This is a genomic window from Rhizobium sp. G21, from assembly GCF_014158035.1.
In the GTDB taxonomy this organism is placed as follows: domain Bacteria; phylum Pseudomonadota; class Alphaproteobacteria; order Rhizobiales; family Rhizobiaceae; genus Rhizobium_E.
On record NZ_JACFXW010000001.1, the window covers coordinates 2,830,001 to 2,887,671 of the forward strand.

44 protein-coding genes, 1 tRNA gene, 2 rRNA genes and 9 pseudogenes (1 of these 56 cut by a window edge) are annotated in these 57,671 nt (G+C 61.3%); 38 read left to right on the forward strand and 18 right to left on the reverse strand.

Annotated features, from left to right (window positions below; genetic code table 11):
* Positions 1 to 56 precede the first annotated feature (56 nt).
* The 3 genes from H2O14_RS14380 (at position 57) to H2O14_RS14390 (ending at position 3,439) form a co-directional block, all read left to right on the forward strand.
* Positions 57 to 2,854, forward strand: a 23S ribosomal RNA gene (locus tag H2O14_RS14380).
* A 233-nt stretch (positions 2,855 to 3,087) separates the two neighbouring features.
* Positions 3,088 to 3,202 (forward strand): 5S ribosomal RNA (rrf, locus tag H2O14_RS14385).
* Between the two features lie 160 nt (positions 3,203 to 3,362).
* Positions 3,363 to 3,439, forward strand: a tRNA-Met gene (locus tag H2O14_RS14390).
* Between the two features lie 283 nt (positions 3,440 to 3,722).
* Here H2O14_RS14390 and H2O14_RS14395 read toward each other — a convergent pair.
* A complete protein-coding gene (locus H2O14_RS14395; protein WP_182828194.1) occupies positions 3,723 to 4,658 on the reverse strand; it encodes a pirin family protein in 936 nt (311 codons plus the stop codon).
* Positions 4,659 to 5,015: 357 nt separating this feature from the next.
* Between H2O14_RS14395 and H2O14_RS14400 the strand changes: the two genes are divergently transcribed.
* The 3 genes from H2O14_RS14400 to H2O14_RS27505 all read left to right on the forward strand — a co-directional run bounded on the left by H2O14_RS14400 (position 5,016) and on the right by H2O14_RS27505 (position 6,936).
* A complete protein-coding gene (locus H2O14_RS14400) occupies positions 5,016 to 5,669 on the forward strand; it encodes a hydrolase (protein ID WP_182828195.1) in 654 nt (217 codons plus the stop codon).
* A gap of 100 nt (positions 5,670 to 5,769) precedes the next feature.
* Positions 5,770 to 6,132, forward strand: a complete 363-nt coding sequence (locus H2O14_RS14405) for a nuclear transport factor 2 family protein (protein WP_246697393.1) — start codon at positions 5,770 to 5,772, stop codon at positions 6,130 to 6,132.
* Between the two features lie 60 nt (positions 6,133 to 6,192).
* Positions 6,193 to 6,936 (forward strand): MoaF-related domain-containing protein, encoded by a 744-nt coding sequence (locus tag H2O14_RS27505; protein ID WP_246697394.1) that lies wholly within the window; start codon positions 6,193 to 6,195, stop codon positions 6,934 to 6,936.
* A gap of 212 nt (positions 6,937 to 7,148) precedes the next feature.
* Here H2O14_RS27505 and H2O14_RS14415 read toward each other — a convergent pair whose 3' ends face one another.
* Positions 7,149 to 7,760 carry a TetR-like C-terminal domain-containing protein gene (locus H2O14_RS14415; RefSeq protein WP_182828196.1) on the reverse strand — a complete coding sequence of 204 codons (612 nt, stop codon included), beginning with the start codon at positions 7,758 to 7,760 and terminating at the stop codon, positions 7,149 to 7,151.
* Between the two features lie 670 nt (positions 7,761 to 8,430).
* Between H2O14_RS14415 and H2O14_RS14420 the strand changes: the two genes are divergently transcribed.
* A complete protein-coding gene (locus H2O14_RS14420) occupies positions 8,431 to 9,342 on the forward strand; it encodes a helix-turn-helix domain-containing protein (RefSeq protein ID WP_182828197.1) in 912 nt (303 codons plus the stop codon).
* Between the two features lie 281 nt (positions 9,343 to 9,623).
* Here H2O14_RS14420 and H2O14_RS14425 read toward each other — a convergent pair whose 3' ends face one another.
* Together H2O14_RS14425 and H2O14_RS14430 are read right to left on the reverse strand one after the other, a co-directional pair.
* Entirely contained in the window at positions 9,624 to 9,914 is a 291-nt protein-coding gene (locus H2O14_RS14425; RefSeq protein ID WP_182828198.1) for an Atu4866 domain-containing protein, read from the reverse strand.
* A gap of 124 nt (positions 9,915 to 10,038) precedes the next feature.
* Positions 10,039 to 10,761 carry an SDR family oxidoreductase gene (locus H2O14_RS14430; RefSeq protein WP_182828199.1) on the reverse strand — a complete coding sequence of 241 codons (723 nt, stop codon included), beginning with the start codon at positions 10,759 to 10,761 and terminating at the stop codon, positions 10,039 to 10,041.
* A gap of 107 nt (positions 10,762 to 10,868) precedes the next feature.
* On the opposite strand from H2O14_RS14430, the pseudogene H2O14_RS14435 reads away from it, so the two are divergent.
* From H2O14_RS14435 to H2O14_RS14485, 12 genes and pseudogenes are all read left to right on the forward strand, one after another.
* Positions 10,869 to 11,758, forward strand: a pseudogene (locus H2O14_RS14435) (LysR family transcriptional regulator).
* A 249-nt stretch (positions 11,759 to 12,007) separates the two neighbouring features.
* Positions 12,008 to 13,255: an ABC transporter substrate-binding protein gene (locus H2O14_RS14440; protein ID WP_182828200.1), complete on the forward strand. Its 1,248-nt coding sequence runs from the start codon at positions 12,008 to 12,010 to the stop codon at positions 13,253 to 13,255.
* A gap of 167 nt (positions 13,256 to 13,422) precedes the next feature.
* Positions 13,423 to 14,451, forward strand: a complete 1,029-nt coding sequence (locus H2O14_RS14445) for a carbohydrate ABC transporter permease (RefSeq protein WP_182828201.1) — start codon at positions 13,423 to 13,425, stop codon at positions 14,449 to 14,451.
* A gap of 13 nt (positions 14,452 to 14,464) precedes the next feature.
* Positions 14,465 to 15,343 carry a carbohydrate ABC transporter permease gene (locus H2O14_RS14450; protein WP_182828202.1) on the forward strand — a complete coding sequence of 293 codons (879 nt, stop codon included), beginning with the start codon at positions 14,465 to 14,467 and terminating at the stop codon, positions 15,341 to 15,343.
* Positions 15,344 to 15,348: 5 nt separating this feature from the next.
* A complete protein-coding gene (locus tag H2O14_RS14455) occupies positions 15,349 to 16,413 on the forward strand; it encodes an ABC transporter ATP-binding protein (RefSeq protein WP_182828203.1) in 1,065 nt (354 codons plus the stop codon).
* Between the two features lie 52 nt (positions 16,414 to 16,465).
* The gene (hisD, locus tag H2O14_RS14460; RefSeq protein ID WP_182828204.1) at positions 16,466 to 17,776 is read left to right on the forward strand and encodes a histidinol dehydrogenase; all 1,311 of its coding nucleotides are present in this window, start codon (positions 16,466 to 16,468) and stop codon (positions 17,774 to 17,776) included.
* A 41-nt stretch (positions 17,777 to 17,817) separates the two neighbouring features.
* The gene (locus tag H2O14_RS14465; protein ID WP_182828205.1) at positions 17,818 to 18,582 is read left to right on the forward strand and encodes an SDR family NAD(P)-dependent oxidoreductase; all 765 of its coding nucleotides are present in this window, start codon (positions 17,818 to 17,820) and stop codon (positions 18,580 to 18,582) included.
* On the forward strand, positions 18,582 to 19,604 hold the full coding sequence (locus tag H2O14_RS14470; protein ID WP_182828206.1) for a LacI family DNA-binding transcriptional regulator: 1,023 nt from the start codon (positions 18,582 to 18,584) through the stop codon (positions 19,602 to 19,604). The genes H2O14_RS14465 and H2O14_RS14470 overlap by 1 nt, the downstream gene beginning before the upstream one ends.
* 81 nt (positions 19,605 to 19,685) lie before the next feature.
* Positions 19,686 to 20,657, forward strand: coding sequence for a cupin domain-containing protein (locus H2O14_RS14475; protein ID WP_182828207.1), 972 nt, complete (start codon positions 19,686 to 19,688; stop codon positions 20,655 to 20,657).
* Positions 20,658 to 20,725: 68 nt separating this feature from the next.
* Positions 20,726 to 21,103 carry a hypothetical protein gene (locus H2O14_RS27510; protein WP_246697698.1) on the forward strand — a complete coding sequence of 126 codons (378 nt, stop codon included), beginning with the start codon at positions 20,726 to 20,728 and terminating at the stop codon, positions 21,101 to 21,103.
* Positions 21,085 to 21,420: a hypothetical protein gene (locus tag H2O14_RS27515; protein ID WP_312858606.1), complete on the forward strand. Its 336-nt coding sequence runs from the start codon at positions 21,085 to 21,087 to the stop codon at positions 21,418 to 21,420. Before H2O14_RS27510 ends, H2O14_RS27515 begins: the two co-directional genes overlap by 19 nt.
* Before the next feature lie 186 nt (positions 21,421 to 21,606).
* Positions 21,607 to 22,986: an amidase gene (locus H2O14_RS14485; RefSeq protein ID WP_210275453.1), complete on the forward strand. Its 1,380-nt coding sequence runs from the start codon at positions 21,607 to 21,609 to the stop codon at positions 22,984 to 22,986.
* Between the two features lie 81 nt (positions 22,987 to 23,067).
* Here H2O14_RS14485 and hisD (H2O14_RS14490) read toward each other — a convergent pair whose 3' ends face one another.
* Complete coding sequence (gene hisD / locus H2O14_RS14490; RefSeq protein ID WP_182828209.1) at positions 23,068 to 24,366, reverse strand: histidinol dehydrogenase; 1,299 nt, start codon at positions 24,364 to 24,366, stop codon at positions 23,068 to 23,070.
* Positions 24,367 to 24,622: 256 nt separating this feature from the next.
* Here hisD (H2O14_RS14490) and H2O14_RS14495 point away from each other — a divergent pair, with 256 nt between their 5' ends.
* Together H2O14_RS14495 and H2O14_RS14500 are read left to right on the forward strand one after the other, a co-directional pair.
* On the forward strand, positions 24,623 to 25,357 hold the full coding sequence (locus H2O14_RS14495) for an alpha/beta fold hydrolase (protein ID WP_182828210.1): 735 nt from the start codon (positions 24,623 to 24,625) through the stop codon (positions 25,355 to 25,357).
* Between the two features lie 35 nt (positions 25,358 to 25,392).
* Positions 25,393 to 26,553 (forward strand): ester cyclase, encoded by a 1,161-nt coding sequence (locus H2O14_RS14500; RefSeq protein WP_182828211.1) that lies wholly within the window; start codon positions 25,393 to 25,395, stop codon positions 26,551 to 26,553.
* A 78-nt stretch (positions 26,554 to 26,631) separates the two neighbouring features.
* Here the strand turns inward: H2O14_RS14500 and H2O14_RS14505 are convergent.
* A pseudogene (locus H2O14_RS14505) lies at positions 26,632 to 27,545 on the reverse strand (LysR family transcriptional regulator).
* 99 nt (positions 27,546 to 27,644) lie between these two features.
* On the opposite strand from H2O14_RS14505, the gene H2O14_RS14510 reads away from it, so the two are divergent.
* Positions 27,645 to 28,433: an SDR family oxidoreductase gene (locus tag H2O14_RS14510; protein ID WP_182828212.1), complete on the forward strand. Its 789-nt coding sequence runs from the start codon at positions 27,645 to 27,647 to the stop codon at positions 28,431 to 28,433.
* Between the two features lie 113 nt (positions 28,434 to 28,546).
* Positions 28,547 to 28,876 carry a nuclear transport factor 2 family protein gene (locus tag H2O14_RS14515; RefSeq protein ID WP_182828213.1) on the forward strand — a complete coding sequence of 110 codons (330 nt, stop codon included), beginning with the start codon at positions 28,547 to 28,549 and terminating at the stop codon, positions 28,874 to 28,876.
* A gap of 63 nt (positions 28,877 to 28,939) precedes the next feature.
* Here H2O14_RS14515 and H2O14_RS14520 read toward each other — a convergent pair.
* The 9 genes and pseudogenes from H2O14_RS14520 to H2O14_RS14560 all read right to left on the reverse strand — a co-directional run bounded on the left by H2O14_RS14520 (position 28,940) and on the right by H2O14_RS14560 (position 39,154).
* Positions 28,940 to 29,868 (reverse strand): annotated as a pseudogene (locus H2O14_RS14520) (quinone oxidoreductase family protein).
* A 60-nt stretch (positions 29,869 to 29,928) separates the two neighbouring features.
* A complete protein-coding gene (locus H2O14_RS14525) occupies positions 29,929 to 30,336 on the reverse strand; it encodes a carboxymuconolactone decarboxylase family protein (protein ID WP_182828214.1) in 408 nt (135 codons plus the stop codon).
* A gap of 12 nt (positions 30,337 to 30,348) precedes the next feature.
* A pseudogene (locus H2O14_RS14530) lies at positions 30,349 to 31,199 on the reverse strand (branched-chain amino acid aminotransferase).
* Between the two features lie 37 nt (positions 31,200 to 31,236).
* A pseudogene (locus tag H2O14_RS14535) lies at positions 31,237 to 32,732 on the reverse strand (sugar ABC transporter ATP-binding protein).
* A gap of 14 nt (positions 32,733 to 32,746) precedes the next feature.
* Entirely contained in the window at positions 32,747 to 33,823 is a 1,077-nt protein-coding gene (locus H2O14_RS14540) for a hypothetical protein (protein ID WP_182828215.1), read from the reverse strand.
* Positions 33,777 to 35,901, reverse strand: a pseudogene (locus H2O14_RS14545) (ABC transporter permease). Before H2O14_RS14545 ends, H2O14_RS14540 begins: the two are co-directional and overlap by 47 nt.
* Before the next feature lie 131 nt (positions 35,902 to 36,032).
* The gene (locus tag H2O14_RS14550; protein WP_246697396.1) at positions 36,033 to 37,013 is read right to left on the reverse strand and encodes a sugar ABC transporter substrate-binding protein; all 981 of its coding nucleotides are present in this window, start codon (positions 37,011 to 37,013) and stop codon (positions 36,033 to 36,035) included.
* A 91-nt stretch (positions 37,014 to 37,104) separates the two neighbouring features.
* The gene (locus tag H2O14_RS14555; RefSeq protein ID WP_182828217.1) at positions 37,105 to 38,091 is read right to left on the reverse strand and encodes an ABC transporter permease; all 987 of its coding nucleotides are present in this window, start codon (positions 38,089 to 38,091) and stop codon (positions 37,105 to 37,107) included.
* 121 nt (positions 38,092 to 38,212) lie between these two features.
* Positions 38,213 to 39,154: a LysR family transcriptional regulator gene (locus tag H2O14_RS14560; RefSeq protein ID WP_182828218.1), complete on the reverse strand. Its 942-nt coding sequence runs from the start codon at positions 39,152 to 39,154 to the stop codon at positions 38,213 to 38,215.
* Between the two features lie 134 nt (positions 39,155 to 39,288).
* Here H2O14_RS14560 and H2O14_RS14565 point away from each other — a divergent pair, with 134 nt between their 5' ends.
* From H2O14_RS14565 to H2O14_RS14600, 9 genes and pseudogenes are all read left to right on the forward strand, one after another.
* Positions 39,289 to 40,197 carry a MurR/RpiR family transcriptional regulator gene (locus H2O14_RS14565; protein WP_182828219.1) on the forward strand — a complete coding sequence of 303 codons (909 nt, stop codon included), beginning with the start codon at positions 39,289 to 39,291 and terminating at the stop codon, positions 40,195 to 40,197.
* A gap of 1 nt (position 40,198) precedes the next feature.
* Entirely contained in the window at positions 40,199 to 40,837 is a 639-nt protein-coding gene (locus tag H2O14_RS14570; protein WP_182828220.1) for a cysteine hydrolase family protein, read from the forward strand.
* Positions 40,838 to 40,839: 2 nt separating this feature from the next.
* Positions 40,840 to 42,161, forward strand: a pseudogene (locus H2O14_RS14575) (glutamine synthetase).
* Positions 42,161 to 42,622 (forward strand): annotated as a pseudogene (locus tag H2O14_RS28875) (N-formylglutamate amidohydrolase); the annotation flags it as partial. The pseudogenes H2O14_RS14575 and H2O14_RS28875, both read left to right, overlap by 1 nt.
* A 76-nt stretch (positions 42,623 to 42,698) precedes the next feature.
* Positions 42,699 to 42,899, forward strand: coding sequence for a hypothetical protein (locus H2O14_RS28880; protein WP_312858684.1), 201 nt, complete (start codon positions 42,699 to 42,701; stop codon positions 42,897 to 42,899).
* 311 nt (positions 42,900 to 43,210) lie between these two features.
* A complete protein-coding gene (locus tag H2O14_RS14585; protein WP_210275454.1) occupies positions 43,211 to 43,738 on the forward strand; it encodes a glycosyltransferase in 528 nt (175 codons plus the stop codon).
* Between the two features lie 4 nt (positions 43,739 to 43,742).
* Complete coding sequence (locus H2O14_RS14590) at positions 43,743 to 44,987, forward strand: glycosyltransferase (protein WP_182828222.1); 1,245 nt, start codon at positions 43,743 to 43,745, stop codon at positions 44,985 to 44,987.
* Between the two features lie 41 nt (positions 44,988 to 45,028).
* Positions 45,029 to 45,754: a hypothetical protein gene (locus H2O14_RS14595; protein WP_182828223.1), complete on the forward strand. Its 726-nt coding sequence runs from the start codon at positions 45,029 to 45,031 to the stop codon at positions 45,752 to 45,754.
* A gap of 14 nt (positions 45,755 to 45,768) precedes the next feature.
* The gene (locus H2O14_RS14600) at positions 45,769 to 46,593 is read left to right on the forward strand and encodes a glycosyltransferase (protein WP_182828224.1); all 825 of its coding nucleotides are present in this window, start codon (positions 45,769 to 45,771) and stop codon (positions 46,591 to 46,593) included.
* A gap of 701 nt (positions 46,594 to 47,294) precedes the next feature.
* Here H2O14_RS14600 and H2O14_RS14605 read toward each other — a convergent pair.
* Positions 47,295 to 48,245 carry a hypothetical protein gene (locus H2O14_RS14605; RefSeq protein ID WP_182828225.1) on the reverse strand — a complete coding sequence of 317 codons (951 nt, stop codon included), beginning with the start codon at positions 48,243 to 48,245 and terminating at the stop codon, positions 47,295 to 47,297.
* 25 nt (positions 48,246 to 48,270) lie between these two features.
* Positions 48,271 to 49,356, reverse strand: coding sequence for a glycosyltransferase 61 family protein (locus H2O14_RS14610; RefSeq protein ID WP_182828226.1), 1,086 nt, complete (start codon positions 49,354 to 49,356; stop codon positions 48,271 to 48,273).
* Positions 49,357 to 49,966: 610 nt separating this feature from the next.
* Here H2O14_RS14610 and H2O14_RS14615 point away from each other — a divergent pair.
* The 5 genes and pseudogenes from H2O14_RS14615 (at position 49,967) to H2O14_RS14635 (ending at position 55,881) form a co-directional block, all read left to right on the forward strand.
* Entirely contained in the window at positions 49,967 to 50,512 is a 546-nt protein-coding gene (locus tag H2O14_RS14615) for a class I SAM-dependent methyltransferase (protein ID WP_182828227.1), read from the forward strand.
* 238 nt (positions 50,513 to 50,750) lie between these two features.
* Positions 50,751 to 51,332, forward strand: a complete 582-nt coding sequence (locus tag H2O14_RS14620; RefSeq protein ID WP_246697397.1) for a DUF922 domain-containing Zn-dependent protease — start codon at positions 50,751 to 50,753, stop codon at positions 51,330 to 51,332.
* A gap of 117 nt (positions 51,333 to 51,449) precedes the next feature.
* Complete coding sequence (locus H2O14_RS14625) at positions 51,450 to 51,650, forward strand: DUF2892 domain-containing protein (protein WP_182828228.1); 201 nt, start codon at positions 51,450 to 51,452, stop codon at positions 51,648 to 51,650.
* Positions 51,651 to 51,658: 8 nt separating this feature from the next.
* Positions 51,659 to 52,639, forward strand: coding sequence for an efflux RND transporter periplasmic adaptor subunit (locus tag H2O14_RS14630; RefSeq protein WP_182828229.1), 981 nt, complete (start codon positions 51,659 to 51,661; stop codon positions 52,637 to 52,639).
* Between the two features lie 17 nt (positions 52,640 to 52,656).
* Positions 52,657 to 55,881, forward strand: a pseudogene (locus tag H2O14_RS14635) (efflux RND transporter permease subunit).
* Positions 55,882 to 55,935: 54 nt separating this feature from the next.
* Here H2O14_RS14635 and H2O14_RS14640 read toward each other — a convergent pair.
* Positions 55,936 to 56,556 (reverse strand): TetR/AcrR family transcriptional regulator, encoded by a 621-nt coding sequence (locus H2O14_RS14640; protein WP_182828230.1) that lies wholly within the window; start codon positions 56,554 to 56,556, stop codon positions 55,936 to 55,938.
* 136 nt (positions 56,557 to 56,692) lie between these two features.
* On the opposite strand from H2O14_RS14640, the gene H2O14_RS14645 reads away from it, so the two are divergent.
* Positions 56,693 to 57,671, forward strand: partial view of a glycoside hydrolase family 3 C-terminal domain-containing protein gene (locus tag H2O14_RS14645; RefSeq protein ID WP_182828231.1) — the 5' end (the start) only. The gene runs 1,490 nt beyond the window's last position; 979 of the gene's 2,469 nt are visible here — the first part of the coding sequence; it begins with the start codon at positions 56,693 to 56,695; the stop codon falls past the right edge of the window.

The window sequence follows — 57,671 nt, forward strand, 5'->3', positions numbered from 1 at the left end:
CAAGACCATCGATCTGAACCGCTTTCGCGGTTCAGATGATCATCGACAATGAGAACGATCAAGTGAAATAAGGGCAATTGGTGGATGCCTAGGCATGCACAGGCGAAGAAGGACGTGATACGCTGCGATAAGCCGTGGGGAGCTGCGAATAGGCTTTGATCCATGGATCTCCGAATGGGGGAACCCACCTCTGATGCTTGGTAATCTGGCCCGTCTTCGGACGGTCTTGGTTCCAAGCATTGAGAAGAGGTATCTGCACCTGAAAAGATAGGGTGTAAGAAGCGAACGCAGGGAACTGAAACATCTAAGTACCTGCAGGAAAGGACATCAACCGAGACTCCGTCAGTAGCGGCGAGCGAACGCGGACCAGGCCAGTGGCATCGAGGAATAAAGTCGAACAGGATGGAAAGCCTGGCAAGAATGGGTGATAGCCCCGTAGACGTAGAACACTCGATGTCCTTGAGTAGGGCGGGGCACGTGAAACCCTGTCTGAACATGGGGAGACCACTCTCCAAGCCTAAGTACTCGTGCATGACCGATAGCGAACCAGTACCGTGAGGGAAAGGTGAAAAGCACCCCGACGAGGGGAGTGAAATAGAACCTGAAACCGGTTGCCTACAAACAGTGGAAGGCCGCAAGGCTGACTGCGTACCTTTTGTATAATGGGTCAACGACTTAGTGTAACTAGCAAGCTTAAGCCGGTAGGTGTAGGCGCAGCGAAAGCGAGTCTGAACAGGGCGTTCAGTTAGTTGCATTAGACCCGAAACCAGGTGATCTAGCCATGAGCAGGTTGAAGGTTGGGTAACACCAACTGGAGGACCGAACCCGCATCTGTTGCAATAGATTGGGATGACTTGTGGCTAGGGGTGAAAGGCCAATCAAACCTGGAGATAGCTGGTTCTCCGCGAAATCTATTTAGGTAGAGCGTCGATCGAATACCCCGGGGGTAGAGCACTGGATGGGCTATGGGGACTCACCGTCTTACTGATCCTAACCAAACTCCGAATACCCGGAGTACTAATCGGCAGACACACGGCGGGTGCTAACGTCCGTCGTGAAAAGGGCAACAACCCTAACCTCCAGCTAAGGTCCCCAAGTCATGGCTAAGTGGGAAAGGATGTGAGGATCCCAAAACAACCAGGATGTTGGCTTAGAAGCAGCCATCATTTAAAGAAAGCGTAACAGCTCACTGGTCTAGTCAAGGGTCTTTGCGCCGAAAATGTAACGGGGCTCAAGCCATGCACCGAAGCTGAGGCTTAGACATTCTTACGAATATCTAGGGGTAGCGGAGCGTTCCGTAAGCCTGTGAAGGGAGACCCGTGAGGGCTCCTGGAGGTATCGGAAGTGCGAATGTTGACATGAGTAACGATAAAGGGAGTGAGAGACTCCCTCGCCGAAAGACCAAGGGTTCCTGCTTAAAGTTAATCTGAGCAGGGTTAGCCGGCCCCTAAGACGAGGCGGAAACGCGTAGTCGATGGGAACCACGTTAATAATCGTGGGCCTGGCGGTAGTGACGGATCGCGTAACTTGTACAGTCTTACTGGATTGATTGTGCAGGGAAGCGGTTCCAGGAAATAGCTCCGCCATTATAGACCGTACCCGAAACCGACACAGGTGGTCAGGTAGAGCATACCAAGGCGCTTGAGAGAACTGCGTTGAAGGAACTCGGCAAATTGCACGCGTAACTTCGGAAGAAGCGTGACCCCTTTATACGCAAGTATTGAGGGGTGGCACAGACCAGGGGTAGCGACTGTTTATCAAAAACACAGGGCTCTGCGAAGTCGCAAGACGACGTATAGGGTCTGACGCCTGCCCGGTGCTGGAAGGTTAAGAGGAGAGGTGCAAGCTTTGAATCGAAGCCCCAGTAAACGGCGGCCGTAACTATAACGGTCCTAAGGTAGCGAAATTCCTTGTCGGGTAAGTTCCGACCTGCACGAATGGCGTAACGACTTCCCCGCTGTCTCCAACGCAGACTCAGTGAAATTGAATTCCCCGTGAAGATGCGGGGTTCCTGCGGTCAGACGGAAAGACCCCGTGCACCTTTACTATAGCTTTACACTGGCATTCGCCAAGGCATGTGTAGGATAGGTGGTAGGCTTTGAAGCAGGGACGCCAGTCTTTGTGGAGCCATCCTTGAAATACCACCCTTATCTTCGTGGATGTCTAACCGCGATCCGTCATCCGGGTCCGGGACAGTGTATGGTGGGTAGTTTGACTGGGGCGGTCGCCTCCGAAAGAGTAACGGAGGCGCGCGATGGTGGGCTCAGACCGGTCGGAAATCGGTCGTCGAGTGCAATGGCATAAGCCCGCCTGACTGCGAGACTGACAAGTCGAGCAGAGACGAAAGTCGGTCATAGTGATCCGGTGGTCCCGCGTGGAAGGGCCATCGCTCAACGGATAAAAGGTACGCCGGGGATAACAGGCTGATGACCCCCAAGAGTCCATATCGACGGGGTTGTTTGGCACCTCGATGTCGACTCATCGCATCCTGGGGCTGGAGCAGGTCCCAAGGGTATGGCTGTTCGCCATTTAAAGCGGTACGTGAGTTGGGTTCAGAACGTCGTGAGACAGTTCGGTCCCTATCTGCCGTGGGTGTAGGAATATTGACAGGATCTGTCCCTAGTACGAGAGGACCGGGATGGACGTATCTCTGGTGGATCTGTTGTCGCGCCAGCGGCATAGCAGAGTAGCTATATACGGAAGGGATAACCGCTGAAGGCATCTAAGCGGGAAACCCACCTGAAAACGAGTGTTCCCTGAGAGCCGTGGAAGACGACCACGTCGATAGGACGGGTGTGGAAGCAAGGCAACTTGTGAAGCTTACCGTTACTAATAGCTCGATAGACTTGATCGTTCCCATTGCCTATGATCATCTTCATGAGCTCAGCTCATGAACATCTTTGTCCTCACGCTGACGCAGTCTGACGACTGCTACGCTGCGGACGGCGCGCCTGAAAAGTCAGGCGGCAGGCCCAAAGCCTGCAAAACGCCCAAACATTCGATCGAACCAGCAAATACGGACATGCTACTCGCTGATCCCTATTCGCTATTCGCAAAGAACCAGCTTCTCTGTTTGCCTTTCGCCGACCTGGTGGTCATGGCGGGGCGGCCGCACCCGTTCCCATTCCGAACACGGCCGTGAAACGCCCCTGCGCCAATGGTACTTTGTCTCAAGACACGGGAGAGTAGGTCGCCGCCAGGTCTGCAAAATGCAAACATCTCATAACTCTTCACAACACGCAGGCGCTTCCGGTATTTTTGCATAGCCAAAAACCTGTCGCGGTTCAGCCTTCCGGATTAAGCGATATTTTGCCTACGGCGAAAGTCGGTCGGTATTTTGCCTCCCGGCAAAAACCTGGTAACGCGGGGTGGAGCAGCCCGGTAGCTCGTCAGGCTCATAACCTGAAGGCCGCAGGTTCAAATCCTGCCCCCGCAACCAAAATCACAGAACCACCAACCAAGCCCCAAGGCAATCGCCGAGGGGCTTTCTGCGTTTCTGGGTGCCCTCGATGGACCGAGCGGGCGCCCTGTCGACGATGCGGCTCGCCCAACATGGTCCGCAACGGGCCGACATCTCAGCTCGCGCCTTTGATCGCCACGCCAAAGACGGAGACGCCGTCGGTGGACAAAAGCGGCTCGACGCCGGGCTGGACGGCCGCTGCGCCCGCCGGCCCGACCCGGTAAACAGATCGTTTCTTTCCGACCGCCAGCGTTGCGGTCGTTCAATCGGGGAGGGGGATATAGTCGCTGCGATCATCGGCAGGCAGGTCGAAGCGGCCCTTGCCCCAGTTCGCGGCGCGCCATTCCGCCTTGGCGACCTCGATGCGTTCCTGCGACGAGGCGACGAAATTCCACCAGATGTAGCGCGGCCCGTTGAACGTCGCGCCGCCGAGGATCATCAGGCGCGCGCCGCGCTCCCCGGCGGCCACCGTGATGCGGTCGCCCGGTCGAAACACCATCATCTGCGACGCCTCGAAGTCCTGTCCGGCCACCGTGATCGAGCCCTCGACGATGTAGACGCCGCGGTCCTCGTGATTGTCGGGCATCGGCAGCCGGCTTCCCGGCCGCAGCGTCACGTCGGCGTAGAAGGTCTCCGAAAACATCGCCGCGGGCGCCGCTTCGCCATAGAGCTCGCCGAGAATGACGCGGACAGAAGCGCCCCGGTCCTCGATCACCGGCAGCGTCTCCTTGCCGCGATGCTCGAAACTGGGCGCCACGTCCTCATGGCTTTCGGGCAAGGCCAGCCAGGTCTGAATGCCGAACAGGCTGTTGGGCCCGGTGCGCGCCGTGGCCGACGTGCGCTCCGAATGCGTCACGCCCCTGCCTGCCACCATCCAGTTCAGTGCGCCGGGCCGGATGATCTGATCGGCGCCGGTGCTGTCGCGGTGATGGAAGTCGCCCCGGAAGAGATAGGTCACCGTGCCGAGTCCGATATGCGGATGCGGCCGGACGTCGACGCCCTGGCCGGTCAGCAGCTCGGCCGGCCCGGCCTGATCGAAGAAGATGAAGGGCCCGACCATCTGCCGCTTGGGCGCGGGCAAGGCGCGCCGCACCTGGAAATCGCCGAGGTCTCGCGATCGCGGAACGATCAGGGTTTCGATCGCGTCGATCCCGACCCCATCGGGACAACCCGGTTCGATTGATGGATTCCAACTCATATGCATCATCCTTCGTGTTTTGGTCGTCTCTGGGGGCCGAGCGAGCATGTTCGCCCGAGAGGCGCGCCCGGCCGGCCTTCGCCATTTCGAGCGGGCTGCGGCGCGTGGACGTCTCGCTGTCGCCGGGTCAGGCCGACCCTCCCAATCTCCATCGGCGCGCCGGCGCACGTGATTTCGGGTGAAACGTGATCTCACCCTCCCCAAAGAGCCTTTCGAACTCAAGGCTCAAAGCGGCGGAGACGACAATCGGGAGCAAGAACGGCGCCGGCGCCGCAATCCCGGCGCCGCAGGCGACGTGCGCATTGGCTAGTTTACGGCAGCCAACTCGCATTTCTCTCGACATTCAGGAGTAGTCAGATGAATTTTCGCAACGGCCTGGGCTCCCTTCTTCGCCCTGAGGATTCGGTGCTCGTCATGATCGACCACCAGCCCTATCAGCTCGCCAATCTGAACAGCCACGATCCGCATATGGTGGTCAACAATTCGGCCGGCCTGGTAAAGGCTGCGAGGGTCTTCGACGTGCCCACCATCCTGACCAGCGTGGTCGTGGATCGCGGCGGCCGCATCTTTCCGCAGGTCACCGAGGTGTTTCCCGACCAGCAGGTCATCGACCGCACGTTCATCAACACATGGGAAGACCCGAAGGTGGTGGACGTGGTCAAGGCGACGGGTCGCAAGCAACTGGTCCTGGCCGGCCTTTGGACCGAAGTATGCGTCGCGATGCCGGCGATCCAGGCTGCAGGCGAAGGCTGGGACGTGACGGTGGTCACCGATGCCTGCGGAGGCGTATCGACGGAAGCGCACGACGTCGCCATCAAGCGGATGATCGCGGCCGGCGTGAACATGATCACCTGGATGGCGCTGGCGGCGGAATGGCAGCGCGACTGGGCGCGGGCGGAGACCGCCGGCGCGATCAATGAGGTCATGATCCAGCATGCCGCCGGCAGCGGCATCGCCTTCCTGTGGGAGCAGCAGTTGCTCAACACGCCGGCGCCGAGCTCTGCGGGCTGATTGGAGTAGTCACGGCGCGGCGAACTTCGGGGCATTCTCGCCGTGGGGATCGCCGCGCCATCCATCGCGCGGCTCGGAGCGGCCGCAAGGGAGGCGCGGTTTGCATATCGACGAACTCATGCAGGACAATCTCGATCTGGTGTTCGGCGAGCGTGACGCCACCCGGCGCCTCGCGGCGATCCGGCGGATCTATGACGCGGACGCCGAGCTCCATGAGCCTCACCGCTCGGCGCGGGGACATCAAGCCATTTGCGACGCTGTGGGCGATCTTCTGGCGCATCTGCCAGCCGACTTCGGGTTCACGGCGATAAGGCCGGCATCCGGCCACAACGGCTTGGGACGGCTGCAATGGCGGGCCGGTCCGCCCGGCGGTCCGCCTGCCGCGACAGGCGTCGACGTCGCGCATGTCGAAGGCGGCCTCATCAGAGCGCTGCATGTTTTCCTGGACCAGGACGACATCTGAACCTGCGACTTGCGGCGGCCGCGCCGCCGGCCGGACCCGGTCGCCAAGAAGGACCTGAAAATGACGGATCATGGTTTTCCCACTGGATTGGAGATGGATGTCTCCTATCCTAATTTTCGAGTGAGCCTGACGCTGCTGTCGATCTCGCAACTCCGGTTCGAGATCAAGGAGGGACCGTTCGCCCGAACCGAGACCGTCGACATCGAGGTCGCGCCGATCGGCAACGGTGTCTTCGCGGTCAGCTGGCGGGAAGAGAGCGGCGCCACGGTCGCCAATATACAGGACTACGATCGCGGCCTGGTCTTTTCGTTCGCGACGCTGCCGGACGGTCGATTTCTGCGCATGACCGGCGCAATGACGATCACCCGCCCCGCCGCACGTCCCGCCGACAACCTCCCGCAGCGCAACAAGGCGCTGGTTCTCGACGCGATGACCTCGCTGTTCCAGCGCCGCGACGCCGCGGCCGTGGAGCGGCTCTACGCCGTGGATTACATCCAGCATAATCCCGCCATTGCGCAGGGTCGGGACGCTTTGCGGGCGATCGTGGCTCAACTGCCCGAACATGTCCATTACGAGCCCGGCCTGATCCTGGCGGAAGACGACCTCGTGGCGATCCACGGCCGCATCCGCGGTTGGGCCGAGGAACCGCTGATCGCAATCGACGTCTTCCGGGTCGAGGACGGCAAACTGGCCGAACATTGGGACGTGCTCCAAACCGAAACGGCGGCCGCGGCGGCCGAGGGACGCGTTCCTATGTTCGATCCCGGAGAGGCGATGCGGGACGCGCGGCGCGGGCGGACCTGACGCCTTGCATCGATGAGACGTGGAGATCACGCGAGAGACAGCGGATCGGGAAGAGGACGCTGCGCTTCAACGCGCTCTTCGCGTCGACAAAATTCCGGTCCGGACCGAACCGGGGCCGTCCTTCCCGGGCGCTGAGCCGAAGCCGGGCGGGCCGGCGTTCGCTCGCAGAAAACAGGCGCCGTTCGGTCACGTCGCCCGGGGTCGCTGGCCAATCAACAGGTCTTGATGGCGGCGACCAAGGCGAACTCCAGATGTTCGAGTTCCTTCATGGTGAAGTTTTTCCCGAGGACGATCAGACGTGAGTAAAGCGGAGCGAAGAGGAGATCGAGCGCCAGCTCTTTGTCGAGGTCGGCGGGCAATTCTCTCCGCGTGATCGCGCGATCCAGCAGTCTATGCCCGAACTGTCGCCGCGCCTGAGCGATGCCGTCGAGCATCGCCGACAGTTCGTTCGAGCGAAGCCGTTCGGCGACCAGATCGGGAATGATGCGGCGAACCAAAGGATGTCGCAGGACCGTGCGCGTCGCACGAAGATATTCCCTGATATCGGCCTGCAGCGAACCGCGGTCGGCGGCGCCCAACCGCATGACCTCGACGCTCCGGATCGCCTCGCAAGCGAATTCCAGCTTCGAACGCCAACGCCGGTAGATCGCAGCCTTTCCCGCGCCGGCTCTCGCCGCCACCCGCTCCAGGCTGACGGCGGCAAAGCCCGTCATCGCCCATTCCTCGAACAAGGCGCGAAACAAAGCTGTCGTCAGCTCCGGCCGGATGAGCGCCGCCCCGCTCGGCTTCCGCCTCAGCGTAAGGTCGATACTCTTGCGTTCCATCCAAAAATCCTCCACTCTGGACGGAACGGTAGCGTCTTGCGCCGCCTGGGAGAAGAGATCGAGGCAAACCAATCGCGATTTCTGGTCGTTTGTGGAGCGCAGCGACGGCGCGCGCAACAAAGCCGTCTGAAGCCTCGGAACCCGAACACGTCTCGTTTGGCAGAGTGCGCCGGCCGTCATCGCGGCGCGACAGGGACCGCAGGATCGGTCCGAAGATCTGCGCAAAGGATAGGAGACCCGACATGCCCGGAACCGCTGATCGTTCCTTTGCTCGAGGGCGCAACAATGGTCACCTGCGGCGCTATGTTCAAAGCGTGAAATCTGCAGGCTGCCTGATTTACCTGTCGGAGGCGTCTCAGCCGGCCGCAGATATGTCCGACCCTGCGGTCGCCGATCTCGCGCCGCATGAAGACCTGCGTGGCGGCCGCCGCGTGAGCAGAGACACGGGCGGCGGATGGACTGATATGAGACGCGAAACGGGCAACGTCTACTCCGCTCCGGCTATGGTCGCGCGGATCGCGCCGGAGGTGTGGCGTTCGTCGAACCTGGTTCTCCGTCCGGTCTTTCGGAAGCGTCAGGCCTTGAGCCCGGTCGACTGTGGTCGGCCGCTGGGCGATCCGACCCGGCCTTCGAACTTTCATCGGGCGCGTTCGGCTCGGGAGGGACGACCATGACCGTTCATGCCCCGTCTTCATTCGCCGAGTGGCACAGCATCGGCGAGCACGCGTCCTATATGCGGACGATGAAATCGCCCGGCGCGATACTCGACCTTCTCGAAATCCAGCGGCCCGCCGGTGACATGTCGCGCCCCGCGCTGCCGGATATCGTCCTGGTGGAGGACATGCGCGGCTGCAGACGCGTTAGGGGAGATCTGGGCGGAGGCTATTTCGACATTGCGACCGAAAAAGGCGCCCTCGCTGTCGCCGCGCCGAATTTCTCGACCAGCGTGGTCAATGAGGAGAGCCATCGGCTCCGGAGCCTGGCCTTTCCTTTGGCGCAGTGGCAGGTCGTCCTCGACGACGCCACGGACGGGCGGTTCTCGATCGACAATTCGTTCATCTACGGCAGGGTGTTCGATTCCCCCACCATCCGGTCGGCGCTTAGGACGCTGTGGGCTCTCTGCGACGACGAAGGGCCGCCCTCGCGGCTGATGGCGCGGGCGGCGGGGCTGGAGATTCTCGCCGAACTCTGCCGGTTGGGCGGGGCGCCGTTGGCGAGCGCCAAGGGTGGTCTCGCTCCATGGGCGCAGCGCCGGTGCGTGGAACTGATGCGCGCCCAGCTTTCGCACGATATCAGCCTCGATGAACTGGCCAAGGAGGCGCGGCTCTCGCCGTTTCATTTCGCGCGCATGTTCAAGCAGAGTTTCGGCGCGCCGCCGAGACTGTATCTGACGCGACTGAGACTGGAAAAAGCCTGCGAACTGCTGGAGCACACGGACCTTCCGGTCACCGAGATCGCCCACGAGGTCGGATATTCGTCGAACCAGGCGCTCGCCCGGGTGTTCATGAAACACCACTGCCTGAGCCCGACCGACTATCGCAGGGCGGTGCGCGAGCCGTGCCGCTCCGCTCGGTCCCAATGACGGTTGCGATCCTCGATCCCGATCAGACCCGCCCGTGTCGCCGACAGAACAGCCCGGGGCGAGGTCGCCGCCGGCCGAACGCGGCCCACGGCGCCGCCGTGATCGATGCCGACGGTGGGTTGGCCCGACGCGCCGCCGCAGGCTCGGCGCAGGCCCGACGAATTTGACATCATCGACGCGAGGCCAGTTCTTGGAAGCGCCGGCCGATCGGCGAGATCGCTCGGCCGTCCGTTGCAATGTCCGTTCGGCAACGTTCAGCCAAGCATCTGCGTCTGCTCCGATCAGGGCTTCCGGCGGTAGAAGATCATTCCGCCGTGATGAAGCGTGTCCTGATCGACGAAGACGCCGTCCGCGGTGAAGCCTGTGTCGTCCCAATAGTCGATGTGATTGCCGGTGACGACGTAGCGACCCTGATAGGCGCTCTGGCGTTTGCCGCGGGCTTCGTCATAGCGGCCCGTCGGCAGGAGTTCCTGGCGGATCTGGCCGTCGCCGGTGATCCACATGCCGAGATAGGGATGGTTTTGCGGCAGGGCCTGGGTGTTCGACTGTTTTGGCATGGTGTTCTCCGCCATGGCGATGGGGTCGCCGCGCCGTATGGAACGGCGGCGACGATGATGAGGGTTGCAGTGGTGGTGATGATGTCGGGCATGGGGGTTGGTCCTCGGGCTGAGGCGCTGCGGGGATGCCGCAGATCGCTCAAGACGTCGTGCGCGTCGGGCGGACGACGATTTCGTTGACGTCGACATCTTCCGGCTGCTCGACGGCGTAGCGCACCGCGCGACCGATGGCGTCCGGGGTCAGCGCCACGGCGCGATAGGATTTCATGGCTTCGGCCGCGACCGGATCGGTAATGGTGTCGGCGAGCTCGCTCTCGACCACGCCCGGATGGATGCAGGTGACGCGCAGCCGGTCGTTTTCCTGGCGCAGGCCGTCGGATATCGCCCGCACCGCAAATTTGGTCGCGCAATAGACCGCGGCGGTCGGCGACACCGCCAGAGCGCCGATGGAGGCGATGTTGACGATATGGCCGGAGCCGCGCTCGGTCATGTGCGGCAGTACGGCGGCGATGCCGTAGAGCACGCCCTTGATGTTAACGTCCACCATCCTGTCCCATTCGTCGACCTTCAGCGACGCCATCAGCGACAGCGGCATGACGCCGGCATTGTTGACCAGCACGTCGATCCGGCCGAATTCCCGGCGGGCCGTCTCGGCGAAGGCGGCGACATCGGCGCGGTCCGTGACGTCGACCCTGCAAGTCAATGCCCGGCCTCCGGCCGCACGGATATCCTCGGCGACGCTTTCGAGACGATCGGTGCGACGCGCTCCGAGCGCCACCATCGCGCCGGCGCGCGCCAGTTCATGAGCGATGCCCACTCCGATTCCGCTGGATGCGCCGGTGATCAGAACAACCTTGTCCATGATTTTCTCCTTCTTTCTTCGCTTTCGCGGTTGCATGGAAGATAGCGTCCGGACATTGTCGCGATAAGCCGCCAAGAACTGCACTCAAAGGTTAGAAGGGCTAACCAATGCCGCCGGATTTCAACGCGCTCGCCGTCTTTGCTCTCGTTGCGGAAGAGAAGAGCTTTCGCGCCGCCGCCGATCGCATGGGCGTCACGCGGTCGGCCGTAAGCCAGACGATCCGGAGGCTGGAGGAGACGCTCGGCATCGCCCTCGTCAATCGCACGACCCGCAGCGTCGGGCTGACGGAGGCGGGCGAACTGCTCTATGGCGAGGCGGCGCCGGCATTGCTCGGCATGCAGGCGGCTCTTGAGGCGGCGACCAATCTGCGCGGCCCGCCGCGGGGCCGGCTGACGCTCGCCGTGTCGTCGATCGCCGAGAGCTTTCTGTCGGGCGAACTGCTCTCCTCCTTTCTCGATCGCTATCCGGAGGTGACATTGCATGTCACCGTCACCGACGAGGAATTCGATATCGTCGCCGAAGGATATGACGCCGGCGTGCGGCTGGGGAGGTGATCGCCCAGGACATGATCGCCGTGCCGGTCTCGGGCGAACAGCGTCAGCTGGCGGTTGCGTCGCCCGCCTATCTGGCGCGGCACGGAGAGCCGCTTCATCCGAGCGAGCTCGCACGGCGCCGCTGCATCGGGTGGCGACGCGGGGCGGCGGTCGCGCCCTATCGATGGGAATTCGCGGAAAACGGCCGGGAGTTTTCCGTGGCGGTGGCGGATACGATCACGACCACCGACATGGGCCTGATGATCAAGCTCGCGGTGGCCGGCGCCGGGATCAGTTTCGGCATGGAGGACAGTTTCCGGCCCGCGATCGCCCGCGGCGAGCTCACGCCCGTGCTGGAAGATTTCTGTCCGCGCTTTCCGGGCTTCTATCTCTATTATCCCAGCCGCCGCAACATGGCGCCGAAACTGCGAGCGCTCGTGGCGCATCTGCGCGACTTTCGCTGACCTGGCGACAGGCGGCGGCTCGGCCGCACCATGTACGGACCCACGAACGCGCGACGCATAAGCCGGCTCCATACGGTCTTTGCGGGGGTGTCTCAGCGCTGGCGGGGACAAAGCTCCCGACGGGCCGCGAAAACTTCGAACAGGATATTGCATACGTATGCATATTGACATAAGATAATCGCCAATCGCCCCGAAGAGGCGATCATCCGTTGCGGCTGGGAGCCTGCACGAAGAAAGAGAGAAGGGAACATGAAGACAATCGGATTGCTTGCCACGACCGCGCTTCTGCTTGCTGCAGGCGTGATGACCTCAACGCCCGCCCGTGCCGACTGTGGCATCGAGAAGGGCTCCATCCGCATCCTGTCGAACGATTTCGAGGTGCTGCGCCTGGTGGCCAGCGAAGCCTCCAAATGCGCGAGCTCGTCGGTGACCGTCACCAAGAACCAGACCTCGGAGCACAAGAATCTCCAGGTTCCGGCGCTGAAGGTCAACCCGGCCCAGTACACGGTCGCCGTGGTCGCCAACAATTCGATCGTGCCTTTGCTCAACGAAGGCCTGATCCGTCCGCTCGACGATCTGGTCGCGAAATACGGCAAGGATCTCGCCCCGAACCAGCTGATCAAGATCGACGGCAAGACGATGGCGATCGCTTTCGTCGGCAATGGCCAGCACATGTTCTTCCGCAAGGACATTCTCGAAAAGGCCGGCGTCGCCGCTCCGAAGACCTATGAGGACGTTCTGGCCGCCGCCAAGGCGATCAAGGACAAGGGGCTGATGGAGTATCCGCTGGCCGCCTCCGACAAGGCCGGCTGGGATCTCGCGGCCGAATTCGTCAACATGTATCTCGGCTACGGCGGCGAATTCTTCAAGCCGGGCACGGCGGAAGTCGCCATCAACAATGAAAAGGGCCTCGCGACCCTGAAGATGATGAAGGACCTGACCGCGTATATGGGTCCCGATTACATGACCTATTCCGCCGACGATCTCGCCAAGAATTATGTGGCCGGCAAGACCGCGATCATGAACGAATGGGGTTCGCTCGCCGGCAGCATCATCGATCCGGCCCGCGCGCCCGCCGAAGTCGCCAACAACACCGTTCTGGCGTCCGCGCCGACGGTCGGCGGCGGCTCGACGCCCGCCGCGGCTCTGTGGTGGGACGGCTTCTCGATCGCCAAGAACATTTCCGACGAGGATGCGGAAGCGTCCTTCCAGGCTATGGTGAAGGCGATCAGTCCCGAAGTGGCCGACAAGAACCCGAACGTCGCCACCTGGCTGACCCGCGACTTCAAGCCGAGCGCCGCCGCCGTCGGCGTGCTCGAGACCGCCAACAACGGTGCGGCGCCCTATCCGATGCTGCCCTTCATCGGCCTGCTGCATACGGCCCTGGGCGCGGAGCTCGCCGATTTCATGACCGGTCGCGAAAGCGCCGAAGACGCCTTGCGCGACACGGAAGCGGCCTATACCGCGGCTGCGCGCGAAGGCGGCTACCTGAAATAAGCCGCAACACCCACCGCATGGCGGCTTTCGCCGTCGCCATGCGCAGGGCCTCGGCTGAGGCATGAACGCGACAAACGGCGGCGGTTCGCCCATCGATCCGCCGCCATCGGGAAAAACGCAGCCGCCGCTCGGCGCGGCGACGCGGCATCACGCTGCCAGGAGGGCTCATGCCTCACAGGGCATTCTTCGCTTTCGTCTTTCCGTCCCTGGCGGCGATGATCATCTTCATCGCGCTGCCGATCGTGTCGGTCGCCATTCAGTCCTTTTACGTCCAGCACGACAAGGTCATCGTGCAGACGGAAGCATGTTCGCCCTTCGGCGGCTGCAAGATGCAGACTCGGGTGGACGCCGAAGCGACGGCGCAATTGCGTCGCGACGAGCCGCTGGGCAAGTTCAACGGCTTCGGCACCTATCTCGATCGCAATCATCTGGCGGTCGACGAGGTGAAAGCGATCCTGAGCAGCGCCGGCAGCCTGTCCGACATCGTCTGGCAGTTCTATAATCTGCCGTTCTACAAGGCGCTTTCGTTTACGCTGGCCTACACGTTCATCGTCACCCCGCTCGCCATGGCGCTCGGTTTCGGCATCGCGCTCGGCGTCAACACGCTGTCGCCGCTGCTCAAGGGGCCGGTGATCTTCTTCTCCTTGCTGCCGATGATCGTGACGCCGCTGGTGGGGGCGCTGGTGGTGTACTGGATGGTGTCGTCGCAAGGCATCGTCGGCGCATCGCTGCAGGCGCTGTTCAACGATCCCACGCTGTCGCTGAAATCCTCGCTCGGGCTAACCTGGCTGACATTGCTCGCCTATGGCGTCTGGCACAATGCGCCCTTCTCCTTCGTCGTCTTCTATGCCGGTCTGCAGACCGTTCCGGCCGACACGCTGGAATCGGCGATGATCGACGGCGCGAGCCGCTGGGACCGCATCCGCTTCGTCATCGTGCCCCATCTCATGCCGCTCGCGACCTTCGTGGCGCTGGTGCAGCTGATGGACAATTTCCGCGTCTTCGAGCCGATCGTCGGCTTCAGCGCCAACGCCAGCGCGACGTCGCTGTCCTGGGCGATCTACAACGACCTCAACAGCCAGGTGGACCAGCTCTACGGATCGGCCGCGGCCACGTCCATGCTGACGATCCTCGGCGTCATCATTCTTCTGTCGCCGGTGCTGATCCGCACATGGCGCGAATTCAACCGTCGCTGAGGGGAGGGCGCGCATGTCCACCGCCAATCGCCAACCGCTGCCTCTCAAGACGCTGTCCGTCGTCTTCATCCTCATCTGGGTGATTCTCGCCGCGTTTCCCTTCGTCTGGACGGTGTGGGGATCGTTCAAGGTCGAGCAGGACTTCTTCTCGCGCGAGACCTGGTGGAACGCGGTGACCGGCGTGCGCACGATCGCCCAGACCGGATCCGCCTTCACCGGCGCCGGCTATTACGGCGCTTGGATCACCCGCGATTTTCTCAGTTCGGTCATCAACACCGGCATCGTCACCCTCTGCGTGGTGACGATATCGCTGACCTTCGGCACGCTGGGCGGCTATGCGCTCGCCCGTTCCGGCCGTCGCTACACGTTCTGGATCCTGATGGCCGCGCTGGTGTTCCGCGCGATGCCGCATATCACTCTGGTGTCCGGCTATCTCCTGCCGTTCTTCCAGCTCAACATCTGGGGCTATCTGCCGACCTCCATCATCGTGCTCGTGGCGATCAACCAGCCGTTCACGCTGTGGATGCTGCATTCCTTCTTCCTGTCGATTCCCAAGGATCTGGACGAGAGCGCGCTGGTGGACGGATGTTCGCGTTTCCAGGCGTTCCGCCTCGTGGTCATTCCGGTCATGTGGCCGGGGGTGATCACCACAGGTCTGTTTTCCTTCCTGCTCGCCTATAACGACTTCGCCGTCACCGCCATGCTGTTGTCCCAGAACAACCAGACCATGGTGCCGAAGATCGGCAGCTTCCTCGGCACCGTGCAGCAGGAGGGAAATGTCATGTTCGCCGTGGCGGCCGTCGTGTCTGCGACCGCTCCTCTTTTCCTGCTGGTCATGTTCTTCCAGCGTCAGATCGTCAGCGGTCTCACCGCCGGCGCAGTCAAGGGATAACTCATATGGCCGAAATTCGACTGAAGAACGTCTACAAGCGCTGGCACAATTTCACCGGCGTCGACAATTTCAACCTGACGATTCCGGACAACGAGTTTCTGGTGCTGCTGGGCCCCTCGGGCTGCGGCAAGACCACCACCATGCGCATGATCGCCGGGCTGGAGGATATCACCGACGGCGAGATCTGGCTCGGCGACCGGCTCGTGAACAAGCTGGAGCCGAAAGACCGCGACATCTCCATGGTGTTCCAGAGCTACGGCCTCTATCCGAATATGAGCGTCTACGAGAATATTCGCTTTCCGCTGCGGGTCCGCAAGGTCGACAAGGCTCTGCACCACGACATGGTGATGCGCGCCGCGCGCATGGTCGAGCTCACCGAATTTCTCGATCGGCGGCCTGCGGCGCTGTCGGGCGGGCAACGCCAGCGCGTCGCTCTCGGCCGGGCGATCGTGCGCGAGCCGAACGTGTTTCTCATGGATGAACCGCTGTCCAATCTGGACGCCAAGCTGCGCGTGTCGACACGCGCCCAGATCAAGCATCTGCAGCATGAACTGAAGGTCACCACCATCTATGTGACCCATGACCAGATCGAGGCGATGACCCTGGCGGACCGGGTCGTGGTGATGAACAAGGGCAAGATCCAGCAGGTCGGAACGCCGACGGAGATCTACGACAATCCGGCCAACGCCTTCGTGGCCTCGTTCATCGGATCGCCGGCGATGAACCTGGTGGACGGAACGATAGACGGCGGCGTGTTCCGCGCCGAGGGCATCACGGTGTCCGGTCTGCAGACGGATGTGAAGGGCCCGATCACTTTGGGCTTCCGCGCCGAGGATGCGAGCATGACCAGCGAAGCCGGCGAACTCGGGGCCGACGTCTATTCGATGGAGCTTCTGGGCGAGGCGACGATGGCGAGTTTCCGCATCGGCTCGCAGCTGATTTCCATCAAGTCGGACAAGGCCTATCGGGCTGCGATCGGCGAGCGCGTGCACGCCGCCATTCCCGCGAGCATCTGCCATCTCTTCGACGCCGCAACCGGCGCGCGTCTCTCCCGCGCCACCGGGACCTGAGCCAAAAAACATCGAGGCCGGCCAGCCAGCGCCAGGGCCCAGAGGAGCACTCATGACCATCACCTATCTCAAACGTGGAAAGCCCGACGCCGAACGCGCCCAGGACGATGCGAAAGTTCGCGCCACGGTCGAAGCCACGCTGAAGGACATCGAAACCCGCGGCGACGCCGCCGTGCGCGAACTGTCGGAGAAATTCGACAAATTCTCCCCGGCTTCCTTCCTTCTCACCGCATCGGACATCGAGGCGGCGATGAGCAAAGTGTCCACCCGCGACATGGCGGATATCGACTTCGCCCAGACGCAGATCCGCCGCTTCGCAGAGGCGCAGCGGGCGTCCATGCAGGACATCGAAGTCGAAACGCTGCCCGGCGTCATCCTCGGACATCGCAACATCCCGGTGCAGTCGGTCGGGTGCTACGTGCCAGGCGGCAAGTTTCCCATGGTCGCCTCCGCGCATATGTCAGTGCTGACCGCTTCGGTGGCCGGCGTGCCCCGCATCGTGGCCGCCGCTCCGCCGCAAAAGGGCGAGCCGCATCCGGCGATCGTCGCCGCCATGCACAAGGCGGGCGCGCATGAGATCTATGTGCTGGGCGGCATGCAGGCCGTCGGGGCCATGGCGCTCGGCACCGAAACCATCAAGCCCGTGGACATGCTGGTCGGTCCCGGCAACGCCTTCGTGGCGGAAGCCAAGCGTCAGCTCTACGGCCGCGTCGGCATCGATCTCTTCGCCGGGCCGACCGAGACGATGGTGATCGCCGACGACACGGTCGACGCCGAACTCTGCGCCACCGACCTCCTGGGCCAGGCGGAGCACGGCTACAACTCTCCGGCCGTTCTCGTCACCAATTCGGCGAAGCTGGCGCGCGACACGCTGGCCGAAGTGGATCGCCTGCTCGCCATCCTGCCGACGGCGGAAACCGCATCGGTCTCTTGGCGCGACTATGGCGAAGTCATCCTCTGCGACAGCTATGAGGAGATGCTGGAGGTGGCCAACGACATCGCTTCGGAACATGTGCAGGTGATGACCGATCGCGACGACTGGTTCCTGGAAAACATGCATTCCTATGGCGCGCTGTTTCTCGGACCGCGCACCAACGTGGCCAACGGCGACAAGGTCATCGGCACCAATCACACGCTGCCCACCAAGAAAGCCGGTCGCTATACCGGCGGCCTGTGGGTCGGCAAGTTCCTCAAGACCCATTCCTACCAGAAGGTGACCAGCGATGCGGCGGCGGCGGAGATCGGCGCCTATTGCTCGCGGCTCTGCATGCTGGAAGGCTTTGTCGGTCATGCGGAGCAGGCGAATATCCGCGTCCGGCGCTACGGCGGCGGCAATGTCGCCTATGGCGCGGCGGCCGAGTAACCATATCGGTCCGCCCGCGCGCCCAAAGGAGGTTTGAATTCATGCTGTTGCCCAGGACGCCCTCGTTCCGCCTCGACGGAAAACGCGCTTTGGTGGTCGGCGCCTCCTCCGGCATAGGGCTCGGCGCGGCCGTGGCGCTCGCCGAAGCCGGGGCGCATGTGACGCTGGCCGCCCGCGGCGTCGACAAGCTCGCGGAAGCCGTCGACGCAATGACGGCGGAGGGCATGGTCGCCGAGGCGATCGGCCTCGACATCGCCGACATCGAGGCGACGCAGGCCTATCTCGGCTCGGTCCAGGCCTTCGACGTGATGGTCAACAGCGCCGGGCTGGCGCGACACGGTCCCGCGACCGAGACACGCCCCGAGGATTTCGACGCCGTCTTCGGCGTCAATGTGCGCGGGGCCTATTTTCTCACCCGGGCGGTCGCGGCGCGACTGATCGAGGCCGGCAAGCCCGGATCGCTGATCAACATCTCCTCGCAGATGTCGCAGGTCGGCGGCGTCGACCGCGCGGTCTATGCCGCCACCAAACATGCGGTGGAAGGCTTCACGAAGTCGATGGCGATCGAATGGGGACGGTTCGGCATTCGCGTCAACACCATCTGCCCGACCTTCGTGCGGACTCCGCTGACCGAGCAGACGTTCTCCAATCCGGAGCGCGCGCAGTGGATAAGCGAGAAAATCAAGCTGGGTCGTATCGCCACGGTGGAAGACATTATGGCCGCCGTCACCTATCTTGCGACCGACGCGTCGTCGATGGTGACGGGCTCGGCCTTGATGGTCGATGGAGGCTGGACGGCAGACTGATGGTAAGCGAGAAGGTGACATCCAACGACGTCGCGCGGCTGGCAGGGGTCAGCCAGTCGGCGGTTTCACGGTTCTTCACGCCGGGGACGTCGGTGTCGAAGCGTACGGCGGAGAAGATCAAGGCGGCCGCCGACGAACTCGGTTATCGCCCGAATGTTCTGGCGCGGTCGCTGATCACGGGCAAGAGCCGCATCATCGGCCTCGTCGTCGCCTATCTCGAAAACTATTTCTATCCCGACGTTGTCGAGCGTCTTTCGCGCCTGCTTCAGGACAAGGGCTACCATGTCCTGGTGTTCATCTCGTCGCTCGCGGCCGACAAGGTGGAGGAGATCACCCAGGAAATCCTCGATTACCAGGTCGACGGCATCGTCCTGGCGTCGGCGAACATGTCGTCCGAGCTGGCGGCGCGCTGCCATGCGTCGGGCGTGCCCATCGTGTTGTTCAACCGGCTGCAGGACGATGAAAAACTGTCCGCCGTGACGTCGGACAATCGCGGCGGCGGCCGGATGCTGGCCCTCCATCTGGCCGAGACCGGCCGGCGCCGGATTGCCTATATCGCCGGTTTCGAGGGGGCGTCGACCCAGCGCGACCGCGAACGCGGCTTTCGCGAAGGGCTCGACGAAGCGGGGCAGGCGCTGTTCGCCCGCGATGTCGGCAATTTCCGTTACGAAGAGGCGCAAGCCGCCGCCCGCCGCCTGTTTGCCGCGCCCGAAGCCGAGCGGCCGGACGCCGTCTTCGTATGCAACGACCACATGGCCTTCGCGGTCATGGACGTGCTGCGCTTCGAACTCAATCTGACCATACCCGGCGACGTCGCCGTCGTCGGGTTCGACGACGTGCCGCCGGCGCGCTGGCCGTCCTACAATCTCACCACCATCCGACAGAGCGTGGACGATATGGTGGCAGAAACCGTCGCCACGTTGCTGTCGGCCATCGAGGGCGACGTGAGCCCGGCGCGGCGCGTCTGCCTTCCCGGCGCGCTGGTCGTCCGCGGCTCGTCGCAACCCGCCAAGCCCATCTGATTTCCCGCTATCGCATCCGGCGTTCAGCGCCGGGCGCACTCTTTTCGCAAACGGCTTTGCATACGTATGAAAGGCGAAGACATGACACTCTCACAGGCCGAAATGGAACGGCGCATCGTGCGCTATGGCGAATTGAAGCCCTGCCGCACCGCGTTCATCGACGCGCATACGCCGGGCTCCAATCAGAAAGAAAACTTCACGATCATCGGCGGCGGCGTGTCCGAAAGCGCCGACCAGCATGTGCATATCAAGGAGACGCCGGGCTTCAACATCGGCGCCGCGGGCCAGCCGCCGAAATGCAGGAACTCGCTGCATTCGCATCGGACGGCGGAGGTCTTCTTCGTCCTGAAGGGACGTTGGCGCTTCTTCTGGGGCCGCTGGGGCAATGCCGGCGAAGTCGTGCTGGAGGAAGGCGACATCATCAACATTCCGACCGGCATTTTCCGCGGCTTCGAGAATATCGGCACCGACTATGGAATGATCATGGCCATTCTCGGCGGGGACGATGCCGGCGGCGGCGTCATCTGGGCGCCGCAGGTCATCGAAGACGCCAAGGATCACGGTCTTGTCCTGGGCGAGAACGGCAAGCTGTATGACAGCAAGAAGGGGCAGACGCCGCCGGAAGGCGTCAAGCCGATGCCGCTTCTGACGGACGAACAGCTGAAGGCGTTTCCCGAGACGCCCGTCCGCGACGTCGTGCGCGATTATGTGGCGCGCTACTGGGATCTGATGGCGCTGGCGGCCAAGGAGCCGGCCAAGGTGATCGGCGAACAGGCGCTGCTGCGCGACAAGCCCGGCTTCGAGGTGGAGTTCCTGACGCGGGGCTCCATTCCCGAAGACGCCTACTCCGTCGACCGCCATGAGATCCTGATGATCATGCGCGGCCACTGGAAGCTGACCTGGGACGGCGGCGAAGCCGCGCTGGCGCCCGGCGACACCTGCGCCGTGCCGCCCGGCCTGAGGCACAGCCTGACGCCGTCGATGACCGGCGAGGCAAGCCTCTACCGCGTGACGAACACGCAGGACAAGGCCGGCGCCACCTGGCGCGAATAATCCGTCACCATCCCTCGCGCCGGCCGGCCGCCGCGAGGGACCCTCACATTTACCAGAAGGCAGCGGCCATGGACGATACGCTTCTCTCCCTCCTGCGCATGGTGGATACGCCCACGGTGTGCAACGCCATCGAAGTGGCGCAGGGCAAACGCGGCTTCAATGCATTCACCCGGGGGACGGTTCTCGCATCGCGCCCGCAGGCCCCCGCCATCGTCGGTTATGCCCGAACCGCCCGCATCGCAGCGGCCACGCCCTCGACCGAAGATCCCGCGATCATCCGCGCCCGGCGCATGGACTATTATCGCCACATGGCCAGCGGCCCGAAGCCCAGCCTCGCGGTGATCGAGGATCTCGATTTTCCCAATGCGGTGGGCGCTTTCTGGGGGAGATCAACGCCAATATTCACCGCGGTTTCGGCCTGTCGGGCGTGCTCACCAATGGCGTGATGCGCGACCTCGGCGACGTGCCCGATGACTTCCAGATGATCGCCGGCTCCGTCGGGCCGAGCCACGCCTTCGTGCGGGTCGAGGATGTCGGCGTCGACGTGACCGTTTTCGGAATGACGGTGAAAAACGGCGATCTCGTCCATGCCGATCGTCACGGGGCGCTGGTCGTCCCGCCGGAAATCGTGCCCGTCCTGGCCGAGGCGATCGCCAAGCTGCAGGCGACCGAACGGCTGATCATCGATCCCGCGAAATCCGCCGGTTTCGATTTCGAAATGTTCGAGGCGGCGTGGGCGGCTTTCGAAGCCGCCCGGACCTGAGGAGGAGCGTCATGGACGGGCAGAGATCAGACCCGAGCGCCGAGGACGTGCGCCAGGCCGCCAAACGCGCCGGAATCGTCGTCGCGGAGGAGCGTGTATCCTTCGTGCATGACGGCGCGCTTTTCCTGAATCGTTCGGTGAACGTCTGTCGTCGCCTGGCGGCGGCTTCCCCGCGAAGGCCGAGTGATGAGCGATCCCGCCGATCTCTCGATCACGGAGGCCCGCGCGGCCCTCGACCGGCGCGAATTGTCGGCCGAGGAGCTGACGACGGCCTGTCTGCGCCGCATCGAGGAGCGCAATTCGTCCTATCACGCCTTCGTGCATGTCGATGCCGATCGGGCGCTCGACGCGGCGCGGCGCGCCGATCGCGACATCGCGGCCGGGGAAAGCCGGGGGCCGCTTCACGGAATTCCGGTCGGCGTCAAGGACCTGTTCGACACCGCCGACATGCCGACGACCCGGGGCTCCGGCGTCTTTGCCGGCCATCGGCCGGCCGTCGACGCCGACCTCGTCGCCCGTCTGCGGACCGGCGGCGCCGTGGTGGTCGGCAAGCTCGACACCTATGAGTTCGCGATGGTCGGCCCGGTCTTCGATCGTCCCGCGCCGCCGGCGCGCAATCCGTGGAACCTCCAGCGGTTTACGGGCGGGTCTTCCTCCGGCTCCGCCTCTGCGGTCGCCGGCGGCCTGGTCCGCACGGCGCTCGGGACGGATACCGGCGGATCCGTGCGCAGTCCCTCCAGCTATTGCGGCGCGGTCGGCTTCAAGCCCACTTATGGCGCGCTGTCGCTCGAGGGGGTCTTTCCGTTGACGCCGAGTTTCGATCACGCCGGAATCCTATCGGCCAGCGTCGACGAGGCGCTCTTGACGTATCATGCCCTCAGCGACGCGGAGCCGCGCCAAGTCCTGCCGCCGAAACGGGACGACCTGCGCAACGTCGCCATCGGTTATGCCCGCGACTGGTTCGCCGCCGATCCGCAACTGCATCCGGCGGTTCTCTCGGCGATGGACGAAGCGGCTTCGCAGCTGTCCCTGCTGGGAGCGAAGATCGTCGAAGTCGCCTTGCCCGAGGCCGCATTGTTCGAAGCCGCCGGCGCCGTGATCATCCATGCCGAAGCCTATGACATCCATCGGACGCTGCTTGCGGAGAAGGGCGACACATACAGTCGCAAAGTGTTTCAGAACATCCTTTCGGGGCTGCTTCTGACGCCGGAGGATGTGGACGAGGCGCGGCGCGCGAGCAACCGTCTCTGCGCACAGATCGATGCGCATCTCGACGGCCGGTTCGACGCGCTGCTGACCGTCAATACGCTGACTCCTGCCTTTTCGTTTGCGGATTTCGAGACGGATGTCGCGGTCTGGACGCCGATGCGCACGCTGGCCTTCAACATGAGCGGCCATCCGGTGTTCGCCCTGCCGGCCGGTTTTTGCGACGGCCTGCCTCTCGGACTGCAGTTGATCGGACGTAGACATGGCGAAGCCGAACTCGGCGCGATCGCCCGCGCTTACGAGGCGAGCACCGATTTCGCCAGCCTGCGCCCTCCGCTTCCGGCGGGCGTGCTCCGATAAGACCAGCCGCACGACGCAGCGGGTGACGGATAGGAAAAAGGCCCGGGACGACCGGGCCTTTCTGCTGTTTCAGACCCGGGATCAGGCCTCGCGCTTCTGCAGCCGATCCAGACGCAGCTGGGCTGCGCGGCGGTGACCCTCGAGGCTCTCGCTGGCGCTCTGGCGGGCAGCCGGCGGGGCCACGGCGGCGACGCCGCGTTCATCGAGCCACTGATGCGTCGCGACCTTCACATAGGCGCCGACCCACAAGCCGCCGGTATAGCGTCCGGCGCCCATGGTGGGCAGCGTATGGTTGGTGCCGCAGCACTTGTCGGAATAGACGACGCTCGCCAGTTCGCCGATGAACAGCGAGCCGTAATTGCTGAGTTTCAGCGCCATGGCCTGCGCATCGGCGGTGTGAACCTGAAGGTGCTCGGCGGCGATGAAGTCGGAATAGGCGATCATCGACTCTTCGCTGTCGCAGACGACGATTTCGCCGTAATCGCGCCATGCCTGACCGGCCACATTGGCCGTCGACAGATCCTGGAGCTGGCGTTCGACTTCCGCAAGCGTCGCTTCGGCGAGCGCCCGGTCGGTGGTGATCAGCCCGACCCGGGTTTTGACGTCGTGTTCGGCCTGGGCCAGGAGATCGGTGGCGATCATCTCGGCGTCGCCGGTGCTGTCGGCGACGATGAAGATCTCCGAGGGACCGGCCAGCTGATCGATGCCGACGGGGCCGAAGACCTGACGTTTGGCTTCGTTGACGAAGGCGTTGCCCGGACCGACGATCTTGCTGACGGTCGGAACGGTTTCGGTGCCGTAGGCCATGGCGGCGATCGCCTGCGCGCCGCCGATGCGGAAGATGCGATCCGCGCCGGACAGGTGGCAACCGGCGATCATGGCCTTGTGCGCATTCGGCGGCAGGCAGGCGATGACCTGCTTGCAGCCCGCCACCTTGGCCGGGACGATGGTCATGATCGGCGCCGACAGCAGGGGATAGCGACCGCCAGGGACATAGCAGCCGATGCTTTCGATCGGAATGACGCGATGGCCGAGATGGAGGCCCGGCAGAAGCTCGATTTCGAGCGGCTGGATGGTCTGCAGCTGCGCTTCGGCGAAACGGCGCACGTTGGAAATCGCAAATTCGGTGTCGGCGCGGGTTTGCGGATCGAGCTGGGCGAGCGCCTCATCCCGTTCCGCCGCCGTGACCTCGAACACGTCGAGCTCGGCCTTGTCGAACCGGGCGGAATAATCGCGCACGGCGGCATCGCCGCGGCTGCGAACGTCGGCCAGGATTTCCGCGACCAGCGTTTCCACCGAGGCGTTGTCGCCAATGGAATCGCGCTCGGGCGACTTGACATACTCTGCACCGGACATCGGGGCTTTTTTCAATTCGGTCATGATGGCTCCACTCAAAATTCCGGCCGCCTCCGGCCGGTTCGGAAACTGCTTTCGGCGGACTCCGCGCCGCCGCGCGCTCGGCAGCAGTGCGGCTCGAACCGCGCCGGGCAAGCTGCTTCGCCCCGCGATTTTGATATTGCATACGTATTCAAAATCTGCCAGTCTTTTTGCGAAGACGCAATTCGAGTTGGAACGCAGCCCTGCAGGCGGCTATGGCTTACGATGGAAATATGACGCGCCGAAGGGATCAGCGGCCATGAAAAGGATCAAGGACCGGACGGTCGACGGCGCCGCGCCGTTGATCGTCGTGTCCGGCACCGTCTGCGACGAGCGGCTGTACCAGCCGGTCATCGACCGGCTCGATCATACGGGCGAGATCCTGTTCGCGCCGCTGGATGTCGGCCGCTCCATGCCGGAGGCGGCCGCCGCTTTTCTGGCGCGCGCGCCGTCGCGCTTTCTGCTCGTCGGCTTTTCGCTCGGCGGCATCGCCAGTTTCGAAATCATCGCCCAGGCGCCGGAACGGGTCGCGGGACTTTGCCTGATCGATACGACGCCGCGGCCCGATCCGCCGGCGAACGGCCCGCTTCGGGACGCAGTGCGGGGCAAGGCGCGCCGCGACGGCATGGAGGGCTATATCACCGACGCATGGCCGCGCCTCGTCGCCCGAGCCAATCTGGAGAATCACGCGCTCCGCCGCACGATCATCAACATGGCGGTCGATTGCGGCGTCGACCTGTTGGATGTGCAGACCGAGATGGCCATCCATCGCGCCGACAGCCGACCGCGGCTCGGCGTCATCGCCTGTCCGACGATGGTTCTCGCCGGCGCCGAAGAGAAGGTGTGCCCGATCGACGCCCATAGAGAGATCGCAGACGGCGTCGCCGGCGCCGCATTTCATCTGATCGAAGGGGCGGGGCATTTCTCGCCGCTTGAAAATCCCCGCGCCGTCGCATCCCATGTCCAGCATTGGCTGGACGCCTGCGCGGCCTGAACGAATCCGGCGTCGATGCCGAAAAAGGAGCAAACATGAGTGAGGACGACGTGAAGAATCCGAAGAATGCGGTAGCCGCACGCCCGAAGGAAATGGTTGAGCAGGTGTTGCAGGTCGAGCGACGCGATTACGTGGACCTCGCGCCGACCGACCGGCCACGCAGCCAATCGCTCGAAGGCTTCGACGACATCTACACCGACATCGTCGACTACATCGTCCGGTGCACACACCGCATCTGGGATGAGCGCGACATCGGCCTGATCTACACTCACTACACCCACAACTGCGTGCTCTACGGCACGCTCGGCGCGATCTACAATCGCGAAGACGTGGTGCGCGACACGATCCAGCGCTTGGTGTCCCTGCCCGAACGGCGCGGCATGGCGACCCAGGTTCTCTGGCGCGGCAATGATCAAGAAGGGTTCTACACCTCTCACCTCGTCACCGGCTCGGGTCGTCATACGCAGCATGGACATTACGGCGCGCCGACGGGCCGCACCTTCGTATCGCGCACGATCGCCGACTGCATGATCCATCGCAACATGATCTATCGCGAATGGGTGGTGGCCGACACGATGGCGATCATCCAGCAACTGGGTCTCGATCCCAACGGGTTTGCGGAACGCTTTGCCAGGTCGGCTTTCGACAAGGGCTTGCTGTCGCTGGATATCGGCGAAAACCGCCGCCTTCTCGGCCAGTATCCGCCGGAAGCCGAAGCCGATGTCTCGATCGCCCATAACGACGTCGAAGCGGAGACGCTGCGCTGGCTGCATGAAGTGTTCAACAAGCGGATGTTCGGCAAGATCAAGGATGTCTATGCCGCCAACTGCCAGTATCACGGCCCGTTGATGAAGGAGCTCTACGGCGTCGCCGCCGTCACGCATCAGCATCTCGGCCTGATCGGCTCGATCCCGGACGCCGCCTATATGCCGCAGCACATCTGCTCCAACCCCTGCGAAGAGGGCGGCGTGAAGGTCGCGGTGCGCTGGTTGATGGAAGGCCATCATCTGGGCTACGGCATTCTCCAGACACTCGGCGAGCCGACCGGCGCGCGGCTCCAGGTCATGGGCATGACCCATTACCACTATAAGGACGGCAAGATCGTCGATGAATGGAACGTCTATGACGAACTCTCGCTGCTGACCCAGGTGAAACTGGCGCAAATGGCGAAGGCTTCGTCGTCCGCCGCGTCCTGATCGCCCGAAGCGACGCGTCGGCCGACGACGCCCATGCCGACCCATCGGTCGGTTGCCGCGGCCGACGCATTTCCCAGACTATTCGTTCGCGCCGGCCGAGGCGGCGGCCTGTGAACGCGCCAGGGCCAGGAAGGCCTTGACGCCGGCCGAGAGATTGCGGCGACCGGGATAATAAAGGCAGAGGCCGGGATAGGGGGCGTCCAATCTTCCAGCAGGCGCGTCAGCCGGCCGGTCCGGATGTCGTCCAGAACGCTCTGCTCCATGAAATAGCCGATCCCGGTATGCGCGAGCACGGCTGTCCGCGACAGCTGAGCCTCGTCGAGAATGATCGGACCGCGCACGTCGATCTGAAGGATCTCGCCGTCCTTTTCGAACCGCCAGCGAAACAGCGATCCGTCCGGCAGGCGCACCCGGATGCATTTGTGATGGTGAAGATCCGCCGGCGTCTTCGGGGCGTCATGCTCTGCGAGATATTCAGGCGTGGCGACCACGGCGTAACGTTGCGGACGGCCGAGCGGCAAGGCGATCATGTCGCTGGGCACGAGACCTGCGACCCGCACGCCGAGATCGAAGCCTTCCGCGACGATGTCGACCAGCCGTCCCTCCGTCACGAGGTCGACGACCATGTCAGGGTAGCGGCGCAAAAATTCCAGCACGAGCGGCGAGATGATGTCGCGCGCGGCGAAGGGCGCCGCATTGATGCGGATCGTGCCCGACGGCGTGAGGCGCTCCGAACGGACGGCTTCGAGCGCGACCTCGATGTCTTGAAGGGCGGGGCCGACCTGATCGACGAACAACCTGCCCGCGCCGGTGAGCGAAACGCTTCGGGTCGTCCGGTTGAACAGCCGGACGCCGAGATGAGCCTCGAGCTTGCCGATGGCGAGGCTGAGCGCGGTGGTGGACATGTCGAGATCGATGGCCGCGGCGCGGAATGTTCCCCGATGCGCGATGGCGATCACCGCTTTCAGATCCGTCAGCCCGACTTTATCCATTGTCCCGAATTCCGCTATTCGTCATCCCGGTTTGTCCCCGTTATCAGTGTAATTGTCGAGTGTTATCTCTTTCGCATCGAGATGAAAGAGGAACTGACCATGAGTCATGCAAACGACTTTCTCGGACTTGGAGGCAAACGCGTCCTCATCACCGCCGGCACCAAGGGTGCAGGCAGGGCCTGCGTCGAACTCTTTCGGCAGTTGGGCGCACAGGTGCTGACGACGGCCAGAACGAAGCCCGACGAACTGCAGGACGAAGAATTCGTCGCTGCCGATCTCACAACGATCGAGGGCGTCGCCGATGTCGCTGGCGCCGCGCGGGAACGGTTGGGCGTCGTCGACGTCGTCGTGCATATGCTGGGCGGGTCTTCAGCCCCCGGCGGCGGGTTCGCGGCGCTCGACGATGCGGAATGGAGCCGGGAATTGCAGCAGAACCTGTTCGCCGCCGTTCGCCTCGACCGGGAACTGCTGCCCGACATGATCGCCCGCGGGGCCGGCGTCGTCATCCATGTCACGTCGATCCAGCGTCTGTTGCCGCTGCCTGAATCGACCACCGCCTATGCGGCCGCGAAGGCCGCGCTGTCGACCTACAGCAAGGCGCTGTCGAAGGAGGTCTCGCCCAAGGGCGTCCGCGTGGTGAGAGTGTCGCCGGGCTGGATCGAAACGGAAGCATCGGTGCGTCTGGCGCAGCGCCTCGCCGATCAGGTCGGCGGCGATTACGAAACCGGCAAGCGGATGATCATGGACGGGTTGGGCGGCATCCCGCTCGGCCGTCCCGCCAAGCCCGAAGAGGTGGCCAACCTGATCGCTTTTCTCGCCTCCGACCGCGCCGCCTCGATCACCGGGACCGAATACACCATCGACGGCGGCACGGTTCCTACTGTCTGAGCCCGCCCTCATGCAAATCGGGCCCTCCTCACCGATTGGCGACGGCGGGCGCCCCTAAGCGGAGAGGGCCCGCGCGACGGCCCCTCACAGCAAACAATGAAAGGACAACGACCATGACCATCACTCTACCCGAACCGATCGCAACGTTTTTCAATGCGGATAAGTCGCGCGACGCCGAGCGTGTCGCCAATTGCTTTCTCGACACATCCTTCGTCAAGGACGAGGGCCACACCTATCTCGGTCGGGACGAGATCCGCCAATGGATTGCGGCGTCTTCTGCGAAATACTCCTACACCGCCACGCCCATCGACATCAGGCAAGAGGGCGGCCGCACCGTCGTCACCAGCCACCTGACCGGGAACTTTCCCGGCAGTCCGGTCGACCTGCGATATGCCTTCACTCTTCAGGACGGATTGATCGCCGAGCTGGACATCCGGCTCTGAGAAAGAGGCCGGTTCTCGGGCGTCCCGCACGACGGCGTTGCGTTGACGGGCCGCCTGTTTCGATCATGGCGTCAGCACCAGTGATCCCGTGGTCTGGCGTCCCTCGAGCAGCGCATGGGCCTCGGCCGCTTCAGAGAGCGGACGTCGATCAGGTTCGGTGATCCGGATCTCTCCCCGACGAGCCGCGAGAAAAGGTCGGCGCTGCGCGACAGGAGTTCGGCCCTGTCCTCGACATAGTCAAACAGCACGGGGCGGTTGGCGGAGATCGAGCCGTGGGCGGCGAGGTCGGAGAGCTTGAAACCCTCGATCATTCCGGAGGACTGGCCGAAGCTCACGAACATGCCGCGCTTTTTGAGACATTGCAGAGAACCGCGCCAGGTGTCGGCGCCGACGCTGTCATAGACGGCGGCGCAGCCCCGGCCCGAAGTGATCTCCTTGACTGCCGGGACGAAATCGTCCTGGCGGTAATTGATCACATGCTCATAGCCATGCGCCTCGGCGAGCGCGATTTTCTCCGGGCTGCCCGCCGTGCCGATCGTCTGCGCGCCCAGCGCCTTCAGCCATTGACCGAGGATCAGGCCGACGCCACCGGCGGCGGCATGGACGAGGATGGTGTCGCCGGGCTGGACGGCGTAGGAAGAGGTGACCAGATATTGCGCCGTCAACCCCTTGAGCAGCGAGCCGGCGACGACCGTGTCGGAGAGGCTGCCGGGGATCTTGACGCATCGATCCGCATCGATCAGCCGTTCTTCGCAATAGGCGCCGAGGCGGGAGACATAGGCGACGTGGTCGCCGATGGCGACATCGTGGACATCGGGGCCGACAGCCGTGATCACGCCGGCGGCTTCCGCGCCCGGGATGAGTGTCTTCTCAGGCCAGGGATAGAGGCCGCTGCGGTAGTAGACGTCGATGAAGTTGACGCCGATCGCGCGGTGCCGGATCCTGACTTCGCCGGGGCCGGGCGCACCGATCTCGACATCGCTCCACACCATCGCGTCGGGTCCCCCGGCGCGTTCGCCAGCATCGCTTTCATGATGTCCCCCGGACTTTTATTATTTCACGTCGAATTCCGGATCGGCGGGCACCTGCATGGCGATCGCCAGATGGTTGGTCTGCGCCGCCAGGCCGATCACGGCCAGCAATTCGCCATGCTGGGCGTCGGTCATGCCGCGAGAGCGTGCGGCCGCCGTGTGCGACTGGATGCAATATTGGCAGCTGTTGGCGGTGGAGACCGCGATATAGATCATCTCGCGGGTCAAAGGATCGAGTGCGCCCTCGACCGCCATCACCGATTTCAGGTTTTCCCAAACGCGCTTGAGATTGGCGGGGTCATTGGCGAGGCCCCGCCAGAAATTGTTGATGAAGTCGTTCTTGCGGGTCGTGCGGATGTCGTCGAACACCGCTTTGACTACGGGGATCGCCTCGGCGTCGGCGTCGGTGAGAAGTTTGACGGTGGCCATGGTTCTTGCTCCTTACGCGTGCGCCCAGTCCCAATAGAGCGCGCGCGCCTTTCGGGCGAGCGGGCCGAACTCAAGCCGTTTGTCGTCGAAAGCGATGATCGGCACGACCTTGGACATATTGCCGCTCGAGAAGATCTCGTCGGCCTCGCGGAAATCCTCAACCGTGAGCGACTTTTCATGCACGGTCACGCCGGCCTCGCGCAGCAGCTTGATGACGCGCTGGCGGGTGATGCCATCCAGGAATGTGCCGTTGGGAACCGGGGTGAACACCTCGCCGCCGCGCGCCATGAACACATTGGCGGTGGCGAGTTCGGCGACATTGCCGATCACGTCGGTGACCAGCGCATTGTGAAAGCCCTTGGCTTTGGCTTCGCGCATCATGCGGGCATTGTTGGGATAGAGGCAGGCGGCCTTGGCGTTGACGGGCATGACCTCCAGCGTCGGGCGGCGGAAGCTGGTGGTGGTGATGGTGAAACCCTTGGGCTCGACCATCGGGATTTCCTCGAGGCACAGCGCGAAATCGGTGGAGTCGGCCAGCGGCGGCACGGTGCCGGCGTCGCTCTCTTCGGCCCAATACATCGGGCGGATATAGACATCCGTTCCGGGGGCGAATTTTTTCAAACCCTCGCGGGTCAACGTCTCGATATCCGAACCGGTGAGCGTGGGGTTGAGGCCAAGCGCGGTTGCGGAGGCGTTGACGCGAGCGCAATGGCGATCGAGATCGGGGAGACGCCTTCAAACAGGCGCGCGCCGTCGAAGACCAGCGAGCCGAGCCAGGTGGCGTGCGAGGCGGCGCCGAGAATGCGGACATCGCCTTCATGCCAGGCGCCCTTGTAATAGGTCCAGGTGGTTTTCGTGCTCATGGCTGTTTCCTCATTTCGTCTTCTTGTGCGGCGCGCTTCAATGGACGGCCGCATACATGATTTTCTCTTCGGTCGCTTCGGTCGGGGAGAATTCCTCGACGATGCGGCCCTGGCGGCAGACCAGGATGCGGTCCGACAGATTCAGGATTTCCGGAAGGTAGGAGGAAATGACCACCACGGCCAGCCCCTCATCGGCCAGCCGGTTGATGATCTGGTGGATTTCGGCGATGGCGCCGACATCGACGCCGCGGGTCGGTTCGTCGAAAATGACGATTTCCGGCTTCTGCACCAGGCCCTTGCCGATCACCACCTTTTGCTGATTGCCGCCGGAGAGCTCGACGACACGGGCATTGTCGTTGATGGCGCGGACGTTCAGCGTCTTCGACCAGTCCTTGGACAGCGCCTGCATCTCGGCATAGCTGATGATCTTGCTCTTTTCGCGGTCGGCGGCGAGCAGGCCGCCGAACATGTTTTCGGCGATCGACATGGTCTCGAAGAAACCTTCGGATTTGCGGTCCTCGGTGACATAGACAATGCCGTCCTTCACCGCCTGGCGCGGCACGACATAGCGCACCGGTCTGTCGTTGAGTTCGATTGCGCCGCCGCGCAGGAAATCACGCTTGTAGATGCCGGAGACGATCTTGAAGGTTTCGGTGCGGCCTGAGCCGATCAGGCCGAAGACGCCGGTGATCTGGCCCTGGAAGATCGAGAAGGAATTGTTGCGCACCGCGGCGCCCATCGAAATGTCCTGGACGGACAGGACCTTTTGCCGGCCTTGCGGATCTTGCTCTCGTCGCGCTGGCGATAGAGTTCGGCCGAGAGCGTGCGGCCGACCATGGCGGCGATGATCTTGTCGCGGTCGAAGTCCTTGGTTTCGCCGGAGGCCACGAGTTCGCCGTCGCGCAGGATGGTGATCCGGTCCGACAGCATCAGCGCCTCTTCGAGCGCATGGCTGATGAAGACGATGGAGACGCCGCGCGCCTTGAGCCGCCGGATGAGCGCGAAGAAATGGCGCTTCTCTTCCGGCGTCAGCGTCGCGGTCGGCTCGTCGAAGATGATGACTTCGGCATTGTGATGCACGGCCCGGGCGATCTCGACCATCTGCTTCTTGGCCGCGCCCAGCGTCTCGACCATGGCGGTGGGATCGACGGAGAAATTCAGCGACTGCAGGAATTGCTGGGCGGAAATATAGATGCCGCGCAGGCGGTTGAGGAACTTTTCCGAGCCGAGATAGAGGTTCTGCGCCACCGTCATCGAGCCGACCAGCGAGGTCTCCTGAAAGACCATGGCGATGCCGGCTTCGAGCGCGTCATTGGGCGTGGCATAGATCGTCTCGACGCCCTTGTGGAACATCTTCCCGGAGGAGGGCTCGACGACGCCGGCGATCATTTTGGTGAGCGTCGACTTACCGGCGCCGTTTTCGCCCAGCAGAGCGTGGATCTCGCCGCGCTTGAGCTCGAAGGTGACATTTTTGACTGCAGGCACGCCGCGATAGAGTTTCGAGATGTTTTCGAGGCGGATGATCGTATCCATGATGTCTTCTCCGCTCACAATGCCATAGCGAGGATTTCATCCCCGCCCGCCGAGGCCGCATGGATCCTGCCGTTCAGCGACAAAGCGGCGACTATGCCGTGACGCTTGCCGTCGGCGCGGCTGTGATAGCTGGCGGTGGGCTGGAAATCCTGGTCAAGCCGGGCGACGAGACCGTAGGACCGGCTCGGGGACCAGGGCTTGTGGATGCCCATGGTCTTGATGCCCCCGCATTGCAGCGGCTCGAGGAAGGAACGGCCGGAGGCGAGCGACGGCGCGATCCAGAATTCCGGCGCGATTTCTTCCATCATCGCCTGGCGATACTGGTCTTCCTGCAGCACGAATTCGATGAGGCGGTTGACCGGCGCGAAGATCGACAGAAGCGCGCCGTCGTCGATGCGCGTGAGACGGCCGGGATAGCCGGGGATGTTCGACATCACCACCTTGGTCGCGCCGCTGGCGCTCACGCGGATCACGCGGCGGGTCCAGGCTTCGGAGACCACGATATCGGCGCCGTCTTCGATGACGCCCGAGGGCCAGGCGAGGCCATCGATAAGCTTCGTGCTCTCGCCATTGGGCTTGACGCGCCAGACGGAGCCCGTCGCGCCCTTTTCCATCAGATCGCGGCGCCAGTCCGAGGGGCGATGACGGGCGGAGCCATTGGCGACCAGCAATTCGCCGCCGGCGGTGAAGCTCAGCGCGGTGGCGCAGTTTATGTCTTTGGCGGCGGCGATCTCGTTGCCGTCGAGGACGATCGCGCCGCTTTCGAGCGCGACGGCGATCGAGCCCGAGGGCGAGACGGCGAGCGCGCCGACCGGCGATTGAAAGGCGGCGAAAACGCGGGGCTCTCCATTCGCGGAGACAGCATGAACCGCATTGCCGGCGGCGGCTAGCAATTGGCCGTCATGGCTGGCGAGATCGACGGGCGCGGCAATGGTCGCCACGCTCTCGGCCTCGTCGAGACGGCGGTTGGGGCGGAAGGCGCCGTCGAGCGGCGGCACGGTGACGGCCTTGCCGCGGAAGAGATCGAGAAGGGGGCGAAGATGGTCATGCCCGTGCTCCCCAATAGGATGTCGGACCCGTCCAGGCTTCATCGGCGCCGTCGAGCTTGTAGCGGCCGATGCGGTTGTTGAGAATGCCGCCGATGAACAGCCAGCCTTTATGCTCGCGCATGGAGGTGACCATCGGATGCGACTGGCCCGAGAGATCGCCGAGCGCGCCGATGATCTTGCCGGAATCATCGAATTTCACCACACCGCCGGTGTTGATGTTGGGAAACAGCCAGTCGTCCTGCGGCAGCCGGCGCGTCATGCGCTTGCGGAAGCCGGGATTGCGCAGCGACAGGTCGAAGGTCGGCGTGCGCATGCCGAGCCAGGCCATCCAGTAGGAGCCGTCGGAGGCGCGGTTGATATTGTCGGGATAGCCCGGCATGTCCTTGATGACGCATTCTGCCGTGCCGGCTTTGGGGCCTTCCAGCCAATAGCGATGCACTCGGCAGGCCCAGCTTTCGGCGAAGAACAGGCTCTTGCCGTCATGGGCCATGCAGACGCCATTCATATAGTGATAGCCGTCGAGCAGCGTTTTGGTCTCGCCGGTCTTGGGATCGTAGACCAGCAGGCGGCCGGTGGCGCGGTTCTCGATGGAATCGAGCGCCCAGTCATGCGCGTCGAAGCGCTTGGTGGAATCGGTGAAATAGATGCGGCCATCGGGGGCGATGTCGAGATCGTTGGGGTCGCGCAGACGGGCGTCGTCCTGCACCGAGGTCCAGGAGCGGCGCGTCTCGGGCCGACAGCCGCGTCACTTCGCGGTCGGGCGAGATGGAATAGAGCCCCATGGCGCCGACGCAGCTGAGGAGATTGCCCTGGCGGTCGAAAGCGAGCCCGAGCGGGAAGCCGCCGACATGGGCGAAGACTTCGGAGCGCGTATAATCTGGAGCGAAGAAGCGGACGATTTCGCCATGGCGGGTGCCGCAATAGAGATGGTCGTCGCGGTCGAGAATGACGTCTTCGGGGCCTTCGAGTTCGCCCAGCCCGATATAGTCGGTGCGGGAAATCGCGTTGTTCAGCGCATAGGGCGTGCCGGAATCGGGCTCCGCCGACTGCGCTTCGCCCATCTTGAGATAGATGGGTGCGACATAGACTTCGTTGAGCACCTTGTGGCGATTCTTGAGCCAGCGGATGTCGATGGTGACGGCGACCGCCAGCATCAGGCCGATGACCATCTGGTTGGCGCCGGTGCCGTAGCCGAGGCGGATCAGGCCGTTGTTCATGACGAGCACGATGATTGCGCCCATCAGGCCCTTGACCACCGAGCCGCGTCCGCCGCCCAGTGAAATGCCGCCGACAACGGCCGCCGTCAGCGCCAGGATCTCCATGTTCAGCCCGGTGCCGGGGCCTGCGCCCGACAGGCGGCAGGCGATCAGGAAGCCGGCGACGGAGGCGCAGAAGCCGGAAAAGACATAGGTCATGAACACGGTGCGCTTGACCTTGATGCCGGCATTGTGCGCCGAACGCCTGCTGCCGCCGACCGCCAGCACATGCCAGCCTGGGCGCGAGCGGGTCAGCGCGATATGGGTGATGACGGCGAGGACGATGGCGGTGATCACCGGGATCGACAGGCCGGCGAATGTGCCGTCGCCGATGAAATCCCAGGCGTCGGAAGAGGCCATCGAGGTCTGGATCGCCGCGCCGTAATTGACGACGAGAATATCGAAGATGGTGCGGCCGATGATGAAGGTGACCAGCGTGGTGAGGAAGGCGCGGAGCCGAAGAAAGCCGATGAGATAGCCGTTGATTGCGCCGCAGACCAGACCGGTGGCGATGGCCGCAGCCAGCGCCATCCACACGGGCGCTTCGAAGATAAAGAAGGTTCCGACGGCGGTGAAGGTGGCGAGCGCGAAGATCGAGCCGACGGAGAGATCGATGCCGCCGCCGAGCAGGACCACGGTGAGGCCGGTGACGACGATCGAGAATTCGCCGAGCTGGCGGGTGGATTCCTGGAGCGACAGCGGCTTGAAGAAGCCGGGAATGGCCGTGCCGAAGCCGGCGATGACGGCGATCAGCGCGATGAAGGGAATGGCGTTGTCGGTCCAGCGCTTGGACAGGATCTCGCCGATCAGGTGATCGGGAACGAGATTGTAGCGCCAGGACTGCAGGCGTTCGCGAAAAGTCATCAATCAACCCGGGACTGTGGTGAAAAACGGGCGGGGCGGCGCATGCGTGATGCGCCTTCGCAGCGTTTGATGGGCGCGCCGTACAGCGTGCCCTGATGTCATGGCGAGAGCGGAAGAGACCGCTTCGCCGATTATTTCTGCTCGGCCTCGGCCTGCAGCGCCTTCAGATCCCAGCAGCTGTCGGGACGCAGGTTTTCCTTCGTCGTCGCCTTCATCAGCGTGTAGACGAAGGGCGAGGCCGTGCCCGGGGCCTGGCCGCTCTGCAGCAGATATTTGATGATCGCCACCATATTGTGGGTTTCCTTGGCGAGGTCGGTCATCACAACCGCGCCATAGGTGCCATCGGCGATCTTGTCGCAATCGGCGGTCTTTTCGCCGCCGCCCGTCGTCACCAGGAAGACCTTGTCCTGAAGCTTGGCTTCGCGGATGGCGGCCGCCGCGCCAACGGCGTCGCCGTCCCAGAAATCGATGATGCCGCAGATGTCGGGATTCTGCTGCAGCATGGTGGCGGTCACATTGCGCGAGGTGGTGGCGTCCCAATTGGAATCGGGCTTGGCGACGACCTTGAAGTCCAGGTTCTTTTCCAGCACTTCCATGATGCCGGCATATTGATAGAGGCTGGTGGCGTTGACCTGGTCGCCCTGGACGAGGCCGATCTTCTTGGACGAATTCGGGCCGCAGCCCTTGATCACCGCTTCGGCTTCCAGGCGGCCGAGCTGCGTCCAGTCGCCGCCGACATAGGCGTCGGCCTTGAAGTTGGCGGGGTTGTCGACGAGGATCACATAGATGCCCGCAGCCTGCGCCTTCTTCATCAGCTTGGAATAGGAGTTGAGGTCTGGCGACATGACGATCAGCACGTCGGGCTTGGTGTCCGACGAAATGGCTTCGGTGATCGCCTGGGCGCCGGCTTCGACGCTCCAGTTCGGGTCGCGGGTCTCGAAGACGCCGCCGAAGGCGTCGACTTCGCGCTTGAGAATGGCGGCCCAGCCCTGGGCGAGATCGAAGCCCATGGCCATGGGCACGAGCATCACCCGCTTGCCCTTCATCGCTTCGGCATAGATCGCCGGCGACGGATCATCCGCCGCCTTGACCGGAGCGGCCGAGACGCCCATTGCAAAGACTGTTCCTGCGAAAAGTATCGATAGTAGCTTTTTCATGTCTTGTCCCTCTTTTGGCGACAGTGTTGTTCCCCACACACGAAAGTCAGATATCCCCTTGCTGCGCCGTCTGTTCGTCACGCGGATTGAGCAGGCCGTCCATGATGATGGCGGCAAGCAGGATCGAAGATTTGATCAGGTTCTGGTAGATCAAGGGAATGTCGATGATGGTCATGGCGTTGAGCAGCACGCCGGTCAGCGCCGCGCCGATCAGCACATTGCGCACCCCGCCCTTGCCGCCCGACAGGCCGATGCCGCCGATCACCGCGACCAGCACGATGTCGTAAAGCAGCGTCGAATTGACGACGCGCGTATTCATGGAATGCAGGCTTGCCGCGGTGAGAATGCCGGCCATGAAGGAAAACACCGCCGAGATGACATAGCGCAGCATGAGCATGGGCCTGACCGGCATGCCGGCATTGCGCGCCGCCACTGGATTGTCGCCGGCGTAATAGACGTAGCGGCCCCATTTGGTGAAGCGCAGGAAGAGGAAGGTTATGAGCGCGAGCGCGCCGAAGATGAACACTTCCACCGGCGCGCCGAGGATCTGGAACGAGCCCAGCCCGATGATCCAGTGATCGACGGGGGCGCTGATCGCATCGGCGGAAATGACCTGCGACCTGACATAGCCGAAGACGAAGGAGGCCGAGGCGAGCGTGACGAACAGCGCCGGCACGTCCGCATAGGCGACGAGAAAACCGTTGACCAGGCCGAGCCCGATGACGCCGGCCAGCGTGATGGCCAGCGCTGCGCCGTCGCTCATGCCGTCGCTCAGCATCTGCAGATAGGCCGCCACAGACATGGCCATGATGGCGACAGCCGAGAGATCGATGCCGCGGCCGATGATGACCACGGCCATGCCGAGCGAGAGAATGCCGAGCACCGAGACCGAGCGGATGATGGTGACGATATTGTCGGATGTGAAAAAGCCCGGCAGTATGGCCGACGCCGTCGCGAAAGTCAGAATGGCGATCAGGAGAACGATCCGTTCCTGATTGAGCATGGTCAAGTCAAATCGCTTGGCGGCGTTCATGGGTCGGCCTGATCCTCTCCGTGATGGTTCATTCTGCACGGCCCGAAAGTTAGGGGCGGCGCAATCGATACGTCCAATGAATTCTGATCCCCCGATTGATGCGAAACCGGAATGAGTCTTCTCAAACAGAATAGAGCGCGCCCCGGCGGAAAGGCTGGCGCGCTTCCTTCTCCTCTTCCCGCGCGATATGGGCGGCGAGCGCGTCGATAAAGCGCTGCGCGAAGGCCGGCGGCGGCAATTGCGTGTTCCACATGGCCGAAATGTCGAAGCGCACCGGCTCGCCCTTCAGCATGATCGGCCGCCGCATCAGCGAGGCCGACGTGATGCGGGCCGAGGACGGCACGATGGCGACGCCATTGCCGCCTTCGGCCAGCGAAAACAGCGTATGCGGCGAATAGCTTTCGACGATGATCTCGGGCCGGGCCCCATAGACGCGCATGACCGCGTCGAACACTTCGCGGGAAGCGTGCTTGCGGTTGAGCATCAGCAGCGGTTTGTCGAACAGATCCGACGCTTCGATCGGCTGGCCCGGGCGATCGAGAAAGCCGGGGGCGGCGACGGCGAGATAGCCGAGGCTGCCGATGCGGCGGAGACCGAAGGTTTCGATGGGTTGGGCAGGCGCTGCGCTGACGGTGCAATGGACATGTCCACCCTTGAGCTTTTCGATCAGTTCCGCGCCGCCGGCATCCTCGATGCGCAGATCCACGCCGGGATTGTGATCGCGCCAGCCGCGCAGGAAATCGGGGAAATAGCGCTCGATCAGCTGCGAGCAGGCGCCGAGGCGCAGCACGCCGCTGTCGCCCTGAGATAGACCGTCGGCCTGTAGCCGCAAGTCCCGCTCGGCGGCGAGCAAAGCCTGGGCCTTGGCCATCAGGAGCTCGCCTTCCCCTGTGAGACGGATATTGCGGCCGGATTTTTCGAACAGCTTGACGCCGAGATGCGCCTCGAGCCCGGTGATCTGCCGCGACAGCGCCGACTGCGTCATGTTGAGCCGGTGGGCCGCCGCCGTCATATTCATCAGCTCGGCCGTGGTCACGAAACTCGAATAGACCCTGATATCCATCACCGCTCCATCGGGGCTCTCATGCCTAAAAAGAAGCTAAGGCGCAAAATGAGGCAATGTCAACAATTCTTCAGGCTTGACGGATTTTTTTAGGTATGTAGTGATCTCTACATTCGTTAACGCGTGTGTGCGGGATGGAACAGACAATCAGAGACATGCTGCTGGCCGCCACGCCGGCGCTGACGCCAGCGGAAGGCCGGATTACCCAGGCGCTGCTGATGGAGTATCCGTCGGCGGGGCTGGGCTCGGCGTCGGCGCTCGCCCGGCGCGCCGGGGTGTCGGACCCGACCGTGCTCAGGCTGGTGGGTAAGCTCGGCTTTCAGGGGTTTGGGGACTTTCAGGCCCGGCTTCTGGCCGAGGTGGAGGCGCGTCTGCATTCGCCGCTGATGATGATGGAGGCGAAAAAGCCGGTCGGCGCGGGCGCGTCGGCCTCCGCGCAATATCTTTCCTCGGTCGCTGCATCGGTCGAGTACTTGGCGTCATCGGGCCAGGAGGCGCTGATCGAACGGGCGGCGCGGCTGATCATCGCCGCCAGGGGAAAGGTGTATCTGCTCGGCGGCCGCTTCTCCCGGCATCTGGCCGGCATGCTCTCCGGCTATCTCGCGCAGTTTCGCGACGGCGTGGTGGATCTCGGCGAAGTCGGCTCCCGCACTGTCGACCAGCTGGTCGACATGTCCAGGGCGGATGTGCTGATCCTGTTCGATTATCGCCGCTACCAGAACGACACGATGCGCTATGGCGAGCAGGCGGCGGCGCGCGGCGCGCATCTCATCCTGTTCACCGATCCCTGGATGTCGCCGCTTTCGACCCATGCCGAAGTGACGCTGACCTGTCCGGTGGAAGCGCAATCGCCCTTCGACACGATGGCGCCGGCGCTGGCCCAGATCGAGGCGCTGACGGCGCATCTTCTCGCCGCCGCACGACCCGAAGCGCGCGCGCGCATCGAAGCGCTGGAGGCGATCCGCGCCGCAAACGCCGTGACCATGGATGCAGAGCCCGCCTTGCGCGGCGGACCCGGCCCCAAACCCAGCAAGGACGATTGAGATGATCGAGACCACACGCCGCGACGAGCCGTTCAGAAAGGGCCAGACCGCGCTGCTTCTGGTGGATATGCAGCGCATCTGGCTGGAGCCCGGGCTCGATCCGCATCACCCCGAACGCGGACCGGACCATTATTTCTACAAAAGCGCGCGCGAACAGGCGATCCCCAATTGCGAGCGGTTGCTCACGGCGGCCCGCGCCCATGGCGTCGAGCCCTTGCACACGATCATCCAGTCGCTGACCCGCGATGGCCGCGACCGTTCGCTCGATCACAAGCTGACGCCGATCCATGTGCCTCCGGACCTGCCGGAAGGCTTGCCGCCAGCCAATCTCGCGCCTGAGGGTGACGAGATCCTGATCCCCAAGACCTCGTCGGGCGTGTTCAACTCCACCAATATCGATTATCTGCTGCGCAATCTCGGCATCCGCTATCTGATCGTCGCCGGCGTTCTGACCGATCAATGCGTCGACATGACCGTGCGCGACGCCGCCGATCGCGGCTTCCTCGTCACCTGCGTCACCGACGCCTGCGCCACGATCACGCCGGAGCGGCAGGCCAATGCGCTCGCCGCTTTCGGCGGCTATTGCCATCTCGCCGACACCGAGACCGTGGTCGCCAAGATCGCGGCGATGGAGGGCTGAACATGACCGCCAAGCTTCCCCCTCTCGCCGTCATCGCCACCACCGACATCTCCGGCGTCACCCGCGGACGGCCGGTGCGGCTCGACCGGCTGGAGGATTACGCCGCGGCCGGCGTGGGCTGGGTGCCGGCCAACATTTCGCTCACCGCCTTCAACGCCATCGCCGATCCCAATCCCTGGGGCTCCCAGGGCGACCTGCGGCTGCTGCCCGATCTCGGCGCGGTGTTCACCACCTCGGGGACGGGGGCTGCGACGCCGTTCACGCTGGTCGCAGGCGATATCGTCGAGCTCGATGGCGGGCCCTGGAACTGCTGCTCGCGCACGATCCTCAAACAAGCGATCGCCGATCTCGAAGCCGAGACGGGGCTGAGGTTGCTCGCCACTTTCGAACTCGAATTCCAGATTTTTGGGGCCGATCTGCCTGTGGCGCACGCCTTCTCAGTAGGCGCGCTCCGGCGCGCCGATCCCTTCGCCTCGGAAGTGCTGGCGGCGCTGGAAGAGGCGGGCGTGGAGCCGGAAATGTTTCTTGCCGAATATGGCGAGGACCAGTTCGAAATCACGCTCGCGCCCGCCGACGCGCTGGCGGCGGCCGACCGGGCGGTGGCGGTGCGCGAGATCATCCGCGAGATCGCCCGCAACAAGGGCTGGCGCGCCAGCTTCTCGCCCAAGACCAGCCTCGACGGCGTCGGCAACGGCGTGCATATCCATTTTCGCTGCGCGACGGGCAAGACCAGCCGGCGGGCTATGATCCGGCGCAGCCCGGTTGCCTGTCGGCCGCAGCGGGCTCGTTTTGCGCCGGCATTCTCGCGCATCTGCCGGCCCTGACGGCGATCACGGCGCCGAGCATTCCCTCTTACTACCGGCTGCAGCCGCATTACTGGAGCGCGGCCTGGACCTGGCTCGGCGAGCGCGACCGTGAGGCCTCGCTGCGCATCTGCCCGATCGCCGGCCTCAGCGGCAAGGATCCGGCCCGCCAGCACAATATCGAGTACCGCGCCGCCGACTCGACCGCCAATCCCTATCTCTCGCTCGCTGCGCTGATCCGGGCCGGGCTCGAAGGCCTGAGGCGAAAATCGCCCGCCCCGCCGATCTTCTCCGGCGATCCGGCTCTTCTGACCGAAGCGGAGAGGGCGGAGCTCGGGCTCAAGCGGTTGCCGGAGACGCTGGAGCAGGCGCTCGTCGCCTTCGAGACCGACGACAGGGTGTGCGGCTGGTTCGACGCCGCCTTCGTCGAGACTTATCTCGGCGTGCGCCGGCAGGAAATGAAGATCCTGGCCGGCGACGAACCGCACGAGATCTGCGCCCGCTACCGGGACCTGTTCTGATGCCCGCCGAGACGAGCGCCGACTGGCCGGAGGCGGTGGAAATCCTCAATCCCCGGGGGCGCTCGCCGTTCGTGCTCACCTGCGAACACGCCTCGCGGCACATCCCCGCCCGATACCGAGGCCTCGGCTTGCCCGAGGCGGAGATCGCGCGGCATATCGGCTGGGACATCAGCGCCGCCGAGGTGACGCGGCGGCTGAGCGCCCGCCTCGACGCGCCGGCTTTTTTGAGCAATTATTCCCGGCTGCTGATCGACCTCAACCGGCCGCTCGACGCCGACAGCAGCATCCCCATCCTGTCGGAAAACACCCCGATACCCGGCAATCGCGATCTCGATCCCAAAGAGCGGGCGCTGAGGGCAGAGCGCATGTTCCATCCCTTTCACGCCGTCGTGACAGCCCATCTCGACGAACGCCGGAGGCTCGAACGCCCGGCGAGGATCCTGGCGATCCATTCCTTCACGCCGGTGTTCAAGGGCGTTAAAGGCCGTGGCACGCCGGCGTGCTGTTTTCCCACTCGCGCCACTGGGGGGCGAACTGGTGGAAAAGCTCGGCCGCGACGGTCTGACGGTCGCCGCCAACCAACCCTATGTGATCGACCGCGCCGAGGACTACACCATCCCGATCCACGGCGAAGACCGAGGCTTGCCCGCGCTGCTGATCGAAATCCGCCAGGATTTGATTGCGGATGAGGCGGGCGCGGAGGCCTGGGCGGCGAGGCTGGCGGGGGTGGTGGGGTGAGAGGGAGTAACATGGATTGCATCAAGACGAAATCCAGACTTGCCGGCTTTACGTTCTTCCGTCTATAACGCAGTTATTGGGGCGTTTGACTGGAGATATATAAGCATGGCTGGCGTAAGAAAGCTGATTTTTATCCTGACTATACAGGAACGAATCCCTACCAGTCTTCGCTTTACTCAAATTTTGTCGCTTTCGAGGTTTCTAGCGGCGGAATAGATGGTGCAATACAGGCCGTTTTAGATGACGATAGCGTAGTCTTTCACTTGCATTGGCCAGAACCAATATTTTCTGGCGCTAAGTCTACAGATGCAATGTACAGAGCCGGCGAGATATTTTTAGAAAAGGTTTCAAATTTCCGCGGTTATGGTGGGAAATTTGCCTTCACCGTTCATAATGTGCTTCCTCATGACACGGAAAGAAGGGATGTCTGGGTTTGGTTCTTCAAATCCATTATGAAAGTATGTGATTTTATTCACACGCATAACAGTAGCGCCATCCACGAAATGCAGAAGGAATATGAGGTTCCTGAAGCCAAGTGCCACGTTTTTCCGCATGGGAATTATGTCGGCTCGTACCCGATGCGGCAGTCTACAGAAGAAGCAAGGGAACACTTGCTTATACCTGAGCAAAATACCGTGTTCGGTTTCGTTGGTCAGCTGCGCGCGTACAAAGGTCTGGAAAAACTAATTTCCAGCTTTGATAAAATTCAATCCCAATACGAAGCCATTGATCTACTAATTGCCGGCAAGGCGGTTTATCCTACACCTGCCGGTTATTGGGAAAGAATGGCGATATTCAAAAAAATCAATCACTGTTCACGAAGGTTTTGTTCCGGATGAGTTGTTGCAGACTTATTTTTCTGCTTCAGACGTAATTGTTTTGCCTTACGAGAACATATTGACCTCTGGATCAGTCATGTTGTCTGCAACATTCGGCAAACCAGTCATTGCCCCAGCGCTGCCCACGCTTGCAGAGATTCACCAGGCCGGATTTACAATATCCTATGATCCGCAAGATCCGGATGGCTTGACGCTGGCGCTTGAGCAGTTTCTGTCGACCTCGGATGAGGTTCGCGTCGAGATGCGCCGCGCAGCGTTGGATTTTGCGGAGCGCTTCGCGTGGCCGGACATAAGTGATGCTCTGGAGACAGCCATGTTGGAGCTGGAGAAATCCGGCGACTTTCTGGAGCTGGAATCGGGCAAGAGTCTTGAGGTGTACGATACTCTAAGCGATCAGACAGAAGGTCAAATAGCGGTTGCCATTGTTAGTTATTATAGCCTTCATGACGTGGATGCGCTCTTGGAAACCATTCCCCGTCAGATAGACTCGCGGGATGTGCACATATACATCCTCTGCAATGGCAGGTCTGAACGCGAGATGATGCATTACCGCGACCTGGACAGGAAAGTCGTCGTTCTCGTTCCAGAGGAAAATCTTGGTTATGCGGCCGGAAACAATGCCATTCTGGAACTGGCTCTGAAAAAGCGCTACGCCTACATATCCATATTGAACCCTGACATGAATCTGCGAAAAGGCTGCCTGGAGCGCCTATACAGCGCTGCGATACAATATCCCGGGGACATGCTTTCACCTGCCATTCTAACTGCCGATGGGAAGATATCTTTTGCGGGTGGATGGGTTATGAAAGATCGGACCCTCAGGCAGAAGCATCACCTTGACGGTCAAAGCGTCGCAAAGCTGCCGGCGCGAGACTACAAGGTCGATGTCCTCAATGGCTGCGCGTTATTTGCCTCGGCAGACGCCTTTAAAAAGTCGGTTACATACCGGAGGACTATTTTCTGTACTACGAAGAAACCGACTGGTTTCTCCGTATGGAACAGCATGGTGTTGCTCGCCGCATCATACCGGATGCTATCGCAACGCATCACAAGGCGTCGCATGGTCGGTTGGTTCCTACTTTGTATTATCTTTATTATTTTGTTCGAAATAGCTTTGTCTTCAATAAAAATGTACTGGGTTCGAGTGATTACGTATCTCACGATGTTATTCGAAAGTTCAGAGACGGTTGGAGCGAGCGCATCAGCAAGAATGCGCCGACTTTCCAACCCATTTTTCAGCGGGCGCTGACGGCTGCGGAAGACGATGGCGAAAATCACCGGCTTGGCGCGGTGAATGTCGGAGACCGTCTAGACGCGGTAGAGCTCGATGGCCTCGGTGACTACGCCGTTGAGGGCTATGTCGAAACGGTTGACGGGAAAATCTCTGGCTGGGTTTCGTTCCAGAAGGGAGATGACAGCAAATGGCAGGGCGGGACCGATGTCTGGCTCATCGTGGATGATGTCCCTGTCGAACGCGCCGCAGCCAATTTAGATCGGCCTGACGTGGCGGCTGCGGGATATGCCTCCAATTGCGGTTTTGTCGTCCAAATTCCTTTGGACTTGATTGATGGCGCTGTGCACAAGATCGAACTTCGCAGTGGCATCGACGGCAAGCGTCTTCCGTTTCTTGAAGGAGATTGCTTGGAATTGAAGCATCGCCTGACGCATCCGGCTCCAATCAGCGCGCTTTTGCCCATTCAAGCGCGAGTCGACGCGATTGAAAATGGCATGATTACAGGTTGGGTCTATGATCCCTCCGCCGTGAACCGTTCGGTGCATTTCAACTTGTCTATCAATGAACGACAAATATGCGGTTTGACGACCGGGCTCTATCGAGAAGACCTGGAGAAAGCCGGTATGGGGAACGGGCGGCATGGTTTCAGACTTGCGCTTCCATATGACCATATCGCTTCAGAGAGCGTAAATGTCAGACTCTATCTCGATGGCGAAACGACGCATTTCTATGAGCGTAAAGTTTCGCCGAAGATCGGGGAGCCAACCTTTCACCGGCGATGACGCCAGAAAAATTCTTGGAGTGGGCGTTCATAAATTACGAAACCCCTCTTGGATTTTATCAGAACAACCACGCGCTTCAGCGCTTTTTTGAATTCAACAAACTCCATTATGGCCATGCGGGGCGGAGCGCTCCACAAGATCAATTGATATCGGTCATTATGCCAGTCTACAATCGCAGCGGAGTTGTTGCTGACGCGATCCAATCCGTGCGGGACCAATATTATCAAAACTGGGAATTGCTGATCGTCGACGATGGAAGTACGGACGATACCTACAGTCATCTGGAGCAGGTGCTCGGTGAACTGGGAGACGAGCGAATAAAGCTCATGAGGCTGGCTGTAAACCAAGGGGTTTCCGCAGCAAGGAACGTCGGGCTCCAAGCGTGTAAGGGGAGCATCATCTCCTACCTGGATTCCGACAACCAATGGTATCCCGAATTTCTTTCGATCGTCGTCGGCGCGCTGGATAAATCAAAAGGATTTTCAAGCTGCTATATGGGCCAGGAAATATGGGAGTATTTACCCTCGGTGAAGCGCTCCGAACTCCGGAGCATTCGGGCATGCCCGTTCAACCGGTCCAAACTCGAACAGAGAAACTATATAGACCTCAATGTTTTCGCGCATCGTCGGGACATCTATGAAAAGATCGGCGGGTTCCGCGAAGATATGAGGCGGCTTGTGGATTGGGAGTTCATCCTCCGCGCAACCGAACAACAACCCTCATTGTTTGTTCCCGTGCTGATGAATAAGTATTTCGTCGGGCTGGTCGACAATCAGATCACGAAAGTCGAAGTTTACGACGCCAACCTTCAAAAAATTCGGGCTTTGAGGCACTACTGATATGAACACGTCAATTGTTGGAAATGGTATCGATGTCGTCGTGAGGGCGAACGATGGCGCTATGGTTAGGAACTGGATGTCCTACAACAGTGAATGGCTCGGCGCTTTTGAGGCAAAAATTTGGTGGTGTTCACATGAAGCGTCAGGCCTGACTGTGAGGACTTTTAATGACGGCGTCAGCGAGGAAGGTCGTCAGTTCGGGGACACTGGCCCAGAAATCTCATCGCGACCGTTGTTGTTTGTCGCGCCCGATTGGATGCTGAGGCCCGATTGGCTGACGCATATTGCTCGCGCACATACACTTCGTCCGTTCTGGTCCGCAACGGGCAGGTTGGTTGTTCAAGCAGCCGACGGTCGAGCCGGACTTGGCGATACTACGCCGACGCAGATTGGCCACCATGTAAGATCGTGGTCGTTCGCACCGAGTATGCATGGAATATGTGCAGATGAACTCCCCACAGACGTCCTCTGGGTCAGCCCCGAAGCCAAGTCTATGTTCTTGGCGGCCATCAGATTCGAGACAGACTACGACGAAGCTGCGTCGCGTTTTTTTAATTCGGCCGCACAGCACGCCGCTCATGGTACGCATGTTTATTTGCCAGATGCAGTAGCTGTAAGGGTTTCTGCTAACCGGTAAGAATTCGTGCGGATTTCCTACTTTAAAAAAGCGCATAAAAGAGCGTTTTAACAGTGTTAAAATACTAGGAGCCATCATCGTGGCCCATCACGCCGCTGATGGCTAACTCAAAGGGTGGTTTAAATATATTACTGTGCAAACCAAGTTCAAAACTCTCCCATGGTTTAATTACTGACAAAGATTTTGTAAGAAATCCATCTGGAACAGGGACAAACTGGACTTTTCCCATGTTTGGCTGATCGATATACTGACAAATTATATCACGTGACTGCCTGACTCCGTTCAATCTCACAATGGCGCTTGTTCTCGACGACAGCATCCTGAAGCCAAAGATTCTAGTGGGCCTTGGCAATTTGTAATCCATTCCAATCGGAATTACTGTAAATTCCTCGGATATCAAACTATTTTCAAAGCTGATTCTTTCGTATTTCTCTTCCAAGAATTTGTAGTAAATATAATTTGAGCAAATGTCGTCTCTATTCAAATAATCCCATTCACAGGATAGTTTTCCTAAATTTGAGCCCAACGCAAACGCAAGGGCCGTTTCTATATGGTATGGGTCCCTGTAAGCGCTTGACTGTCGTATGTTCATAGACTTGAGCATATCCGATGAATCTATGTAGAGAGCGCCTAAAAAGGATGATATTTTCCTTTGCATTTTTGACACAAACGACTCTTCAGATACATACTTTAGGGGCGGGATTCTAAATACTACTAGGGGAGCCTTCGTGGACAAGCCTTGCAAGAAGTCAAAGTACAGTTTGTGGAATGACCACATATCACCTACAGAATGCGGGTAACTTTCGTCATTCGGGGACGTTTCAACAAAAATCCTTTTGTACTTTTTCTCGCCTATCAAATTGGGTACATCAAGAAATTGAGAAAAAGGAGCGCCTCCCAAGACTATTTTATCAATTTCGCAACTAGTCTGGCTAGCAAGCCCGTCAGACCAGCCCCCATTTACAATAGAATTGGAAGTTCCGATAATAAGCAATTTTTCTGCCATTTCTCTCATACTACGCTCTTTACAATTCCCACAGTTAAACGATTAGATTAATTATGTCTTTTTTAACGGTTTGATCGGCATTTGGAAGGCTTTCAATTTCATTTCTGACATGTGCATCAAATTCGTCGCGGTCAAATTTTGGAACGTCAAGTCCGAGATTCTCAACCAAATCGCAATAAATGCTCTCTGGATCAGCAGTCCAGACAAGGGAAGACGGCCCCTTCCAATCACCAATCGGTCCGACCCTCGTAAATGACTTAAGACGTCCAGCAATGCTGAATTTGGATTTCCTATTAAGATGTGGCTCATAGAATATTGGATCTGGCCTCCGCGGTATCATTTGAACCCTGGCATTTAGATTTGGCAACAACTCTGAACAATAAATAGCTGATCCTTCCGAGAAAATCACGTTATCCGCGTTAAAAAGTGCGTATATCTGGTCCCTTAATGCATACCTTTCAGGTATGAAGTATATAAACCCATGTTCTTCTAGAAATTTTTGAAAGTATGTTTCGCCCAGCAAATACCCTTTTCGGGAAATGTGCCTTCTTCCCAAAAATAAATTTTTCCCGTATATTTCTTTATTATATCCATCCAATATTTTAAATTTATTTTTATCTAAATAATCCTTGTACCAATCGTGATGTCCATTAGTTAGATATGAGCCAGGTTCTGGTATATCAATTTTTTCTACAATCGTTTTAGAGTTGATAATTTTTATTTTGTCAATTTCAACGTTGAATAAAGATAAAACGTATGCGAGATATTCTGGTATATGCACGTTAAGTAGCATAGATTCTTTGTTTTCGAAGTACATGGACAGGAAAATGACCCCGTCGTGCTTTGAGGGGTCATATGCCCAAAGGCGATGAATTGATTCAGTTAAAATATGGCCAAAGTGATTGTAAAACATGCCTGCAAACAAATATCTTCCGCTCAAATAAGCTGGAGCAATATCAAGGTTCTCGGCTACACCGGGTACATCAATCGGAACCCCGTTATTTCTCCGAATTCTCCCTGTAGTAAAACTTTCATTAGGAAAGCCCCCATAAAACCTATCGCCTCGCAACAGGTACGGCGTTAGGAGTACTTGATCGCGGATATCAACATTCTTGAGCATACAGTGTGTTCCCCCATGCGATGCATTTTTGAATATTATGCATGATTCTCATGAAATCAAAAATACCGGCGCGGCCGTATCTCGACGTAGTAAAAAAGTGTTAAATCAGCTCGGGAGAATATCTGTGTAATCAATATTATTAATAAAACTAAAAAAATAGCAGATATGTGTTTCATCGTTTTAATTTATATGAGCGACGCAATATTTTGATTCACAATATAAATAATTCTTTATCCATTTTAATTAAACATAAATCTGTATAAATATACAAATCTCATAAGATGAGAAGTCATAATAAATATCAAAATATCCGGCCGTGATCAAAATTACCAAACATTTCAATGTTAAAAATATATATATAAATAATTTATTTATTTAAGATTTCAAATTTCGTTTGGGAGCGGGTGGTTTTTATTTTTCCAAACGTTCTCTGGGAATGTCGTTGGCTTTGCCAGCTTGAGGCCTTGCGAAGTGGAGCGGGTTTTGTTCCCAAGCTGTCATTCTTTCGTGGCTCACTCCGTTCCCTCCCCTTTTTCTCAATTTGTAGTTTGACTAAACGTGGTTTTGAATTGTACATTTTAAATAACGTATTTGAAGAGGAGGTGCGGATATGAAGTTTTCCGATATAGCGAGTCGCGTTAACGGCATACCTCACACAACGGTTGAGAAGGGACGATTGATCTATGAAACAATCCTTGAGAATAGACTTAAAAACACATTAGAATTAGGTTTCGCGTGTGGTGTGGGGTCCTGCTACATAGCGGGAGCGCTTGATGAATTAGGTGAGGGGAGCTTAGTTTCGGTGGATATGCCAAACGCGAGGGACCGGGTGCCAACTGGACCCGAATTATCGCGTAGTATTGGCCTGGATGCATACATTCAGTTCGTATTTCACGAACTTGGGTATAACTGGTTTTTGATGGACGCAGTTGCAGAAAATAAGAGTTTCGATTTTTGCTTTTTGGATGGAGCTCACACCTGGGATGTAGATGCTTTGGCATTTTATCTTACAGATTTGGTATTGATCCCTGGCGGTGTTATTATATTTGATGATTTAGACTGGTGCTACGCGAAGTCTCCAACCTGGGGTAAGGTAGATGCTCCGGAGTTGCTGCGGCAAACGGCTGGCGTCCGTAAGGTAGTTGAACTTTGGTGAAGCGTAATAAGAATTATGTGTGGATGGGCGAAAAGTATGGCATGGGTTTTGCGAGAAAAATAAAATAGTCGAGATGAAACCGTGATTTTTGGTTTTAGATTTGCGGAATTCTGAGACTTTTTGTTGCAATTATGCGATATATTTTGTTGGAGATTGCTTCGAATTTTTTATTAAAAATATTTATTTTATTACATTTGATTGTTTCATCTGGTGGATGGTGTTTCTAATGCATTGTATAATGCGTTTATTTTTCTTTGTCTTATATTTTGCGGCCTGGCCAGCCCATTCCGAGGGCGTCTCGGCAAAAGAACAAATCCGCGTCTACGCCGTCTCCGGCCGCACCGGCCCCGAACTCTATGCCTCGATCGGGGAAAACGGTCCCAGGCTCGGGGCGGGGCGGGTGATTGCGCATACCGGCTTCAAGCTCACCTGGCGGCGGGATTATCGGCGGCGCGGCGATGATTGCGTGCTGGCGGCGGCGAAACCCAATCTCGTCATCACCTACACGCTGCCCGAGGCGAAGGGGCCCCTGGCGTCGCCCACGGCCGAGAACTGGGCGCGGTTCCGGGCCGGCGTCGAAGCGCATGAGCGCGTGCATGGCCAGATCATCAAGGAGATGGTCGAGGAGATCCTGGCGGTGTCCGTCGGGTTGGAGGAGAAGAATGATCCCTCCTGCAAGAAGATCCGCGCGACGCTCACCGAGCGGTTGCGGGACATTTCCCAGCGCGAACGGGCCCGGCAGCGCGACTATGATCGCGCCGAATTCAGCGATAACGGCGCCGTCCACCAGCTGATCTTGATGCTGGTCAACGGCGGCTGAGCAAAAGGCGCTATCCTTCGGGCAATGACGCTATTTCGCCGGGTCGTCATCCGGGCGTTGACATCTTGTGAGTAGTATCTACATAATAACGTAAATACGAAAATATAGGAGTTTCTCATGTCGATCGATCGCGCCGTTCTGCTCTTCGCAGGCTTCATGGTTCTGGCGTCGCTGGCGCTGACCTATTTCGTGCATCCCGGCTTCGTCTGGCTCACGGTCTTCGTCGGGGCCAACCTGATCCAATCCGCAGTCACCGGCTTCTGCCCGGCGGCGATGGCGCTGCGCAAGCTGGGCCTGCGCCCCGGCGCCGCATTCTGAGGCGCGCGATGACCGTCCGGATCGCCACTGCCTGCCTCGCCGCGCTGGTCCTGTCGCTCCCGCCGCTTTCGGCTCTGGCCGGCGACCATGTCGTCAGGGTCGAAACGGTCGTCGAGATGAAGGCCGTCTATGGCCAGGTGCAGGCGCGGAACACCGTATTGGCCCGAGCGCGGCTCGGCGGTGTCTTGTCTTCGCTGGAGGTCACCGAAGGCGACGAGGTCGAGGCCGGCCAGTCGATCGCGCGGATCCGCGACGACAAGATCGATTTTCAGATCGAGGCGGTCGACGCTCAGCTGCTCGGCCTCCAGGCGTCGCTCGACAATGCGCGCGCCGAACTCGGTCGCGCCGAGAAACTGATCAAGAGCGGGGCGACGACCGCCCAGCGCGTCGATCAATTGCGCACCCAGGTCGACGTGGCGATCAACCAGATCGGCGCGGCCCAGGCGCAGCGCTCGGTGCTGGTCGAGCAGCAGCGCGAAGGCGTGGTGCTGGCGCCGGCGAGCGGCAAGGTGGTGAGCGTCCCCGTCACCCGAGACGCGGTCTTGATGGCGGGCGAAAGCGTCGCTGCGATCGCCGCCGGCGGCTTCTTCCTGAGGCTCGCCATTCCCGAGCGGCATGCGCAGTTCCTCAGGCAGGGCGCCGATATCCGCATCGAGACGGCCGGCAAGGCTTTGAGCGGCAAGCTCGCCAAGATCTATCCGGAAATCTCCGGCGGCCGGGTGACGGCCGATGTCGAGGTCGAGGGGCTGGACACCGATTTCGTCGGCGCCCGCGTGCTGGTGGACCTGCCGGTCGGCGAACGCGAGGCTTTGTTTGCGCCGGCCGAAGCGCTGACGCTCCGCGCCGGCGTCGATTTTGCCGCCGTGCGCGAGGGCGATCAAGTGGTCGAGCGGGCGGTGGTCCGCGGCGCGACCATCACGCGCAACGGCGCCGCCATGACCGAAATCCTGACCGGCCTCGTCGAGGGTGATATCGTGGTGACGCCGTGAGCGCGAACGAGACGAATATGCCCATATCCGGAGCCGAAGACGCCGACCGTCCGCAAGGCCGGCTGGGCATCGCCGGCCAGTTGACGGCCGGTTTCATCCGATCGCCGCTGACGCCGCTTTTCCTGATCGCCGCCTTCGCCTTCGGGCTGGTGGCGCTGTTGACGCTGCCGCGCGAGGAAGAGCCGCAGATCTCCGTGCCGATGGTCGACATTATCGTCGACGCGCCGGGGCTGAAGGCCGACGACGCCGAAAAGCTGGTGACCGAGCCGCTGGAGACCATCGTCAAGAGCATCAACGGCGTCGAGCATATCTATGCCCAGTCTATGGACAACCGGGTGATGGTGACGGCGCGGTTTCTGACCGGCACATCCTCCGACACTGCGGTGCTGCGCGTGCATGACAAGGTGCGCGCCAATCTCGACCGCATCCCGGTCGGCATTCCCGAACCCGCAATCATTGGACGCGGCATCGACGACGTGGCGATCGTGACGCTGACGCTGTCGCCTAAACCCGAAGCCGAAGGACGCGTCAGCGCCGCCGATCTCACCCGCATCATCCGGGAGGTCCGGACCGATGTCGCCAAGGTCGAGAATGTCAGCCTGACCTATCTTGTCGGCGAGGTCGACGAGATCATCCGCATTTCGCCGCAGCCGGAGAAGCTCGCGCTCTATGGCGTGACGCTGCAGCAACTGGCCGCCAAGGTCGAGGGCGCCAATCGCGCCGCGCCGGCCGGACAGGTCCGCGACAAGGGTCTTCAGATCGACGTGGTGGCGGGCGAAACGCTGTCGACGCCCGCCGAGATCGGCAATCTGCTGATCACCGCCCGCGACGGGCGGCCCGTTTATGTCCGCGATGTCGCGACGGTGGAATTCGCGCCTGAAGATACAGAGGCGCTGGTGTCGACGCTGAACAAGGGCAAGGACGGCGTCGAGCGGCAGCCGGCGACGACGCTCGCCGTCGCCAAGCGTCCCGGGGCCAATGCCGTGTTGGTGGCCGAAGCCGTGCTGGCGCGGGTCGAGGCGTTGAAGGGCAGGCTCATCCCCTCCGACATCCGCGTCGAGGTGACGCGCGACTACGGCGAGACGGCTAATGAGAAAGCCAATGAGCTGCTCTATCATCTCGGGCTGGCCACGCTGTCGATCATCGCGCTGGTCTGGCTGGCGATCGGGCGGCGCGAGGCCTTCGTTGTGGCGATCGTCATTCCCGTCACTATTCTGCTCACGCTGTTCGCCTCGCGGCTGATGGGCTACACGCTCAACCGCGTGTCGCTATTTGCGCTGATCTTTTCCATCGGCATTCTGGTCGACGACGCCATCGTGGTGATCGAGAATATCGCCCGCCACTGGGGCATGGGCGACGGTCGCAGCCGGCGCAGAAGCGCCATCGAGGCGGTGGCGGAAGTCGGCAATCCCACCATCGTCGCCACGCTCACCGTGGTGGCGGCGCTTTTGCCGATGCTGTTCGTGTCGGGCATGATGGGCCCCTATATGAGCCCGATCCCCGCCAATGCATCGGCGGCGATGATTTTTCTTTCTTCGTGGCGGTGATGGTGACGCCCTGGCTGATGCTGAAGGTGGCGGGCAAGGCGGCTGTCGTCCATGGTCGTCACGACGCAGCCGGTGGGAGGCTCGGCGCGGCCTATGCCGCCGTCGCCCGGCCCATCTTGGCGTCGAAGGCGCGGAGCTGGATCTTCCTGCTTGTCGTCGGCGCCTTGACGCTGGCGTCGCTCAGCCTGTTCTACACCAAGCATGTGACGGTCAAGCTCCTGCCTTTCGACAACAAGTCGGAGCTTTCGGTGACGCTCGACCTGCCGGAGGGCGCCTCGGTGGAAGCGACCGACCGGGTGGCGCAGGCGGTGGCCGTGATGGCGCTGGACATGCCGGAGGTGGTGTCGGCCCAGACCCATGCGGGCGCGGCGTCGCCGTTCAATTTCAACGGTCTGGTCAGGCATTCCTATCTGCGCTCGGCGTCCCATCAGGGCGATGTGGCGGTCAATCTCACGCCCAAAGGCGAGCGCGACCGTAGCAGCCATGAGATTGCGCTCGATCTGCGCAAGCGCATCGCCTCCATCCCGGTGCCCGAGGGGACGAGCCTGAAAGTGGTCGAGCCGCCGCCGGGCCCGCCTGTCATGGCGACGCTGCTCGCCGAGATCTATGGTCCCGACACCGAGACGCGGCGCCAGACCGCGGCCAAGGTGGAGGCGGCGTTCCGGTCCGTGCCCTTCATCGTCGATGTCGACAATTCCTATGGCCGGGCGGCGCCGCGCAAGCGGCTGACGGTCTCCACCGACGACGCGGAATTCTACGGCGTTGAGGAAAGCGACGTGTTCGACACGATCTCGATCCTCACCCGGGGCAAGACGATCGGGCTATTCGCATCGCGGCGGGGGCCGGATGCCGATCCCGATCCGGCTGGAGCGCGAAAAGGCCGATAAGGCGCTCGACGAACGCTTTCTGGTGACGCCGATGCCCGCCGATGTGTTGCCGGGTGGACGCGGCGTCGTCGAACTCGGCGATGTGGCGCGCATCAGCGAAGAGACGACGTCGCTGATGAAATTCCGCCATAACGGCGTCAGCGCCGACATGGTGACGGCGGAACTGGCTGGCGAATTCGAAGCGCCGCTCTACGGCATGCTGGCGGTGCAGGAGGCGATCGACAGGCAGGACTGGACCGGTCTCGAAAAGCCGGTGATCGCGCTGCATGGCCAGCCGAGCGACGAGAGCCGCCCGACGCTGCTCTGGGATGGCGAATGGGAGGTGACCTGGGTGACCTTCCGCGACATGGGCGCCGCCTTCCTGATCGCGCTGCTCGGCATCTATATCCTCGTCGTGGCGCAGTTCGGCTCGTTCAAGCTGCCGCTGGTGATCCTGACCCCGGTGCCGCTGACATTCATCGGCATTCTCGGCGGGCACTGGCTGTTCGGCGCCCCGTTCTCGGCGACGTCGATGATCGGCTTCATCGCGCTGGCCGGCATCATCGTGCGCAACTCGATCCTTCTGGTGGATTTCATCCGCCACGCCGATCACGAGGGCCGGTCGATAAGCGAGGTGCTGATCGAGGCGGGCGCGATCCGCTTCAAGCCGATCCTGCTGACGGCGCTGGCTGCGATCATCGGCGCGGCGGTGATCCTGACCGACCCGATCTTCCAGGGACTGGCGATTTCGCTGCTGTTCGGATTGATCTCGTCGACGCTGCTGACGGTGCTGGTGATCCCGGCGATCTACCGCGTGCTGAGAAGCTGACAGAGATGATGCGCGCCTTTGCGGCCCCGGGACAGTCTTCTCCGGGGTCGGCCGTCAGGATTTGACTTCCAGGTCATGGATCAGCCGATCGATATAGCCGTCGAAAATGGCGACGATGTCGGTCTGCCCGGGCGCGCGCAGCCAGAGGACCTGAAGACCGTCCATCATGCCGATGATTTCGGCGGCGATATCTTCGGGGAAAATATCGGCGCGCACCTCGCCGGCCTCGACGCCGCGGCGGATTCCGCCTGCGAGCCGTTCGCGCACCCCGGCCAGGCGTGTCGAAAACCAACCGACGGCGGGATGATCCTCGATCAAGCTTTCGGCGTTGAGAATTGAAAAAGCCCGGACGACGCCGGGGATCTCCGTGTTGGCGCGATTGACGCGGCAGAGGCCTTTCAGCGTCTCGCGCCAATTTCCGTCGAGCGAGCCGACCAGCGCCAGCGAATTGATGTCGCGGCGTTCCAGGATAGCGAGAAGCAGATCGACCTTGGTCGGGAAATGGTGCAGCAAGCCCGGTAGAGTGAGATTGACTTCCTCCGCCACCGAGGCGATCGACGCGCTGGAATAGCCGCCGCGCGCGAATATGCGCATGCCGGCGTCCAAAATCTCTTCACGCCTGTGCTCGCCCTTGGGCGACCGCCGCCGCCGCGGCCCGTCCGTGGACTTGGTCATTCCGGCCTTCTCCATGATTGCCCCTCCCCACTTTTTGCCGGTTTGACGCGCTTTCGCAAGCCCCGAGAAGCGCTTGACAGGCTTTCCAAAAACCTAGTAAATAGTCGGAATAAGCGAGTTGAGGTGGGAGGACGACATGTCGAAGAGCATCGATGTCGAGGCGCTGGTGGACCAGATGACGCTGGAAGAGCAGGTAAGCCTGCTGTCCGGCGCCGATTTCTGGACCACGGTTCCGGTCGCGCGGCTCGGCATTCCCAAGATCAAGGTGTCGGACGGGCCGAATGGCGCACGCGGGGCGGGCTCGCTGGTCGGCGGCGTCAAGGCCGCCTGTTTTCCCTCGGCAATTTCGCTCGGCGCGACCTGGAGTGTGGCCTTGGCCCGACGCATGGGCGCGGCGCTGGCGGGGCAGGCCAAAAGCAAGGGCGCAAGCGTGCTGCTGGCGCCGACCGTCAACATTCATCGCTCGGGCCTGAACGGCCGCAATTTCGAATGCTATTCGGAAGATCCGGCGCTGACCTCGGCTCTGGCCGTGGCCTATATCGACGGCCTGCAGAAAAACGGCGTCGCCGCCACCATCAAGCATTTCGCGGCCAACGAATCCGAGATCGAGCGGCAGACGATGTCGTCCGACGTCGACGAGCGGACGTTGCGCGAAATCTACCTGCCGCCTTTCGAGGCGGCGGTAAAACAGGCCGGCGTCATGGCGGTGATGTCGTCCTACAACCGTCTCAACGGAACCTACACGTCCGAACATGGCTGGCTGCTGACCCAGGTTCTGCGCGAGGAATGGGGCTTCGACGGCATCGTGATGTCGGACTGGTTCGGATCGCATTCGACCGTCGAGACCATCAACGCCGGGCTCGATCTGGAAATGCCGGGGCCGACGCGCGATCGCGGCGACAAGCTGGTTCATGCGGCGCAGGTGGGCTCGGTCAAGCTCGAGACCATTAGGCAATCGGCGCTGCGGATGCTCCGACTGATGGACAAAGTCGGCGCACTCGCCGCGGCGCCGGATCTCAGAGAAAGCGAACTCGACCTCCCCGAAGATCGGGCGCTGATCCGCGAGATCGGCGCGGAAGGGGCGGTGCTGCTCAAGAATGACGGCGTGCTGCCGC

What these genes read in the sequence shown, in the direction of transcription:
- H2O14_RS14395 (WP_182828194.1), bottom strand. Translation starts at nt 4,658, where the DNA reads ATGAGTTGGAATCCATCAATCGAACCGGGTTGTCCCGATGGGGTCGGG.
- H2O14_RS14400 (WP_182828195.1), top strand. Translation starts at nt 5,016, where the DNA reads ATGAATTTTCGCAACGGCCTGGGCTCCCTTCTTCGCCCTGAGGATTCG.
- H2O14_RS27505 (WP_246697394.1), top strand. Translation starts at nt 6,193, where the DNA reads ATGACGGATCATGGTTTTCCCACTGGATTGGAGATGGATGTCTCCTAT.
- H2O14_RS14415 (WP_182828196.1), bottom strand. Translation starts at nt 7,760, where the DNA reads ATGGAACGCAAGAGTATCGACCTTACGCTGAGGCGGAAGCCGAGCGGG.
- H2O14_RS14420 (WP_182828197.1), top strand. Translation starts at nt 8,431, where the DNA reads ATGACCGTTCATGCCCCGTCTTCATTCGCCGAGTGGCACAGCATCGGC.
- H2O14_RS14425 (WP_182828198.1), bottom strand. Translation starts at nt 9,914, where the DNA reads ATGGCGGAGAACACCATGCCAAAACAGTCGAACACCCAGGCCCTGCCG.
- H2O14_RS14430 (WP_182828199.1), bottom strand. Translation starts at nt 10,761, where the DNA reads ATGGACAAGGTTGTTCTGATCACCGGCGCATCCAGCGGAATCGGAGTG.
- H2O14_RS14440 (WP_182828200.1), top strand. Translation starts at nt 12,008, where the DNA reads ATGAAGACAATCGGATTGCTTGCCACGACCGCGCTTCTGCTTGCTGCA.
- H2O14_RS14445 (WP_182828201.1), top strand. Translation starts at nt 13,423, where the DNA reads ATGCCTCACAGGGCATTCTTCGCTTTCGTCTTTCCGTCCCTGGCGGCG.
- H2O14_RS14450 (WP_182828202.1), top strand. Translation starts at nt 14,465, where the DNA reads ATGTCCACCGCCAATCGCCAACCGCTGCCTCTCAAGACGCTGTCCGTC.
- H2O14_RS14455 (WP_182828203.1), top strand. Translation starts at nt 15,349, where the DNA reads ATGGCCGAAATTCGACTGAAGAACGTCTACAAGCGCTGGCACAATTTC.
- hisD (WP_182828204.1), top strand. Translation starts at nt 16,466, where the DNA reads ATGACCATCACCTATCTCAAACGTGGAAAGCCCGACGCCGAACGCGCC.
- H2O14_RS14465 (WP_182828205.1), top strand. Translation starts at nt 17,818, where the DNA reads ATGCTGTTGCCCAGGACGCCCTCGTTCCGCCTCGACGGAAAACGCGCT.
- H2O14_RS14470 (WP_182828206.1), top strand. Translation starts at nt 18,582, where the DNA reads ATGGTAAGCGAGAAGGTGACATCCAACGACGTCGCGCGGCTGGCAGGG.
- H2O14_RS14475 (WP_182828207.1), top strand. Translation starts at nt 19,686, where the DNA reads ATGACACTCTCACAGGCCGAAATGGAACGGCGCATCGTGCGCTATGGC.
- H2O14_RS27510 (WP_246697698.1), top strand. Translation starts at nt 20,726, where the DNA reads ATGGACGATACGCTTCTCTCCCTCCTGCGCATGGTGGATACGCCCACG.
- H2O14_RS14485 (WP_210275453.1), top strand. Translation starts at nt 21,607, where the DNA reads ATGAGCGATCCCGCCGATCTCTCGATCACGGAGGCCCGCGCGGCCCTC.
- hisD (WP_182828209.1), bottom strand. Translation starts at nt 24,366, where the DNA reads ATGACCGAATTGAAAAAAGCCCCGATGTCCGGTGCAGAGTATGTCAAG.
- H2O14_RS14495 (WP_182828210.1), top strand. Translation starts at nt 24,623, where the DNA reads ATGAAAAGGATCAAGGACCGGACGGTCGACGGCGCCGCGCCGTTGATC.
- H2O14_RS14500 (WP_182828211.1), top strand. Translation starts at nt 25,393, where the DNA reads ATGAGTGAGGACGACGTGAAGAATCCGAAGAATGCGGTAGCCGCACGC.
- H2O14_RS14510 (WP_182828212.1), top strand. Translation starts at nt 27,645, where the DNA reads ATGAGTCATGCAAACGACTTTCTCGGACTTGGAGGCAAACGCGTCCTC.
- H2O14_RS14515 (WP_182828213.1), top strand. Translation starts at nt 28,547, where the DNA reads ATGACCATCACTCTACCCGAACCGATCGCAACGTTTTTCAATGCGGAT.
- H2O14_RS14525 (WP_182828214.1), bottom strand. Translation starts at nt 30,336, where the DNA reads ATGGCCACCGTCAAACTTCTCACCGACGCCGACGCCGAGGCGATCCCC.
- H2O14_RS14540 (WP_182828215.1), bottom strand. Translation starts at nt 33,823, where the DNA reads ATGAAGCCTGGACGGGTCCGACATCCTATTGGGGAGCACGGGCATGAC.
- H2O14_RS14550 (WP_246697396.1), bottom strand. Translation starts at nt 37,013, where the DNA reads ATGGGCGTCTCGGCCGCTCCGGTCAAGGCGGCGGATGATCCGTCGCCG.
- H2O14_RS14555 (WP_182828217.1), bottom strand. Translation starts at nt 38,091, where the DNA reads ATGAACGCCGCCAAGCGATTTGACTTGACCATGCTCAATCAGGAACGG.
- H2O14_RS14560 (WP_182828218.1), bottom strand. Translation starts at nt 39,154, where the DNA reads ATGGATATCAGGGTCTATTCGAGTTTCGTGACCACGGCCGAGCTGATG.
- H2O14_RS14565 (WP_182828219.1), top strand. Translation starts at nt 39,289, where the DNA reads ATGGAACAGACAATCAGAGACATGCTGCTGGCCGCCACGCCGGCGCTG.
- H2O14_RS14570 (WP_182828220.1), top strand. Translation starts at nt 40,199, where the DNA reads ATGATCGAGACCACACGCCGCGACGAGCCGTTCAGAAAGGGCCAGACC.
- H2O14_RS14585 (WP_210275454.1), top strand. Translation starts at nt 43,211, where the DNA reads ATGTACAGAGCCGGCGAGATATTTTTAGAAAAGGTTTCAAATTTCCGC.
- H2O14_RS14605 (WP_182828225.1), bottom strand. Translation starts at nt 48,245, where the DNA reads ATGAGAGAAATGGCAGAAAAATTGCTTATTATCGGAACTTCCAATTCT.
- H2O14_RS14610 (WP_182828226.1), bottom strand. Translation starts at nt 49,356, where the DNA reads ATGCTCAAGAATGTTGATATCCGCGATCAAGTACTCCTAACGCCGTAC.
- H2O14_RS14615 (WP_182828227.1), top strand. Translation starts at nt 49,967, where the DNA reads ATGAAGTTTTCCGATATAGCGAGTCGCGTTAACGGCATACCTCACACA.
- H2O14_RS14620 (WP_246697397.1), top strand. Translation starts at nt 50,751, where the DNA reads ATGCGTTTATTTTTCTTTGTCTTATATTTTGCGGCCTGGCCAGCCCAT.
- H2O14_RS14625 (WP_182828228.1), top strand. Translation starts at nt 51,450, where the DNA reads ATGTCGATCGATCGCGCCGTTCTGCTCTTCGCAGGCTTCATGGTTCTG.
- H2O14_RS14630 (WP_182828229.1), top strand. Translation starts at nt 51,659, where the DNA reads ATGACCGTCCGGATCGCCACTGCCTGCCTCGCCGCGCTGGTCCTGTCG.
- H2O14_RS14640 (WP_182828230.1), bottom strand. Translation starts at nt 56,556, where the DNA reads ATGACCAAGTCCACGGACGGGCCGCGGCGGCGGCGGTCGCCCAAGGGC.